At 72.2% G+C, this 51449-nt stretch carries 55 protein-coding genes, 1 tRNA gene and 1 pseudogene (1 of these 57 running past the window's edge); 27 read left to right on the top strand and 30 right to left on the bottom strand.

Translation table 11 applies throughout. The annotated features are described in order from the left end of the window. From ACFC51_RS26730 to ACFC51_RS26710, 5 genes are all read right to left on the bottom strand, one after another. A partial coding sequence (locus ACFC51_RS26730) for an ATP-binding cassette domain-containing protein (RefSeq protein WP_376531208.1) occupies positions 1 to 320 on the bottom strand: 320 nt, incomplete at its 3' end. Positions 321 to 444: 124 nt separating this feature from the next. Further along, entirely contained in the window at positions 445 to 1290 is an 846-nt protein-coding gene (locus ACFC51_RS26725) for a DUF4097 domain-containing protein (RefSeq protein ID WP_376531192.1), read from the bottom strand. A gap of 96 nt (positions 1291 to 1386) precedes the next feature. Beyond that, positions 1387 to 1917 carry a toxin-antitoxin system HicB family antitoxin gene (locus ACFC51_RS26720; RefSeq protein WP_376369234.1) on the bottom strand — a complete coding sequence of 177 codons (531 nt, stop codon included), beginning with the start codon at positions 1915 to 1917 and terminating at the stop codon, positions 1387 to 1389. Between the two features lie 296 nt (positions 1918 to 2213). Then, complete coding sequence (locus ACFC51_RS26715; protein ID WP_376369235.1) at positions 2214 to 2882, bottom strand: histidine phosphatase family protein; 669 nt, start codon at positions 2880 to 2882, stop codon at positions 2214 to 2216. A 63-nt stretch (positions 2883 to 2945) separates the two neighbouring features. Continuing rightward, the gene (locus tag ACFC51_RS26710) at positions 2946 to 3938 is read right to left on the bottom strand and encodes a WD40 repeat domain-containing protein (protein WP_376531190.1); all 993 of its coding nucleotides are present in this window, start codon (positions 3936 to 3938) and stop codon (positions 2946 to 2948) included. A gap of 58 nt (positions 3939 to 3996) precedes the next feature. Here ACFC51_RS26710 and ACFC51_RS26705 point away from each other — a divergent pair, with 58 nt between their 5' ends. Together ACFC51_RS26705 and ACFC51_RS26700 are read left to right on the top strand one after the other, a co-directional pair. After that, positions 3997 to 4695 (top strand): GDSL-type esterase/lipase family protein, encoded by a 699-nt coding sequence (locus ACFC51_RS26705; RefSeq protein WP_376531206.1) that lies wholly within the window; start codon positions 3997 to 3999, stop codon positions 4693 to 4695. Between the two features lie 88 nt (positions 4696 to 4783). Further along, a complete protein-coding gene (locus ACFC51_RS26700; protein ID WP_376531188.1) occupies positions 4784 to 5725 on the top strand; it encodes an endonuclease/exonuclease/phosphatase family protein in 942 nt (313 codons plus the stop codon). Positions 5726 to 5736: 11 nt separating this feature from the next. Here the strand turns inward: ACFC51_RS26700 and ACFC51_RS26695 are convergent, their stop codons facing one another. After that, complete coding sequence (locus ACFC51_RS26695) at positions 5737 to 6381, bottom strand: TetR/AcrR family transcriptional regulator (RefSeq protein WP_376369238.1); 645 nt, start codon at positions 6379 to 6381, stop codon at positions 5737 to 5739. A 323-nt stretch (positions 6382 to 6704) separates the two neighbouring features. On the opposite strand from ACFC51_RS26695, the gene ACFC51_RS26690 reads away from it, so the two are divergent. Beyond that, complete coding sequence (locus tag ACFC51_RS26690; protein WP_376369239.1) at positions 6705 to 7076, top strand: cupin domain-containing protein; 372 nt, start codon at positions 6705 to 6707, stop codon at positions 7074 to 7076. Between the two features lie 113 nt (positions 7077 to 7189). Here the strand turns inward: ACFC51_RS26690 and ACFC51_RS26685 are convergent, their stop codons facing one another. The 3 genes from ACFC51_RS26685 to ACFC51_RS26675 all read right to left on the bottom strand — a co-directional run bounded on the left by ACFC51_RS26685 (position 7190) and on the right by ACFC51_RS26675 (position 9921). Further along, complete coding sequence (locus ACFC51_RS26685) at positions 7190 to 7684, bottom strand: DUF6924 domain-containing protein (RefSeq protein WP_376531186.1); 495 nt, start codon at positions 7682 to 7684, stop codon at positions 7190 to 7192. Between the two features lie 256 nt (positions 7685 to 7940). Further along, entirely contained in the window at positions 7941 to 8834 is an 894-nt protein-coding gene (locus tag ACFC51_RS26680) for a DUF4429 domain-containing protein (RefSeq protein WP_376531184.1), read from the bottom strand. Between the two features lie 58 nt (positions 8835 to 8892). Then, positions 8893 to 9921: an aldo/keto reductase gene (locus tag ACFC51_RS26675; RefSeq protein ID WP_376369242.1), complete on the bottom strand. Its 1029-nt coding sequence runs from the start codon at positions 9919 to 9921 to the stop codon at positions 8893 to 8895. 110 nt (positions 9922 to 10031) lie between these two features. Here ACFC51_RS26675 and ACFC51_RS26670 point away from each other — a divergent pair, with 110 nt between their 5' ends. Beyond that, positions 10032 to 10643, top strand: a complete 612-nt coding sequence (locus tag ACFC51_RS26670) for a TetR/AcrR family transcriptional regulator (RefSeq protein ID WP_376531182.1) — start codon at positions 10032 to 10034, stop codon at positions 10641 to 10643. A gap of 1098 nt (positions 10644 to 11741) precedes the next feature. Here ACFC51_RS26670 and ACFC51_RS26665 read toward each other — a convergent pair. Then, a complete protein-coding gene (locus ACFC51_RS26665) occupies positions 11742 to 12167 on the bottom strand; it encodes a hypothetical protein (protein ID WP_376369245.1) in 426 nt (141 codons plus the stop codon). Positions 12168 to 12285: 118 nt separating this feature from the next. Between ACFC51_RS26665 and ACFC51_RS26660 the strand changes: the two are divergent. Both ACFC51_RS26660 and ACFC51_RS26655 read left to right on the top strand, forming a co-directional pair. Then, positions 12286 to 13060: pseudogene (locus ACFC51_RS26660) on the top strand (helix-turn-helix domain-containing protein). Beyond that, positions 13057 to 13293, top strand: coding sequence for a DUF397 domain-containing protein (locus ACFC51_RS26655; RefSeq protein WP_376369247.1), 237 nt, complete (start codon positions 13057 to 13059; stop codon positions 13291 to 13293). The pseudogene ACFC51_RS26660 and the gene ACFC51_RS26655 overlap by 4 nt, the downstream one beginning before the upstream one ends. A 9-nt stretch (positions 13294 to 13302) precedes the next feature. Here the strand turns inward: ACFC51_RS26655 and ACFC51_RS26650 are convergent, their stop codons facing one another. The 5 genes from ACFC51_RS26650 to ACFC51_RS26630 all read right to left on the bottom strand — a co-directional run bounded on the left by ACFC51_RS26650 (position 13303) and on the right by ACFC51_RS26630 (position 17117). Then, positions 13303 to 13986 carry an SMI1/KNR4 family protein gene (locus ACFC51_RS26650; protein WP_376369248.1) on the bottom strand — a complete coding sequence of 228 codons (684 nt, stop codon included), beginning with the start codon at positions 13984 to 13986 and terminating at the stop codon, positions 13303 to 13305. Next, positions 13983 to 14273 carry a hypothetical protein gene (locus ACFC51_RS26645; RefSeq protein WP_376531204.1) on the bottom strand — a complete coding sequence of 97 codons (291 nt, stop codon included), beginning with the start codon at positions 14271 to 14273 and terminating at the stop codon, positions 13983 to 13985. The genes ACFC51_RS26650 and ACFC51_RS26645 overlap by 4 nt, the downstream gene beginning before the upstream one ends. A gap of 54 nt (positions 14274 to 14327) precedes the next feature. Then, positions 14328 to 14540 (bottom strand): hypothetical protein, encoded by a 213-nt coding sequence (locus ACFC51_RS26640; RefSeq protein WP_376531179.1) that lies wholly within the window; start codon positions 14538 to 14540, stop codon positions 14328 to 14330. Between the two features lie 443 nt (positions 14541 to 14983). Next, positions 14984 to 16324: an FtsX-like permease family protein gene (locus ACFC51_RS26635; protein WP_376531177.1), complete on the bottom strand. Its 1341-nt coding sequence runs from the start codon at positions 16322 to 16324 to the stop codon at positions 14984 to 14986. A gap of 4 nt (positions 16325 to 16328) precedes the next feature. After that, a complete protein-coding gene (locus tag ACFC51_RS26630; protein WP_376531175.1) occupies positions 16329 to 17117 on the bottom strand; it encodes an ABC transporter ATP-binding protein in 789 nt (262 codons plus the stop codon). Between the two features lie 246 nt (positions 17118 to 17363). Here ACFC51_RS26630 and ACFC51_RS26625 point away from each other — a divergent pair, with 246 nt between their 5' ends. The 3 genes from ACFC51_RS26625 to ACFC51_RS26615 are packed head-to-tail and all read left to right on the top strand — an operon-like array spanning position 17364 to position 18369. Then, the gene (locus tag ACFC51_RS26625; RefSeq protein WP_376531173.1) at positions 17364 to 17642 is read left to right on the top strand and encodes a metal-sensitive transcriptional regulator; all 279 of its coding nucleotides are present in this window, start codon (positions 17364 to 17366) and stop codon (positions 17640 to 17642) included. A 50-nt stretch (positions 17643 to 17692) separates the two neighbouring features. Further along, a complete protein-coding gene (locus tag ACFC51_RS26620) occupies positions 17693 to 17986 on the top strand; it encodes an ArsR/SmtB family transcription factor (RefSeq protein ID WP_376369253.1) in 294 nt (97 codons plus the stop codon). Next, on the top strand, positions 17983 to 18369 hold the full coding sequence (locus ACFC51_RS26615) for a VOC family protein (RefSeq protein ID WP_376369254.1): 387 nt from the start codon (positions 17983 to 17985) through the stop codon (positions 18367 to 18369). The genes ACFC51_RS26620 and ACFC51_RS26615 overlap by 4 nt, the downstream gene beginning before the upstream one ends. A 37-nt stretch (positions 18370 to 18406) precedes the next feature. On the opposite strand, the gene ACFC51_RS26610 is transcribed toward ACFC51_RS26615, so the two are convergent. Together ACFC51_RS26610 and ACFC51_RS26605 are read right to left on the bottom strand one after the other, a co-directional pair. Then, positions 18407 to 18901, bottom strand: a complete 495-nt coding sequence (locus ACFC51_RS26610; protein ID WP_376369255.1) for a hypothetical protein — start codon at positions 18899 to 18901, stop codon at positions 18407 to 18409. Beyond that, positions 18898 to 19302 carry a winged helix-turn-helix transcriptional regulator gene (locus ACFC51_RS26605; protein ID WP_376369256.1) on the bottom strand — a complete coding sequence of 135 codons (405 nt, stop codon included), beginning with the start codon at positions 19300 to 19302 and terminating at the stop codon, positions 18898 to 18900. Before ACFC51_RS26605 ends, ACFC51_RS26610 begins: the two co-directional genes overlap by 4 nt. Before the next feature lie 129 nt (positions 19303 to 19431). Between ACFC51_RS26605 and ACFC51_RS26600 the strand changes: the two genes are divergently transcribed. The 3 genes from ACFC51_RS26600 (at position 19432) to nadE (ending at position 21928) form a co-directional block, all read left to right on the top strand. Further along, the gene (locus tag ACFC51_RS26600) at positions 19432 to 20325 is read left to right on the top strand and encodes an NADP-dependent oxidoreductase (protein WP_376531171.1); all 894 of its coding nucleotides are present in this window, start codon (positions 19432 to 19434) and stop codon (positions 20323 to 20325) included. A 112-nt stretch (positions 20326 to 20437) separates the two neighbouring features. Continuing rightward, positions 20438 to 21019 (top strand): hypothetical protein, encoded by a 582-nt coding sequence (locus tag ACFC51_RS26595; RefSeq protein ID WP_376531169.1) that lies wholly within the window; start codon positions 20438 to 20440, stop codon positions 21017 to 21019. A gap of 78 nt (positions 21020 to 21097) precedes the next feature. Further along, positions 21098 to 21928: an ammonia-dependent NAD(+) synthetase gene (gene nadE, locus ACFC51_RS26590; protein WP_376369259.1), complete on the top strand. Its 831-nt coding sequence runs from the start codon at positions 21098 to 21100 to the stop codon at positions 21926 to 21928. 27 nt (positions 21929 to 21955) lie between these two features. On the opposite strand, the gene ACFC51_RS26585 is transcribed toward nadE, so the two are convergent. Next, a tRNA-Trp gene (locus tag ACFC51_RS26585) sits at positions 21956 to 22029 on the bottom strand. 136 nt (positions 22030 to 22165) lie between these two features. On the opposite strand from ACFC51_RS26585, the gene pip reads away from it, so the two are divergent. Together pip and ACFC51_RS26575 are read left to right on the top strand one after the other, a co-directional pair. Next, positions 22166 to 23140 (top strand): prolyl aminopeptidase, encoded by a 975-nt coding sequence (pip, locus tag ACFC51_RS26580; RefSeq protein ID WP_376531167.1) that lies wholly within the window; start codon positions 22166 to 22168, stop codon positions 23138 to 23140. A 46-nt stretch (positions 23141 to 23186) separates the two neighbouring features. Then, positions 23187 to 24182, top strand: coding sequence for an aldo/keto reductase (locus tag ACFC51_RS26575; protein ID WP_376369261.1), 996 nt, complete (start codon positions 23187 to 23189; stop codon positions 24180 to 24182). Between the two features lie 146 nt (positions 24183 to 24328). Here ACFC51_RS26575 and thpR read toward each other — a convergent pair whose 3' ends face one another. From thpR to ACFC51_RS26560, 3 genes are all read right to left on the bottom strand, one after another. Beyond that, positions 24329 to 24901 (bottom strand): RNA 2',3'-cyclic phosphodiesterase, encoded by a 573-nt coding sequence (gene thpR, locus ACFC51_RS26570; protein WP_376369262.1) that lies wholly within the window; start codon positions 24899 to 24901, stop codon positions 24329 to 24331. 118 nt (positions 24902 to 25019) lie between these two features. Next, a complete protein-coding gene (locus tag ACFC51_RS26565; protein ID WP_376369263.1) occupies positions 25020 to 26354 on the bottom strand; it encodes an MFS transporter in 1335 nt (444 codons plus the stop codon). A gap of 94 nt (positions 26355 to 26448) precedes the next feature. Continuing rightward, positions 26449 to 26889: a MarR family winged helix-turn-helix transcriptional regulator gene (locus ACFC51_RS26560; RefSeq protein WP_103516457.1), complete on the bottom strand. Its 441-nt coding sequence runs from the start codon at positions 26887 to 26889 to the stop codon at positions 26449 to 26451. Between the two features lie 134 nt (positions 26890 to 27023). Between ACFC51_RS26560 and ACFC51_RS26555 the strand changes: the two genes are divergently transcribed. After that, positions 27024 to 27239, top strand: a complete 216-nt coding sequence (locus ACFC51_RS26555; RefSeq protein ID WP_030636013.1) for a hypothetical protein — start codon at positions 27024 to 27026, stop codon at positions 27237 to 27239. Positions 27240 to 27296: 57 nt separating this feature from the next. On the opposite strand, the gene ACFC51_RS26550 is transcribed toward ACFC51_RS26555, so the two are convergent. Then, a complete protein-coding gene (locus ACFC51_RS26550; RefSeq protein WP_376369264.1) occupies positions 27297 to 28748 on the bottom strand; it encodes an NCS2 family permease in 1452 nt (483 codons plus the stop codon). Positions 28749 to 28923: 175 nt separating this feature from the next. Between ACFC51_RS26550 and ACFC51_RS26545 the strand changes: the two genes are divergently transcribed. Together ACFC51_RS26545 and ACFC51_RS26540 are read left to right on the top strand one after the other, a co-directional pair. After that, positions 28924 to 29214: a DUF2530 domain-containing protein gene (locus ACFC51_RS26545; protein WP_376369265.1), complete on the top strand. Its 291-nt coding sequence runs from the start codon at positions 28924 to 28926 to the stop codon at positions 29212 to 29214. A 188-nt stretch (positions 29215 to 29402) separates the two neighbouring features. Continuing rightward, complete coding sequence (locus ACFC51_RS26540; protein ID WP_376531165.1) at positions 29403 to 31811, top strand: HAD-IC family P-type ATPase; 2409 nt, start codon at positions 29403 to 29405, stop codon at positions 31809 to 31811. 24 nt (positions 31812 to 31835) lie between these two features. On the opposite strand, the gene ACFC51_RS26535 is transcribed toward ACFC51_RS26540, so the two are convergent. Next, positions 31836 to 32699 carry a calcium-binding protein gene (locus tag ACFC51_RS26535; protein ID WP_376531163.1) on the bottom strand — a complete coding sequence of 288 codons (864 nt, stop codon included), beginning with the start codon at positions 32697 to 32699 and terminating at the stop codon, positions 31836 to 31838. 280 nt (positions 32700 to 32979) lie between these two features. Between ACFC51_RS26535 and ACFC51_RS26530 the strand changes: the two genes are divergently transcribed. After that, positions 32980 to 33243, top strand: a complete 264-nt coding sequence (locus tag ACFC51_RS26530; protein WP_376369268.1) for a hypothetical protein — start codon at positions 32980 to 32982, stop codon at positions 33241 to 33243. An 18-nt stretch (positions 33244 to 33261) separates the two neighbouring features. Here ACFC51_RS26530 and ACFC51_RS26525 read toward each other — a convergent pair whose 3' ends face one another. Together ACFC51_RS26525 and ACFC51_RS26520 are read right to left on the bottom strand one after the other, a co-directional pair. Further along, entirely contained in the window at positions 33262 to 36435 is a 3174-nt protein-coding gene (locus ACFC51_RS26525) for a sacsin N-terminal ATP-binding-like domain-containing protein (RefSeq protein ID WP_376369269.1), read from the bottom strand. A 236-nt stretch (positions 36436 to 36671) separates the two neighbouring features. Further along, a complete protein-coding gene (locus ACFC51_RS26520) occupies positions 36672 to 37604 on the bottom strand; it encodes a DUF3027 domain-containing protein (protein ID WP_376369270.1) in 933 nt (310 codons plus the stop codon). A gap of 453 nt (positions 37605 to 38057) precedes the next feature. Here ACFC51_RS26520 and ACFC51_RS26515 point away from each other — a divergent pair, with 453 nt between their 5' ends. The 4 genes from ACFC51_RS26515 to ACFC51_RS26500 are packed head-to-tail and all read left to right on the top strand — an operon-like array spanning position 38058 to position 41621. Continuing rightward, complete coding sequence (locus tag ACFC51_RS26515) at positions 38058 to 39488, top strand: MFS transporter (protein WP_376369271.1); 1431 nt, start codon at positions 38058 to 38060, stop codon at positions 39486 to 39488. A gap of 27 nt (positions 39489 to 39515) precedes the next feature. Then, positions 39516 to 39998: a DUF2771 domain-containing protein gene (locus ACFC51_RS26510; RefSeq protein WP_376531161.1), complete on the top strand. Its 483-nt coding sequence runs from the start codon at positions 39516 to 39518 to the stop codon at positions 39996 to 39998. 26 nt (positions 39999 to 40024) lie between these two features. Continuing rightward, complete coding sequence (locus tag ACFC51_RS26505) at positions 40025 to 40744, top strand: futalosine hydrolase (RefSeq protein ID WP_376531159.1); 720 nt, start codon at positions 40025 to 40027, stop codon at positions 40742 to 40744. Continuing rightward, on the top strand, positions 40716 to 41621 hold the full coding sequence (locus ACFC51_RS26500) for a 1,4-dihydroxy-6-naphthoate synthase (RefSeq protein ID WP_376369274.1): 906 nt from the start codon (positions 40716 to 40718) through the stop codon (positions 41619 to 41621). Before ACFC51_RS26505 ends, ACFC51_RS26500 begins: the two co-directional genes overlap by 29 nt. 35 nt (positions 41622 to 41656) lie before the next feature. Here the strand turns inward: ACFC51_RS26500 and ACFC51_RS26495 are convergent, their stop codons facing one another. Then, on the bottom strand, positions 41657 to 42040 hold the full coding sequence (locus ACFC51_RS26495; RefSeq protein ID WP_329231467.1) for a cold-shock protein: 384 nt from the start codon (positions 42038 to 42040) through the stop codon (positions 41657 to 41659). A gap of 165 nt (positions 42041 to 42205) precedes the next feature. On the opposite strand from ACFC51_RS26495, the gene ACFC51_RS26490 reads away from it, so the two are divergent. Next, positions 42206 to 42442: a hypothetical protein gene (locus tag ACFC51_RS26490; RefSeq protein ID WP_376369275.1), complete on the top strand. Its 237-nt coding sequence runs from the start codon at positions 42206 to 42208 to the stop codon at positions 42440 to 42442. A gap of 16 nt (positions 42443 to 42458) precedes the next feature. Here ACFC51_RS26490 and ACFC51_RS26485 read toward each other — a convergent pair whose 3' ends face one another. From ACFC51_RS26485 to ACFC51_RS26470, 4 genes are all read right to left on the bottom strand, one after another. Then, positions 42459 to 44105 (bottom strand): bifunctional aspartate transaminase/aspartate 4-decarboxylase, encoded by a 1647-nt coding sequence (locus tag ACFC51_RS26485; RefSeq protein ID WP_376369276.1) that lies wholly within the window; start codon positions 44103 to 44105, stop codon positions 42459 to 42461. Between the two features lie 33 nt (positions 44106 to 44138). Next, the gene (gene aspT, locus ACFC51_RS26480; protein ID WP_376369277.1) at positions 44139 to 45842 is read right to left on the bottom strand and encodes an aspartate-alanine antiporter; all 1704 of its coding nucleotides are present in this window, start codon (positions 45840 to 45842) and stop codon (positions 44139 to 44141) included. Position 45843: 1 nt separating this feature from the next. After that, a complete protein-coding gene (aspT, locus tag ACFC51_RS26475) occupies positions 45844 to 47520 on the bottom strand; it encodes an aspartate-alanine antiporter (RefSeq protein WP_376531158.1) in 1677 nt (558 codons plus the stop codon). A 113-nt stretch (positions 47521 to 47633) separates the two neighbouring features. Next, positions 47634 to 48260, bottom strand: coding sequence for an HAD family hydrolase (locus ACFC51_RS26470; RefSeq protein WP_376369279.1), 627 nt, complete (start codon positions 48258 to 48260; stop codon positions 47634 to 47636). Positions 48261 to 48468: 208 nt separating this feature from the next. Between ACFC51_RS26470 and ACFC51_RS26465 the strand changes: the two genes are divergently transcribed. The 4 genes from ACFC51_RS26465 to ACFC51_RS26450 all read left to right on the top strand — a co-directional run. Then, on the top strand, positions 48469 to 49023 hold the full coding sequence (locus ACFC51_RS26465) for a hypothetical protein (RefSeq protein WP_376531155.1): 555 nt from the start codon (positions 48469 to 48471) through the stop codon (positions 49021 to 49023). Positions 49024 to 49138: 115 nt separating this feature from the next. Continuing rightward, positions 49139 to 50149 carry a FecCD family ABC transporter permease gene (locus ACFC51_RS26460; protein WP_376531152.1) on the top strand — a complete coding sequence of 337 codons (1011 nt, stop codon included), beginning with the start codon at positions 49139 to 49141 and terminating at the stop codon, positions 50147 to 50149. Next, positions 50146 to 51231, top strand: a complete 1086-nt coding sequence (locus tag ACFC51_RS26455; RefSeq protein ID WP_376369282.1) for a FecCD family ABC transporter permease — start codon at positions 50146 to 50148, stop codon at positions 51229 to 51231. Before ACFC51_RS26460 ends, ACFC51_RS26455 begins: the two co-directional genes overlap by 4 nt. Continuing rightward, positions 51228 to 51449, top strand: the start of a protein-coding gene (locus tag ACFC51_RS26450) for an ABC transporter ATP-binding protein (RefSeq protein ID WP_376531150.1). Its footprint extends 669 nt past the window's final position; only the first 222 of its 891 coding nucleotides appear in the window; the start codon lies at positions 51228 to 51230; its stop codon lies beyond the right edge, outside the window. Before ACFC51_RS26455 ends, ACFC51_RS26450 begins: the two co-directional genes overlap by 4 nt.

Genomic DNA, 51449 nt, shown 5'->3' with positions numbered 1-51449 from the left:
TCCTCACCCGTGATCAGCCCGTCCACCGCCGAGAACTGACCCGTCACCCCGATCACCCCCCGCACCGCCTGCGGTTCCGTGACCACGTCATGACCCCCGACCTGGGCCTGACCGCCGTCCCCGGAGATCAGCGTGGACAGGATCTTCACGACCGTCGTCTTGCCGGCACCGTTCGGCCCCAGCAGCGCGAACACCGACCCCGCCGGAATCCGCAGATCGACACCGTCCAGCACCGTCTTGTCCCCGTAGGACTTCCGCAACCCGACCGCGGACACGGCCACGGGCACCGGCCCGACCTCACTCGAACTAGACATGGACATGACAGAAAAAGGCATGGAGTCCTCCGTTTGAAGACTTCTGAAGGCTGACGTGGGTGGAGTGCGCTGGTCTTCGGGACCGGGTGACGCTCAGGGCCTGGCGCGGCTCTTCGGGACCAGGTGACGCTCAGGGCCTGGCGCGGCGGATCTCGATGTTGCCGAAGCGGGTACGGGCCGTGACCTCGACGGTGTCCTCGGACGACCCCGGGCTCCCGGACTCGGTGAGCGCGTTGTGCACCTGGCCCGAGCCCGAGCCCGCGTCGACCCAGGCGGCCGTGCCCTCCCGGATGCCGATCTCGATGGCCCCGTAGGAGGTCTCCAGCTGGACGGTCCCGCGGACGACGTCTCCGACGCGCAGGGTGCCGTGGGCGGTGGTGGCGGAGACCGAGGCCTCGGCGCGCTCGACGTGGATGTCACCGTTGGCGCCGCGGACGTGCAGATCGCCCCGGGCGTCGCCGATGATCGTGGTGCCGTGGGAGTTCTTGAGGACGCCCGCGCCCTCGATGGTGCCGATGCGCATGCTGCCGGAGCTGGTGGTGATCTCGGCGGCCCCCGCCACGTGCTCGACGGTGATGCTGCCGTGGGACGCGGTCAGGTGCAGCGGCCCGGTGGCGTCGAGGCGGACGTCGCCCGACGAGGTCTTCACCCGCACCTCGCCGAGCCGGCCCTCGCCGTACACCTGGGCCCAGGCCCCGGTCATCTCCACCTTCGACCCGGTGGGCAGTTCGACCGCCACGTCGACGGTGCCGGTGCGCCCGACGAGATAGCGCTGCTTGGGGGTCCTGATGGTCAGCAGGCCGTTCGCGCAGTGCACTTCGGTCTGTTCGGCGGCCCGTACGTCCTGGTCCTTCTTCGGGTCGCGGGGCTGCACCTCGACGAGGGTGTCGGTGCGGTCGGCGGCGACGAGGCGGATGGAACCGGCCTCCACGTGGGCGGTGACCGAGATCGCTGCGGGGGTGTCGAAAGAAGGCATGGCTGTCCCGTCCTCTTGGGTCTTCGCGGCGTCCCGGCTGGCAGGACGTGGTGGGGGTGACGTGGTGTGGGTGACGTGGTGCGGGGTGGGGCGCGGCTAGCGCACCCAGCCGGTGAAGCTCTGCCCGACGGTGCGGGTGGCCCGGGTGTTCTCCGCCGTGCGCGACGGTCGGCCGCCGTCGACCGCGGCCGACACGGCCCGCACGAGCCAGGCGTTGACCGACAGACCCTCACTGTTCGCGGCCTCCTCGGCGCGGGCCTTGAGGTGGGCGGGAAGGCGCAGGTTGACGCGGGCGGTGCCGCCCTCGTCGCCGTCGGCCGGCGCCGGGGCCGGGGCCTTGAGCGGCTCGGCCGGACGGTCGCCCGCCTCGTAGGCCTCGGCTCCGGCCGGCCGTGTCACCACGAAGTCGGGGTCGAGCCCGCGCAGCCGTACGTCGACCGAGCCGGGGGCCAGCTCGCGGGTGATCTCGTCCATCGCGGCGGAGAGCACGTTGAGCATCGTCAGGCGGGTCGCCGACTCCAGGGGAGCGGTGAGGCGCTCGGCCAGCTCGCGTGCTTCTTCGCCACCGGCCTCGGCGGCCACCGCGAGTTCGCGGCGGAGGTTGTCGACATACGGCGTGAGGTCCATGACGCCATGATGGCACCACAGTGGCGCCATACGCAAGCCCTCACCGCGTCCAAGCGTCCACACGTCCGCCACCAACGGCCCTGACCTGGGAAAATGGAAAATCTACGCCGCGCGCCACGGCGGCGCCACGCATTGTTTCCGCCGATCAGATGCCTCCGCTGGCCCCATGTGGCACCACACGGAGCCATGTGGCGCCACGAGACGCCATACGGCGCCACATGAGACGCATGTGGCACCACACGCCCCCTCGCGCGGCTCCCCGCACCACACGCCCCGCGTGCGGTGCGGGCCGGGCCCTACCCCTCGGCGCCGTCGACCGCCTCCCCGGCAGGTCCGCTCGCCCCGGTCCCGCTGTCCTCGGCGCCCACCGCGCGTCCCTCCCAGTGGAGGACGCGCCAGCCTTCGCCGGGAGCGCCGGAGAGGATGACGACGCCGGTGTTCCGCAGCTCGCGCACGGACGCGTAGGGGATACCGACGTTCCCGGCGCGGGCCGCCGACCACATGCGGATGGCGGCGCCGTGGCTGACCATCGCCACGGTCCCGGCCCCGGTGCCCGCGGCCTCCTCGACGACGGCGTCGAAGCGGCGCATGGCCTCCGTCCCGCTCTCCCCGCCTGGCATGCGGAGCTCGGTGTCGCCCGCCGCCCAGGCGAAGGCCGTGGTCATGTACGTCTCGATGGCCTCGTCGTCCCCGCGCATCTCCAGGTCGCCGGCGGAGAGTTCCCTGATGCCGTCCCGCACCCGGACCTCCAGCCCCGTCCGTGCCGCCAGGGGCGCCGCGGTGAGCTGCGTACGGAGCAGTGTCGAGGCGTAGAGGGCCTCGATCTTCTCCCCTGCCAGGGCATCCGGGAGGGCGGCGGCCTGCTCCTGCCCCAGGGGGGTCAGAGGAGCGCCGGGCTCGGCGGTGTCCAGGACGCGCTTGACGTTGGAAGGGGTCTGACCATGGCGTATGAGCAGCAGCCGCATGAGGGGATCGGTCTCCGGGAGGCAGGTGGGTCGGACTTCCACTGTGCCACTGCGCGCGACGGACTAGCCGCGGCGCCGCCTGGCCGCCATCAGGGCCAGCACGATGATGACGACGGCCACGACGCCCCCGGTCGCGGTGCCCTTGCCCGGGCCGCCCTCGCCCCCGTCGTCCCCGGGCGTCGTCCCGCCGCCCCCGCCGTTCGGGGACGGTGCCTTGCTGCCCTTGTCGAAGCCCTCCACCTCCACGCGCACCACTTCGCTGTTCTTCCCCTCGGAGCCGAACATCATGGCGGAGCCGTCCGCCGTGTACGTCACCGACTCGGACTGCCCCTGGAGCGGCACGCCCACCGCGTGGTCGGCGCCGAGCCTGCCGTTCTCGAAGGCGTAGCCCCGGGCGCTGAAGTACGAGCGGAAGACCACGTTCCTGCCGTCCGGCGAGAACGCGCCGTCCGTCACCCACGGCACCTCGCCCACCCGCCGGAACACGTTGTTCCCACCGGTCGTGAGCTTTCGGGGACCCTCGTAGAGACCGCCGCCGTCCTCGTTCTTCGAGGCGATGTAGACCCGCCCGGTCTTGGGATGGACCATCATCGCCTCGGCGTTGCGCGCCCCGTCCGCATACGTCACGTCGAACTGGGTCGCCTGCACCGTGGCGTCCGCGAGGCGCTCAGGTTCGGGGAAGCGGTAGATCCAGACGTGGTCCCAGGAGCCGTCGAGGTTGTCGCCGATGTCACCGACGTAGAGGTTCCCGTCGGGACCGAGGGAGACCGCCTCCACGTCCCGGGGCTCCCCCACCCCCTTCATGGTGATCGTCGCGACCGTCTTCCCCGTGCGGGAGTCGACGGCGTAGACGTACGGGCCGTCCTCGCTGTCGTTGTGCGTCCAGTAGACCCCCGGGTGGATGCGGCTGGCGGCGAGCCCGCTGGACTCGGTGATCCGGGGGTCCTCGATCGTGAACGTCCTGTCCGCCCCGTCCCCGTCGTCCGCGACGGCGGGCACCGCCCCCGTCAGGAACAGGAGGGCAGCGGCGGCGGAGACGGTCAGCAGCGATCTCATCCCACAAGTGTCCACTGTCACGTCGCAGGCCGGAGCGGTGATCGGCCATGATGTCGCCATGCGTTTTCTCTTCGTCGGCGACTCCATGACCATCGGGCGTTCCGGCGACTTCACCTGGCGCTACCGCATGTGGCAGCACCTTGAGGCGACCCTCGGCGACGGCGGCTACGCGATCACGGGCCCGCGCACCGAGTTGTACGACACCCAGGCCGGCGCCCCGCTCTCCCACGCCTACGGCGACCCGGCGTTCCCCGCGTCCGCACGCCGTCACCTGGCGGGCTGGGGCGAGGGCTGGCTCCACATGGCACCGGTCATCGCGGACACGGTGTCGGCGGCCCGCGCGGACGTCCTGCTGGTCTCGCTCGGCCTGATAGACCTCGGCTTCTACACGGACAGCGGCCAGACGGCGGCGAACGTACGGGAGTTCATCGCGGCGGCCCGCACCGCGAACCCCGGGGTGAAGATGGTGCTGCTCCCCGTCATACCGAACGTCAGGGCGGAGTCGGACGCCCCCTTCGCCGCCGAGTGCGACCGTTTCAACACGCTGCTCGCGAAGGCGGTGGCCGACCTGGACACCCCCGCGTCCCCGGTCCTGCTGGCCCCGCACCCCGCGGGGTACGACATCCACACGGACACCTACGACGGCACCCACCCCGGCCCCACCGGCGAGCACAAGCTCGCCGGAGCCTTCGCCGACGCGATGCACCAGGCCTGGGGAGTGGGCGGCCCGTACGCGGGGGCGCTGGCAGCGGCCTGACCGTCCGGGAACCGGGCGGCGGAGGGCCCGCGTCCTCACCCACAGGACTGCGTGGGAGCCGTCCGGACCGGAGCGCGAGCGAGTGACGATGAAGAACCCGCAGGGCCGGGGCCGGAGACGGGGCCGCGTGGTCGCCGGGCTCTGCGTCCTGGTGGCGGCCCTGCTCGTCTTCCCCGGCCTGGTCCCCAACACCCCGGGACGCCCGGGCAGTCTGCTGGAGACCTTCCTCCCCTGGCTGGGCCTGGCGCTCCCCGCCCTGCTGGTCCTGGCGTTCCTGTGCCGCTCACGCACGGCGGCAGCCGCGCTGCTGCTGCCCGCCGTCGCCTGGCTCAGCCTCTACGGCGGGCGGCTGTCCACGGGTCCGGCGGCGGACGGCGCCTTCACCGTGGTCCAGCACAACGTCAGCGACGAGAACCGCGACCCGGCCTCCACCGCACGGGCGTTGGCCGGGACGGACGCCGACCTCATCGCCCTGGAGGAGCTGACGGCCCCGGCCCTGCCCGTGTTCGGGGCAGCCCTGGCGGCGGACTACCCCCACCACGCGACGCGAGGCACGGTCGGGCTCTGGTCGAAGCACCCGCTCACCGGCGTACGGCTGGTGGACATCAGGCCGGAGGGAGTCGGCGAGGGCTGGGACCGGGGCCTGCGGGCCGCCGTCCGTGCGCCGCAGGGCGAGGCCGCCGTGTACGTCGCACACCTGCCCTCGGTCCGGATCGGCCCGACGACCGGGCTCGCATCCGGGCGGCGCGACGCGAGCGCGAAGCTCCTGGCCGGGGCCCTTGCCGCCGAGCCCCTGGACCGGGTGATCCTCCTCGGCGACCTCAACGGCACACTGGACGACCGCGGTCTGGCTCCCGTCACCTCGCTGATGAGCCGGCCCGAGCCCTCGTTCGCCTTCAGCTGGCCGGCAGGTCTGCCCCTGGCCCGCATCGACCAGATCCTGACCCGGTCCGCGCAGGTCACGGCCGTGTGGACCCTTCCCGCCACCGGCAGCGACCACCTGCCGGTGGCGGCCCGCATCGCGCTGTGACGGCCGGTTGGCTAGTCCGGCTTGGGTGCGGCGCCCAGCATCTCCAGCCCGAGCCGGGTCAGCTCCTCCGACACCTCGTCCGGCCGGGCCCTGCGCGGGCGACGGGCGTGGTGAGCCATGAGTTCGTGGACCGTACCGACCATCACCATCACCACGACCCGGTGGTCACGCTCCTCCGCCTCGCCGCGCACCGCCGCACGCTCGGCCTCACCGGTCAGGAAGTCGGTCCACAGATCGCGCCACCGCTTGCAGTGCGCGTCCACCGCCGGGCTCACGCCCAGCACTTCGACGAAGGTCACGCGCGCCTCGCGCAGGTCGCGCGTCACGGCCGACACGTAGGCGTCGAAGAGCCGCCGGAAGCGCTGCGCCATCGGGCAGTCGTCCATCCCCTCGGAGAGCAGGGCCACTTCCGCCGCCCGCAGTCCGCTGGTGGTGATCTGGTTGTGCAGCGCGGTCAACAGGCCCTCCCGGGAGCCGAACTCCTCCCAGAGCACCTCCTCGGGCACGCCGGCCATCTCGCACAGGGCCTGCTCCGACGTCTGGGCGTAGCCGTACACCCCGAACAGCTCCAGGCCGGCTTCGAGCAGCTGCCCACGGGCCCGCGCACGCGCACCGTCGACCACACCGGTCAGTTGGTCCACCGGGACATCCACCACGGGTCCTCCTAGATCTACCCCGTCTCCGGTGCGCGCGCCTGCCGTCGGGCACGTCGCGAGCGCCGGAAAGGGCTCGGGCGCCTCTGGGATGGCGCGTGCGCCATTGTCCCGGTACGTCCCCGTCTTTTCCTCCCGCACCGCGCAGTTCGGCCCGAAGACCGCCGGTTACGGTGAGTGCTCGCACAGGAGTACCCCTCTGCCGTGGAGAGCGGGCGGCGGATCCCACCCGTTGAAACGGACAGGACGGGGGCGGGCCGCCCGGGCAGACTCGTGCGGGCGAGCGGGGGCCACCCCGGCTCGACCGGCTTCCGGAAGGACTCCCCATGACTCGGCCTCCCGTCCCTGTGAATCTCGCCGACAAGCTCTCCCGGTTCTCCGAGCTGTGGTCACCGAGGGTCGTGGCGGGGGTCAACGACTACGAGGTCAAACTGGTCAAGGTGAAGGGCGAGTTCGTCTGGCACACGCACGAGGAGACCGACGAACTGTTCCTGGTCGTCACCGGCCGTCTCACCATCCGGCTCAGGGACGGGGACGTCGTACTCGGCCCCGGCGAGCTCTTCGTGGTCCCGCGCGGCGTCGAGCACTGCCCCGTGGCGGACGAGGAGACCTCCGTCCTGCTCCTCGAACCGGCGGGGACGGTCAACACCGGTGACGCGGGCGGACCGATGACGAAGGAGCCCGTCCCGCTCGACTGACCTGCGGCAGGCGTACGGGGTCGCAGCCGCTCGGGCGGACGGCGACCCGGAGGGCAACGAGTTCTGCGCCGTCCGGCCCAGGACGACGCCCATCGGCCAGGGCTCCCCGGCGCTCACGCGGCCGGGGCGCCGGAGAAGCCGCGGAAGACTCCCTCGGGATCGCTCCTGGCCGCGTCCGTGAAGTCACCGAAGTCCATGGAGGCGATCATCAGGTTCGCGTTCATCTCGTGGATCCCGTACGGCACCACCCGGAACGAGCCTCCGTACGCCTCGAACTCCTCATCGTCCTCACACCGGTCCCTGGTCAGGAGGGAGAGCGCGAGCAACGTGACGGGAGCCCCGTGCATCGAGGTCCCGTCGGCGAGGTAGACGACCTCGTGGCGCTCCGCGTGCGTGGATGCCGCGTGGAGCACGTCGGCGGGCGTGGCACCGGCCCACTCCGGATCGTCGACGACGTGGACGAACGGCTCGATGTCGTCGATCTCCCCCCGGGCCGTCATCAGTGCCGCCCTCACCGCCTCCCACGCCGGTTCGTCGCCGTAGTCGGTCCTGATGATCAGCGCGGCTTCCTCGTCCCGCCCGGTCGGCCACTTCACACGGTCGTCCATATGCCCCTCCGCCCTCCCCTGCGCGCAGGGGTGTCGGGCGTGCACGTTACGCACGAGCACCGACACACCGTGAACTCCTGGCCGTTCTGCGCAGGCTCGCGTAGGAAGGATGTCATCGCTGTTCCACCACAGGGATCACTGGTGGCCGGCACAGGGCGGGCGGCACCACGGGCAGCGTGCTCACCGTCGTCCCCGCGGGCAGGCGCGCGTGGACCGCGGCCGCGCAGCCGGGACCGGGTCCGCGCCCGAGGCCCGGTCAGAGCCGCTTCAGCACGGCCTGCTTGGCGACGGCGAACTCCTCGTCCGTGAGTACGCCGGCCTCGTACAGCTCCCCCAGTTCGCGCAGCCTCCTCAGCAGTACGTCGTGGTCGTCGGGAGCCGGGGCGAGGGCCGGAGCGGGCGCCGGAGCGGGCGCCGGAGCGGCCTCCTGCGGGGCGGCGGGCAGGGCGGGTGCGGCGGCTCCCGGCAGGCGTACGAGGACGGCGGCGGCGACCAGGACCGCGGTGTACTCCCGCTTCGACAGCCCCCACAACTCCAGCGAGTACGGGTCGAACTTGGCAGGGGCGGACGACACAGCCCCTCCCCGGTCGAAACGCAGGGAGCCGTTCTCCAGTCCGATGGAGGGCACCCAGCGCACCCCGGTCACCTCCGCCAGCGGGATGCTGACCGGGCCGCCCGCCTCCTTCGACTCCTCAGCCTTCCAGTTCCAGGTGAGGCGGACCGCGTCGCCGTCGAAGGACGCCGTGCCGTCCCCGCCGCCCCCCGACACCGGCACCGACGGCCCCGGCAGCAGGAAGCGGTCCACCGGCCCGTCGGGCACCTGCTCGATCAGCAGGGCGTTGCGGATCTCGTCGACGAGATACTCGGCGACGCCCGTACGGCCCTTCTCGACCAGGAGCTGATACGGGTCGGAGGCGCCCTTCAGCCGTCCGTCGGCCGCCCGCAGGACGGGGCACGCGCCGGTGCGCAGCCTCAGCCGCAGACGGCCGCCCTTGCGGTCCGGTTCGAAGGAGACACCCGCCACCGCCTGGAGCGGTACGGCGCATTCGCCGAGGGCCTGCCGCACCGGGTGCGCCTTGCCGCCGGGGACGATCCGCACCGTGTCCCCGTCGAAACTCCAGGTGCCGTCGCGCGAGATGATGTCCGCCATACGGGGGATTCTGCCAGGCCCCGCCTTTCCGGACGGGCATACGGAGCCCGTTCCGGGGTCAGGCGGCGGCGCGCCCGTCGGGCAGACGGCGGCGCAGGCGCACCTGCGCGATCGCCGGGGAGTCGTAGGCCATGTCGAGCGTCCCGACGTCGGTCCCCGGCGGCACGATGGCGTCGATCCGGTCGAGGAGCTCGTCGTCCAGCGTGGTCTCCGCGCCCGCGAGCAGGTCGTCGAGGTGCTCCATGGTGCGCGGGCCGATGATCGCGGAGGTGACGCCCGGGTGGGCGATCGCGAAGGCCGTCGCCATGTGGGTCAGCGACATGCCGGCGTCCTGCGCGACGGTGAGGAGCTCCTCGACGGCGTCCAGCCGCCGCTCGTCGCGCAGGTGCGCGAAGCCGTACGCCGCCCGGTGGGTGTCGGCCGTACGGCCCTTGCGGTAGCGGCCCGTGAGCATGCCGCCCGCGAGCGGGCTCCAGACCAGGGCACCCATGCCGTAGCGCTCGCAGACGGGCAGGACCTCGCGCTCGATCCCCCGGTTCAGGATCGAGTACGGCGGCTGCTCGGTGCGGAAGCGCTCCAGGCCGCGCCGCTCGGAGACCCACTGGGCCTCCACGATGTCCGAGGCGGGGAACGTCGACGCACCGATGCTCCGGACCTTACCCGCCCGCACCAGGTCGGTGAGCGCGGAGAGCGTCTCCTCGACGTCGGTCTCCGGGTCGGGCCGGTGGACCTGGAACAGGTCGACGTGGTCGGTGCCCAGGCGGCGCAGGGAGTCCTCCAGGGCGCGGACGAGCCAACGCCGGGAGTTTCCGCGCATGTTGGGGTCGTCTCCCATCGGGAGGTACGCCTTGGTGGCCAGGACCACCTCGTCCCGGCGGCCCTTGATCGCCTTTCCGACGATCTCCTCCGACTCACCCCCGGAGTACGCGTCGGCGGTGTCCACGAAGTTGATGCCCGCGTCGAGCGCCTTGTGGATGATCCGGACGGACTCGTCGTGATCGGGATTCCCCATGGCGCCGAACATCATCGCGCCCAGGCAGTACGGGCTGACCTGGATGCCGGTCCGGCCCAGTGTGCGGTATTTCATGAAGCTCCTCGCGCTATGGCTCACACCAGGTGCGGGCACTAGGCTGAAAAACGGAACAACGTTCAGCACCGACAATACGGAACAGTGTTCCGTTTAGCAAGGGATGCATCGTGAGCGAGGACACGGCCCGGGAAGCCGGGGGCGGCGCGGCCACGGCCGCACCCTCCAAGCGCGTGCGCGCCGACGTGCGCCGCAACACCGACGCCCTGCTCACGGCGGCGGCCGAGGTGTTCCTCGTCGAGGGAGTGGACGCGCCCGTACGCCGGATCACCGCGAAGGCGGGCGTCGGAGCGGGCACCCTCTACCGGCACTTCCCGCAGCGCTCGGACCTCATCGCCGCCGTCTTCCGCCATGAGGTCGACGCCTGCGCCGACGCCGCACCCGCCCTCGCCGCGCGGCACGCCCCCGCCGACGCGCTCGCCGAGTGGCTCCAGCGCTTCGCCCTCTTCCTCGCCACGAAGCGCGGACTCAGCGCCGCCCTGCACTCGGGGGACACGGCCTACGACAGCCTGCCGTGCTACTTCGACGAGCGCCTGATGCCCGTGCTCACCACCCTCATCGGCACCGCCGTCGACGCAGGCGAGATCCGCTCCGACATCAGCCCCGACGACCTGCTGACCGCCACCCGCAACCTGACCCTGTCCGCCGAGGACGACGGCAGCGGCCACACGCGGCGGATGATCGCCCTGCTCGTCGACGGGCTGCGCTACGGCGCCACCTGAGCCGCCCCCTCCCCGTCGGCTGCCACCCCCAGCTTCGCGAAGCGCTGCCGCCACGACTGCCCGTCGGCCTCCGGGTCGGCCAGGGCCCGGTGCCTCACCCTCGGAGGCCGCCGCGCAGGTCAGCAACTCCGGCACACGCGGAGGCCCGGCAGCCTGCGGGGCGGCCTCCACGGGCAGCTCCGGCGGCATCTTGTGGAGCAGCCTGAACCGCAGGAAGCCCACCGCCGACCGCACCCCCTCGCGGGGCAGTTCGCTGGTCAGCACGCGCCGTAGCTCATCCGCCGACACCCCGCGCAGCAGCCAGCGGGCCGCGAGCTCCGCCAGCCCCCTGGCCTCCCTCACCCCGAGGTACAGCTCCCGCCGCACATGACGCAGCGACAGCAGGACACGCTCTCCCTCCGCCGCCTCCGCGCCGAGCCCGGCCCCGGTCTCCGACCGGAGATCCGGCGGCCCGGCATCCGGCGTCGCTTCCGGCTCGGCTTCCGGCTCGGCTTCGGAGGGTGGGCGGGGAAAGTTCTTCTCTTGTTCTTCGTCCACCGGTACTTGAGGACCGACCACCCGACCGGCTGGTTCACCGACCGCCGGTCCCAGGGCACTCGGAGGCCCCTCGGCCGGCCCCTGGCGCAGTGAGGCCGCCTCCTCGGGAGCGAGAGGCACGTTGGACAGCAACTGCTCCGTCACCCACCGCCCTCGCTCCCCCTGCTCACGCCACTCGTGGACGTAACCGTGCGCGACCAGCAGTTCCTTGGCCTTCTGATACGCGCGCCCCGTGATGCCCAGCCTCCGGGCGTGCTCACCGAGCGGCCGACCGGCCTGGTCGTCGGGGAGCCCCTGGACGGCCAGGAGGAGAATCTTCGCGTCACTGGTCAGCCGCGCATGGCGGACGACGTCGTGCGAAGCCTTCGTGAAGCGCCGCGAGGGCGCGATAGCATGCCGAAGCATCTCGGTGGGTCTCTTCCACTCGGGTGAAGGCCCTCGGGCTGGTGTTGGTAGCACCTCCGGGGGCCGCCCGTGCACAACAGATGCACGGAACGTGATGACGCGATTACGGTACCGCACGCCACGGGGTGCATGTCCGCATATGCCCCCAGGCCTCGGTCACGGCCCAACTGGCCCCGCCAGCACGTCCACTGCCACCTCGTACAGCAGCTTCGCCTCCACGAACGGCGCCTCCCCGGTCGGTCGCGACCGCCAGTCCAGCGGCCAGGTCCGGCCCTCCAGCGCGGGAATTCCCACGAAGGCGTCACACCGCAGATCACGGCCCATCAACCGCGCCCCGGTCGGCCACCGGTACGCGGCGGCACTTCTCGGCGGCAGTAAGAAGTACGTACTCCGCTCGCCGATGCTCGACCGCACGATGGGGCCCGCACTGAAGTCCGTGAACTGCATGAGCTCGTACGCCACCTGGTCACCCGCCAGCCCGATGAGGCGCACGGCGTCGAAGTGGACGCCGACATGCCGCAGCGCATGCCCGCTCGCGGGAACCCAGCAGGGGGCCGGGTCCGGTGAACTTCTCTGATCCATGAGCCAAGCGTGACGGCGAACACGTACCGTGACCAGCGTCACAGGCCGACTGTGCACTGTTGTGTACTTAGGGGGTGGAGTTGTGCACTCCGGTGAACCTGGAAGTGGTAACGCGGAGATGTTCGGCGCGCTGCTGCGGTTCTACCGCGAACGGTCGGGACTCTCGCAGGAGGCGCTGGGCACGAAGATCGGTTTCTCCAGTCCCAGGTGGCGATGGTGGAACGCGGCGCGAGACCGCCGAAGGACGACTTCGTCCCGCGCGCGGACGAGGCGCTGGGTGCACAGGGTGCACTGCTGGCGGCGGGGGCGACCCTCCGGTTCAGCCATTTGCCCGCATGGACCGAGGAGTACACGGAACAGGAAGCCGTCGCCGTCGCACTCCACTGGTACGAGAACCACGTGATCCCGGGCCTCCTTCAGACCGCCGCGTACGCCCGCAGCGTCTTCGGCTGCCACTGCCCACCGCTGGAGGACGACGAGATCGACGCCCGGTCCAGGTGCGGCTGGCACGACAAACCCTCCTCCGGCGCCGCCCCGCTCCTGTCGTCAGCTTCGTGCTGGAGCTGATCACGCTCACCCGGCCCATCGGCGGCGAGGACGTCCTGAAGGAGCAGCTGAACCACGTGCTCGACGTATCCCGGCTGAGGAATGTCGAGGTCCAGGTCATGCCGCCCGACCGCCGGACGCACTCCGCGCTGAACGGCCCCATGGTCCTGTTGGAGAATCCCGCACGGGACCAACTCGCTTATGTCGAAGGGCAGAGCGGCGGATTCTTCGTCACCGAGCAGCCCGAGCTGAGCGACTTGTTCGCCCGGTATGGCATTCTGCGGGCGCAGGCCCTCAGCCCTGAGGAGTCCGCCAAGTTGATCGAACAGGTGGCAGCGGCTCTATGACCTCCAACCTCATCTGGTTCACCAGCAGTTACAGCGGCGACCAGGGCGAATGCGTCGAAGTCGCTGTCGCCTGGACCACGTCCACGCACAGTGGCGACCAGGGCAACTGCGTGGAGGTGGCCATCTGCCCCCACGCCGTCCACGTCCGCGACTCCAAGGACCGCACCGTCCCGCCCCTCACACTCTCCCCCGCCACCTGGACCGCCTTCCTCGGGCACGACTGGCCGAGCTGACCCCTACTCCTACGGTGCTGCGAACGCGGTGCGCTCGGCCTTCTCCAGCCAGCCGGTGTACCAGCGGGCGAAGGTCATCGGCGTGCCGTCCTCGTCGAGGAGGGGCGCGAGGTCGACGTCGTCCGCCCGGCAGTCCGACCAGATCGTGCCCCGGTGGGCGCCGCTGACGATCAGCCACTCCCGCTGGGCGCAGCCCAGGTGGGAGATCACCAGGGCCCCGGCGGTGCGCTCCGGGGCGAACATGACGGCCTCCCACCGCTCGTCCCACGCCTCCATGGCGTCGTCGAAGTCCTCGATGGCGTCGTCGAAGTCCTCTTCCTCGGGGCGCTGGGCAAGAAGCCCGTCGAGCAGCTCCGGGTCCGGGCCCCGGTCGGGGAACGGCTCGACGAGCCGGTGCAGGTCGCCCATGGAGGCTCCGTCGCCCTCCCAGCGCCAGCCGCCCTCCGTGCGCCGCACGGGGAACACGCCGTACGCGGGACCGGCGCCGCCCGCGCCGACGTGGAGCAGGAACTCCCGGTACTCCTCGGGCAGTCGCACGCCGAGCTGTGCTTCGAGGCCGGCGAGCTCGTCCTGGGTGAACGGGTCCTCCAGGACCCACCGGTGCCCGAGCGCCCCGAACACGTCGCCGCCCCTGGGCCCCGCCCCTGCCGCCTCGACCCGTTCCCGTACGCCCGCCCACCGCTGATCATTCATGGGCAGACCGTATGCGCAGCCACTGACACCAGCCCGTGCGGCCCCTGCCGGCGCGCGAGGAGGCCGGAGGCGGTCACCGCGACCGCACGGCGGACCGCGTCGGTGAAGTCCGGACGCATCGCGGCCGGCTTGGGATCGGAAGCGTGGACGGCCGGCATCTCCGGGGAGGGACGGCTGCACTGCCACGCGGCCATGGCCAGCAGGAGGGTGGTCTCGGTCAACGAGGCGGCTTCGCCGGCGGTCAGCTCGGGAAGGTGCCCCCGGACGAGCCCGACCAGCGCATGCAGCGGCTGCTGGGCCCTGCGCGTGTGCCGGATGCCGACGTCCGTGGAGATCTTCTGCTACAGCACCGCGCCCTGGGCGCCGGGCAGATCGCACAGGACCGGCCGCCGCGTCATCGACGTGGCCAGGAGGTCGGCCAGGTGGTCGCCGCGTTCGCGCGGCGTGCCCTGGCCGGGAACGGGTGCGCGTTCCAGCTCCGCCGGCCACTCCTCGATCTCGGCGTCCAGCAGGTCGAGCAGGACCGCCTCGCGCGACTCGAAGTAGCGCAGCACGTTCGCCTCGGCCAGGCCGACCCGACGGCTCAGCTCGTTCAGGCTCAGCGCGGCGACCGGAGAACTGCCGGGAGTGCGGTCATCCGCGCACCCGCCACGCGAACGCCGCCGGCCGCTGCGACGGGGAGTCCGGGGCGGGCTACGCGTGCGCCGTGTTCCGGCCCGAGCGGGTGACCGGCCTGCGGCGGGCCCCTGCGCCCTGTGCCCGCACCCCCGCCACCTCCACCATGGCGCCCCCTGCGCGGATCCGTCCTGCCGCTGCGGCCATCGCGAGGACGACCTCCCGCCCTGGGAACGCCCGGACCCCTGGGTCCGACCGCTCACCGTCCGCTCCGGGAAGCAACCGCCCGGCCATCGCCCCTGCGGGCCCTCGCAGGCGGCCCGCGCCGGACGCCGCCTGCGGCTGAGAAACCGCAGGAGGCGCGCACCGGCCGCCGCGGGCGTCACGCCGCCACGGTGACGGCGTCGACGGCCGGCGTACGCAGCGCCCTGCGCGCGGTCCCGAGGCTCGTCCCGAGGGTGACCGTGGCGGCGACGGCCATGACGGCCAGCCAGGTGCCGGGTCCCTGACCGGGGAGGACCCGGTCGGTACGGACCATCGTGAAGGGGATGATCCCCGCGACCCCCGCGACGGTGCCCAGGACGAGCCCGGTCAGCGTCAGGACGGCCGCTTCCCATCCGACCACCCCCAGGACCTGGCCGGGCGTGGCCCCCGCGAGGCGCTGCTGCCCGAACTCACGGCTGCGATACGTGGTCGCCGCGTAGAGGCTGTTGACGAGCATGATGCAGGAGAAGACGACGACGATGCCGACGACCACGAGGTTGAGGGTCTCCAGGTTCGTGTCCGCGACGGTCCTGCCCAGGCCGGACGAGGCGACCCGGTCGCTCTCCACGCCCTGGATGTAGAGGGTCGCGGTGGCCGTGCCGGTGAAGATGATCATCGGCATGAGCACCCCGGCCAGTTCGGCACCGCGCCGGCGCAGGTTGCGGGCGCTCAAGTAGCCGCCCGCCCCGCCCACCGCGGCCAGGGGCCCCCGCAGCAGTCCCAGCAGCCGGCCCAGCAGGGACGGGGCGAGGACGGCGAAGCCCACGGAGAGCAGGATCGCCCCGTAGGCGGGGAACGCCATCAGCATCTCCTCGGTGCTGTCGACGGCGTACGTGGTCAGAACGCCCCCGGCACCGGCCACCAGCGCCGCGCAGCCGGCCACGGTGCGGCCCCTGCGGCGGGACGGTCCGCGCACTCCGGCGCCGGCATTGGTGGCACGGCGTACGGCGAGGAACGCGGCGCCGGCCGAGGCGAGGAACGCGATGCCGAAGCCGGAGCCGAGCGCCATCGCGCCGAACGCCGGACCGACGTCGGCGGCGACCTGGCCGCTGTCCTTGAACAGGCCGACGAGGAGACGCCCGCCGAGCACCGCCGGCCCGACGGCGAGCACCGCTCCGGCCAGCGCCACCACGGCGGACTCGCCGACGACCATGCGCCTGATCTGGGCGGGGGTCGCCCCCGTGCAGCGCAGCAGATGGATCTCCTCGGCGCGCTGACGGACGCCGACGGTGAGGGTGGAGGCGATGGCGAAGAAGACGAGGAGCGAACCGTATCCGCCGACCACGCTCGCGGAGACGGTCATGGACTCCGCGCTGACCTCGTCGATCCCGGGGGCCGCCGCGGTGTCGTGCAGGGAGCCGAACGTCATGATGATCACGGCACCGAGGAACGCCGAGAGCAGGGTGGCGAGGAAGCGCCCCGGACGCTTGCGGACCGATCGGAGGGCCAGGAACAGCATCGGCTCACACCTCCGTCGCGTACTGCTCGGCCGCCCGGTCGCCCAGGTGGGTCATGCGCTCGGCGACCGCCTCGGCGGTGGGCGCGGGCAGCCGGCCCGCCAGCCGCCCGTCGGCGAGGAAGAGCACCGAGTCGGCGCAGGAGGCGGCCACCGGGTCGTGCGTGACGAGGACGACGGTGGTGCCGTGCAGGCGGACGCCCTCCCCCAGCAGGCGCAGCACCTCGCGTGCGCTGCGCGTGTCCAGGGCGCCGGTGGGTTCGTCGGCGAGGATCACGCCCGGCCGGGTGACCAGGGCGCGCGCGATCGCGACGCGCTGGCGCTGTCCCCCGGAGAGCTCGTCGGGGAAGTGGCCGAGGCGCTCGCCCAGCCCCACCTGTGTGAGGAGCGCGCGGACGCGTTCCGGGTCGGCCTTCCGGCCGGCGAGCCGCAGGGGCAGCGAGGTGTTCTCCTCGACGGTCAGGGTGGGCAGCAGGTTGTACTGCTGGAAGACGAAGCCGATCCGGTCCCGCCGGAACTTCGTCAGCGCCGCCTCGCTGCCGCCGCTCATCTCCTCGCCGTCCACGAGGATCTGCCCCCGGTCGGGCCGGTCCAGGCCCGCCGCGCACTGGAGCAGCGTGGACTTCCCCGATCCGGAGGGCCCCATGACGGCGGTGAAACTCCCCGCCGGAAGGCTCAGGGTCACCCCGTCCAGGGCGGTCACCGCGCTGTCCCCGGCCCCGTACGCCTTGGTCACCGACACCAGGCGCAGTGCCTCCGCACTCCGCCTCCTGGGCTGCCGCTCGCGAGTGAACATGGTCTCCCCCTCTGCCCGTCGGACGCCCTCTGCGCCACGTCAACGACGCTACGGACGGGGGCGGGCGAGCACATGGGGCGTGCCCCCCGGAACCGGGAGGGGGCCGGCTACACCCCGCGCGGGAGCGAGGCCCCCGGGGAGCAATCTCGTATCATACCCCCATGGGTATACGGCGCCAGGTGCGGACACCCGCCGGCCGGCACCCGCCACCTGCGCACCACTCGCGCTTCACACACCGGAGGAACCATGCAACTCGACATGGCGGCAGCGGAGTTGAAGTCGGTCCTGAACCGGCTGCGCCGGGCCCAGGGGCAGATCGCCGGGGTCATCAGGATGATCGAGGAGGGCAGGGACTGCGAGGACGTCGTCACCCAACTCGCCGCCGCGTCCCGGGCCCTGGACCGGGCGGGGTTCTCGATCATCGCCACGGGGCTCGAACAGTGCCTGACCGACGAGGCCCGCACCCCGGCCGACAGGGACCGGATGCGCGCACGTCTGGAGAAGCTCTTCCTCTCCCTGGCCTGACGTCGCAGCCCCCTTGATAGGCAAGTCGATGCTTGCCTATGGTGGAGGTCATGACGCAGGATGTCTTCAAGGCGCTGGCCGACCCCACCCGCCGGCGCATCCTCGACGAACTGGTGGACCGCAACGGGCAGACCCTGTTCGAGATATGCGCACGACTGGTGACCAAGCACGGCCTGGGCCTGACCCGCCAGGCGATCAGCCAGCACCTGGCCGTCCTGGAGACCGCGGGCCTGGTCCTCCCGCGGCGCGAGGGCCGCTACAAGTACCACGACCTGAACACCGAACCGCTCGAACGCATCGCAAGCCGCTGGCTCAGGCCCGACACCCCGGAGAGCACCCCTTGAAGATCCAACGGACCAGCGTCTTCGTCGACGACCAGGAGAAGGCCCTGCGCTTCTACACCGAGGTGCTCGGCTTCGTGAAGAAGCACGACGTCCCCCTGGGCGAGCACCGCTGGCTGACCCTCGTCTCGCCGGAGGCACCCGACGGGACCGAGCTGCTGCTGGAGCCCTCCGGCCACCCCGTGGTGAGGGCCTACCGGGACGGGCTGGCCAAGGACGGCATCCCGCTCGCCGCCTTCGCCGTCGACGACGTGGCCGGGGAGTTCGGCCGACTGCGCGGGCTCGGCGTGCACTTCACCCAGGAGCCGCTGGAGATGGGAGCGGTCACCACCGCGGTCCTCGACGACACCTGCGGCAACCTGATCCAGATCCTCCAGGAGGCGTAGGGCGTACGGGCTGCGGGCGGCCCGCCCCCGTGCGCGGCTACCGCTCCGGGAACCGCTCGCCGCACGTGCTGCAGAAAACGGGCGACCGGTCCGCCGACAGCCGCCCGCACCCCGGGCACACGAGGTCCAGCATGCAGGGCGCCTCGCCGCCCTCGTACGCGACAGCCCGCACGGCCGGCTTGACCGTGAGCCCGGGGCGCCGCCGGTGCACCGTGAGGTAGACCAGCCCGCCGGGCCCCGCCTCCAGGGCGCGCCGCGAGGTGCGGGGCAGCCAGGTGACCGCCATGGGGCCGAGGTCCAGCACGTCGCCGTCGCCCGTGCGCAGGCTGCCGCCGCCCGCGAGGACGACGAGGAGCACGTCCAGCACGTCCTCCTGGTGCTCGCCCACCCCCGCTCCCGGTGGCAGGCGCACGACGTTGGCATCCAACTCCCGCCCCTGCTCGGCCAGATGCCACAGGGCGCCGCGCTCGTCGGGGGCGGCGGAGGCGAGGAGCCCGTCCAGCACCGCCAGGACCCGCGGGGTGGCGTTCACGCGGCGGCCCCCTCGTCGTACCGCTCGCGGGCCTCGTGGACCTGGTCGAAGTGCGTCTCCGCCCACGTCTTCACCGCGAACAGCAGCCCGCTCAGGCTGTGGCCGAGCTCCGTCAGTTCGTAGTCCACGCGTACCGGCACCGACGGCGTCACCGTGCGGGTGACGAGCCCGTCGCGCTCCAGGGTGCGCAGCGACTGCGTCAGCATCTTCTGGCTCACCCCGGCGATCCTGCGGCCCAGGTCGCTGTAGCGCATCGGGCCCTCGCGCAGGGCGCTGACGATGAGGCTGACCCACTTGTCGCCGAGGCGCCCCAGCAGCTGGTTGGTCGGGCACTCCCTGAGGAAGGCGTCGTACGCGGATCGCGCTTCCTCGCGGCGCTGGGCCGCGGTGCGGGTCGGCATGGGTCCTGCCTCCGGTCCTACCTGGGGGTGGCCTACGCACCTCGAAGTGCGTACTTACCGAAAGAGAGTAACTCTTCCTAGGTTTGTGGGGGCGGGAGAAACCCGCCCCCTTACCGAGGAGTTGTCGACATGCGTGCTGTGGTGGTCAGGAAGTTCGGCGGACCCGGGACGGTGGAGCTCGTGGAGACCGCGGTGCCCGAGCCCGGCCCGGGCCAGGTGCGGATCAAGGTGGCGGCGGCCGCGGTCAACCCGGTGGACGTGGCGTACCGCGCGGGGCTCCTCGTCCCGCTGCCCGAGGACGGCCTCCTGGGGCTCGGCTGGGACGTGGCGGGCACCGTGGACGCTATGGGCGCGGGGGCCGGGCACGCCGTCGGGGCCGGCGTCGTCGCGCTGGCGTACGGCCCGGCACCGGTCAAGGCGCAGGCGGAGTACGTGGTGGTGGACGCCTCGGCGGTCGCGCCCGCCCCCGCCTCCGTGGACGCGGTCCACGCGTCGACCGTGCCACTGAACGCCCTCACCGCCGCCCAGGCCCTGGACCTGCCGGCCCTCGCCCCGGGATCCACGCTGCTGGTCACGGGGGCGGCGGGCGCGGTCGGCGGCTACGCGGTGCAGCTCGCCCACCGGGCCGGGATCGAGGTCACCGGGGTGGCCGGGCCCGGCGACGAGGCGCTCGTACGGTCCTTCGGCGCGGACGGGTTCCTGCGGCGCGGCGAGGAGACCGGCCTGTTCGACGCCGTCCTGGATGCGGCCGTGGTCGGCGCGGACGCGCTGGCGTACGTGAAGGACGGCGGCGACTACGTCGGCGTCATCCCGCACGCGGGACCACCCGCCGTGCGGGACATCCGCGTCCAGGTGGTGGAGGTGGCCCCCGACGGCGACCGCCTCGCCGCCCTGGTCGAACTGGTCGACCAGGGCGTCCTGACACCCCGGGTGGCCGGGACGTACCCCCTGGAGCAGGCGGCCCGCACACACGCCCGGCTCGCGGAGGGCGGCGTACGGGGCCGGCTCGTCCTGATTCCCTGAAACCGGCAGGTCAGACGGGTGCGGGGCGGAGGTGGAGCCTCCGGAAGTGGAGGCATGCGCTCTCCGCCCCGAAACCGCCGGACGGATCCGGTGATCGCTGTAGCCTCGCCGCATGATCCAGCCGACGCCCGCGACACCCACTGCCCCGGACGCCGAGTGCGCCGCACTCACCCGGACCCTGCGCCGCCGGGGCACCGTCGTCCTGTCGGTGTTCGCCCTCGTCTGGGCCCTCGCCGGGGCGTCGGGGCTCGCGTCGGGAGGCGCGGCCCTGGCCGTCGAGATCATCGCCGTGCCCGTCACCGCGGTCGCCGTGTTCCTCGCCTACCGCAAGGGCGCCGCCCCGTCGCCCCGCATGGTCGACCTGCCCCATAACTGGGCGCGTTCGGTCGGCATCGTGAACGTCGTCGAGCTCGCGGCGATCTTCGCGGTGATCGCCGCGTCCAACGCCTCGGGGCGGCCCTCCTTCATCCCGCCGGCCATCGCGCTGGTCGTGGGCCTGCACTTCATCCCGCTCGCGCGGCTCTACGACCAGTGGCAGTACAAGGGGACGGCCGCGCTGCTGAGTGCCGCCGCGGTCGTCGGCTTCGCCCTCATCGCGGCCGGACTCGCGGACGGAAGCGTGCGGGCCGTGGTGGGCCTGGCCTCCGCGGTGACGCTGTGGGCCTCCGCCTACCACGTGGCCGTCAAGGGCTGAGCACACCGGACCGGCCGGATTCCGCCCCTGGGTAGGGTGGGCGCGACAGACCGTCGTGAACCGGAACGAGGAGCAGACGTGAGCGAGCCGGCGTCCATCGCCCTGCAGCAGGAGATCGCCCGGGAGCTGGAGGTCGCGGAGACCTTCGACGCCGAGAAGGAGATCGAGCGCCGGGTGGCCTTCCTCACCGAGCGGCTGACCTCCACCGGGCTGCGCTCCCTGGTGCTCGGCATCAGCGGCGGCGTCGACTCCACCACCGCCGGCCGGCTGTGCCAGCTCGCCGTCGAGCGGGCCCGGGCCGCCGGCCACGAGGCGCGGTTCTACGCGATGCGGCTCCCCTACGGGGTCCAGGCCGACGAGCACGACGCCCAGCTCGCGCTCTCCTTCATCCGGGCCGACCAGGTGCTGACCGTGGACATCAAGCCCGCGACCGACGCCATGCAGGCCGCCCTGCTCACCGGCGACGTGACCTTCCGCGACCCGCACCACCAGGACTTCGTGGTCGGCAACGTGAAGGCCCGGCAGCGCATGATCGCCCAGTACGCGGTGGCCGGAGCGCACAGCGGCCTCGTCGTCGGCACGGACCACGCGGCCGAGGCGGTCTCCGGCTTCTTCACCAAGTTCGGGGACGGCGCCGCCGACCTGGTCCCGCTGACCGGCCTCACCAAGCGCCGGGTGCGCGCCGTCGCGGAGATGCTGGGCGCCCCCGCCGAGCTGGTCGGGAAGGTGCCGACGGCGGACCTGGAGACGCTCGACCCGGGCAAGGCCGACGAGCACGCGCTCGGCGTCACCTACGACACCATCGACGATTTCCTGGAGGGCAAGCCGGTCGACGAGCAGGCCTTCGGGACCATCGTCGGCCGCTACCGCCTCACCGACCACAAGCGCCGGCTGCCCATCGCGCCGTAGCGGGGCGGCACAGGACCCGGGAAAGGGCGGAGCCGGCCGGAATCGAACCGGCGTCCTCACGGTTGTGGAGACCGGCGCGACGACCTCTGCGCTACGGCTCCGCCCGGACCGGCACGCTACCGGCACCCGTCCGAGCACGCCACGGTATTGCCCCCGCGGTGGACTCGGAGACCACGGCCGACGCCCCGTTCGCCCACGCCCGCCGAGCAGCACCACCGACCGAGGAGGGCCGCCGCCATGACCCGTGACCCCGACGGGAAGTACCCGCCGGTCGAGCCGTACGCCCAGGGGATGCTGGACGTCGGCGACGGCAACCTCGTGTACTGGGAGGTCTGCGGCAACCCCGCCGGCAAGCCCGCCCTCGTCGTGCACGGCGGTCCGGGCTCGGGCTGCGGGCCCGGGGCCCGGCGGAACTTCGACCCGGACCTCTACCGCGTGGTGCTCTTCGACCAGCGCAACTGCGGGCGCTCCACCCCGCACGCGAGCGACCCGGACACCGACCTGCGGCACAACACGACGGCGCACCTGATCGCGGACATGGAGCTCCTGCGGGAGCACCTGGGCATCGGGACGTGGCTGCTGCACGGGGGCTCGTGGGGCTCGACCCTGATCCTCGCGTACGCCGAGCAGCACCCGGAGAGGGTCTCGGAGATCGTGATCTCCGCCGTGACGACGACCCGGCGCAGCGAGATCGACTGGCTGTACCGGGGCGCCGGGCAGATCTTCCCCGAAGCCTGGGACCTGTTCCGGGCGGGTGTCCCGGAGGCCGCGGGCGCGGGTGGCCTGGTCGCCGCGTACGCCCGCCGGACGGAGAGCCCGGACCCGCAGGTGCGCGCACGGGCGACAGCCGACTGGTGCGCCTGGGAGGACGCGGTGCTGTCCATGGAGGCGTACACCGGCCCGGCCCCCTACGGCGGCCGTCCGGGCCGCGACCAGCTGGCGTTCGTCCGGATCTGCGCGCACTACTTCTCCCACGCCGCCTGGCTGGAGGAGGGACGGCTGATCCGCGACGCCGGCCGCCTGGCGGGCATCCCCGGCGTCCTGGTGCACGGCCGCTTCGACCTGGGCTCCCCGCTGACCACCGCCTGGGAGCTCGCCAGGGCGTGGCCGGACGCCGAGCTGACGGTGATCGACGACGCGGGACACCTCGGCTCCACCGCGACCTCCCGCACGGTGCTGGCCGCGCTGGACGGGTTCGCGCGGCGCACCTGAGACGCCGCTTGCTTCGAGCACGCTCGAAGGAGTTGGCTTGGGGCCCATGAAGTACACGCAGCTCGGACGCACCGGACTCAAGGTCAGCCGCCTCGTCCTGGGGACGATGAACTTCGGCCCCCAGACCAACGAGAGCGAAAGCCACGCGCTCATGGACGCCGCCCTGGAGGCGGGCGTCAACTTCTTCGACACGGCGAACGTCTACGGCTGGGGCGAGAACAAGGGCCGCACCGAGGAGATCCTCGGCACCTGGTTCGCCCAGGGCGGCGAACGCCGCGACAAGGTCGTGCTCGCCACCAAGGTCTACGGGAACATGGGCGCGGACGGCGAGGCGTGGCCCAACCACGACAAGCTGTCCGCCCTCAACATCCGCCGCGCCGTCGACGCCAGCCTCAAGCGGCTCCAGACGGACCACATCGACCTGTACCAGTTCCACCACGTCGACCGGGACACCCCGATCGACGAGATCTGGCAGGCCATCGACGTACTGATCCAGCAGGGCAAGATCCTGTACGCGGGATCGTCCAACTTCTCCGGTTACAAGATCGCCCAGGCCAACGAGCGGGCCCGGCAGCGGGGCAGCTACGGCCTGGTCAGCGAGCAGTGCATCTACAACCTGATGGAGCGCGGGGCCGAGATGGAGGTCATCCCGGCCGCCCAGGAGTACGGCCTCGGCGTCATCCCGTGGTCGCCGCTGCACGGCGGACTGCTCGGCGGGGCGATCCGCAAGGAGCGCGACGGCAGCGGCGCCCGGTCCACCTCCGGCCGGTCCGGCGACGCGCTGGCCGACCCGAAGGTCCGGGCGCAGATCCAGGCGTACGAGGACCTGCTGGAGAAGCACGGCCTGGAGCCCGGCGAGGCCGGTCTGGCCTGGCTGCTGACCCGGCCGGGGGTCACGGGCCCGATCTCGGGCCCGCGTACCCGGGAGCAGCTCGACTCGGCGCTGCGCGCGGTGGAGCTGGAGCTGTCGGACGAGGTGCTGTCGGCCCTGGACGAGATCTTCCCGGGCCCGGGCCCGTCGCCGGAGAACTTCGCCTGGTAGGTACGCGGCGCGTGTGCGGCCTTCGCCCCCGGAGTCAGCCCCCGAGGGCGGAGGCCGCCGCCACGACGACGAACATCAGCACGAGCACGGCCGCCATGATGCGGTTTCTGGTCTTGGGATCCACCCGACGAGCGTAACCGCCCGGCTCACCGGCCCAGCGGCCAGGCCCGCACCACCTCGTACCGCGGCTGCTCCCCCGGCACCCCGTCCACCGGAAGCCTGCTGCGTACGAGACTGAGCTCGCCCGCCTCCCAACCTGCTCCCTCGAAGCCCTCCAGGACCGCCGTGTACGGGCTGAGGTCCGCCGGGACCCGGCTCCGGGCGAGGGTGAGGTGCGGGGTGTAGCGGCGGTGCTCCTCCATCGCGACCCCGGCCCTGCGCGCGGCGGCGTGGGCGCGCTCCGCGAGCAGCCTCAGCGTGTCGAGGTCCCCCGCCGCCCCCGCCCACAGCGCCCGCCCGTCGAACCGCCCGCCGCCGTGGATCCGCAGCGGGAGGCGCCGCGTCCGGTGCGCGGCCCGCTCCAGCCTGGTGTACAGCTCCGGCAGCAGGTCCTCCTCGACGTCGCCGAGGAAGGCCAGCGTGTAGTGCCACCCCGCCCGCGCGGTCCAGCGGAGGTCCACCGCCCCGGGCAGACCGTGCAGGGGTGCGACGGCCACGGCCAGCTCGTCCGCGGCTGCGGCGGGAGGCAGGACGGCGGTGAAGAGTCTCTGGCTGCTCATGCGGAGAGTGTCCCAGCGTGTCCGGGGCCGGGCCCCCAGGCCCCGGCCCCGGCCCCCGGCCCCCGGAACGACGATGCCGCCCTCCCCCGAGGGGGCAGGGCGGCATGCGCGGGACGGCTCAGGCCGCCGCGGCCAGCTGTTCGCGCGGGACGAACCGCACGTGCGGGCGGCCCGGGCGCAGGTCGACCTTGAGGCGCAGGCCGCCCACACGGGTCAGCATGAAGCCGACGCCGAGTGCGGCCGCCATCGAGATCGCCCCGCCGGCCGCCATGCCGGTCCGGGCGCCGTAGACGTCGCTGATCCAGCCCACGATCGGGGCTCCCACGGGCGTGCCCCCGGCGAAGACCATCATGTAGAGGCTCATCACCCGGCCCCGCATCTCGGGGTCCGCGGCCATCTGGACGCTGGTGTTGGCGCTGATGTTCGTCGTCAGGCCGATCATGCCGATCGGGACCAGCAGCAGCGAGAAGAACCAGACGGACGGCGACAGCGACGCAGCGATCTCCAGGGCGCCGAACAGGGTGCCCGCGGCCACCAGCATCCGCAGCCGCGAGGAGCGGCGGCGGGCGGCGAGCAGCGCTCCGGCCAGGGAGCCGGCCGCCATGAGGATGTTGAAGAACGAGTACATCCCGGCGCCGCCGTGGAAGATCTCGTCCGCGAAGGCGGTCAGCCAGATCGGGAAGTTGAACCCGAAGGTGCCGACGAAGCCGACCAGGACGATCGGCCAGATCAGGTCGGGTCTGCCCGAGACGTAGCGCAGCCCTTCACGCAGCTGGCCCTTGGCACGCTTCACGGTCACGGACGCGTGCAGCTCGCTCGTACGCATCATGAGCAGCCCGACGAGCGGGGCGATGAACGACAGCCCGTTGAGCAGGAAGGCCCAGCCGCTGCCGACCGTCGTGATCAGGACGCCCGCGACCGCGGGGCCGATGAGCCGGGCGGACTGGAAGTTCGCCGAGTTCAGGCTGACCGCGTTGCGCAGCTGCGCCGGGCCGACCATCTCGGAGACGAACGACTGCCTGGCCGGGTTGTCGACGACGGTCACCAGGCCGAGCAGGAAGGCGATCAGGTAGACGTGCCAGACCTCGACGACGCCGGAGAGGGTCAGGGCGGCGAGTGCGATGCCGCACAGACCGAGCGCTGCCTGGCTGATGAGCAGCAGACGCCGCTTCGGGAGCCGGTCGGCGATGACGCCGCCGTAGAGCCCGAAGAGCAGCATCGGGAGGAACTGGAGGGCCGTGGTGATGCCGACGGCGGCGGCGGACCCGGTGAGGCTCAGGACGAGCCAGTCCTGCGTGATGCGGGACATCCAGGTACCGGTGTTGGAGATCACGGCGCCCGTGGCGAACAGGCGGTAGTTGCGGATCTTCAGCGACGAGAAGGTCCCGCCGGTCTTGCTCTCGTGGGTGGAAGTCGGTGCGGGGGCGGAGTCTGCTCCGGATCCCGTACTCAAAAGGGTTCGCCTCCTCGGGCGTATACGGCGTACGGACTGACGGGGACGTGACTGCGGGCGCCGACAGGGCCGAGGCCCTGCGCGCCCGCCGGGATCACAGGTGGGCGAGCTTCTCCAGCACGGGCGCGGCGGCCCGCAGCTTCTCCCACTCGTCCTCGTCCAGGCCCTCGGCGAGGCCGGCCAGCCAGGCGTTCCGCTTGGAGCGGGACTCGGCGAGCATGGCTTCCGCCTGCTCGGTCCGGCTGACCATCTTCTGCCGACGGTCATCGGGGTGCGGTTCCAGTCTGACCAGGCCCTTGGCTTCCAGCAGCGCGACGATGCGGGTCATCGACGGCGGCTGCACGTGCTCCTTGCGGGCCAGCTCACCGGGAGTGGCGGAACCGCAACGGGCGAGTGTGCCGAGCACCGACATCTCGGTGGGGCTCAGCGACTCGTCGACGCGCTGGTGCTTCAGGCGCCGGCCCAGCAGCATCACGGCCGAGCGAAGGGAGCTCACGGCGGCGGCACTCTCGCCGTCGTGGATCAGGTCAGGCATGTTCCTTAGCGTAACTCATTAGCTATGCTAAATACCAGCTGGTGGTACACGCGCGAGAAACTGATCACCCGAACGAGTGAGTAAGAGGCGGAAAGCGACGCGAAACAGCCATGTGTGCCGCGACCCTGCTTGGCATGGGATCGACAGTGCTCAGCCTGCGCATAGACGGTGAGCTGCTCGAGCGGCTCCGCCGGCACGCCGCCAGACGCGGCATGACCGTCCAGGACTACGTGGTCCGGACGCTCGTCCGTGACGATTTCGACGAGCGCTTCCACGCGGCCGTCGACGAGACGGAGAAGTTCTACGGGGCGGAGCCCCGTCACGCGGACCCGGCCGACCGGGTCACATGACGGGGCTCCGCCCCGCAGGGGTGGAACGGCGTCCTGGCCGGACGCCTCCGTACGCGCTTACGTGAGGCCGAGCGCCGGCATCGCGTAGTAGAAGACGAAGACCGCGGACACCACGTACATGGCCACCGGGACCTCACGGCCGCGGCCGGCCGCCAGACGCATCGCGCTGAAGGCGATGCAGCCGATGCCGATGCCGTTGGTGATCGAGTACGTGAGCGGCATCATCAGCATGGCCATGAAGGCCGGGATGGCGAGCGTGTAGTCGCTCCAGTCCACGTCCCGCACGTTGCCCGCGAGGATCAGGAACCCGACGGCGATCAGCGCCGGGGTCGCCGCCTGCGAGGGGACCATCGTCGCCAGCGGCGTCAGGAACAGTGCCACCGTGAAGAGCAGCCCGCTCACCACGCTCGCCAGCCCGGTACGGGCGCCCTCGCCGACTCCCGCCGTGGACTCCACGAAGCAGGTCGACGCCGAGGAGGAGCTGATGCCGCCCGCGGCGACGGCGACACCGTCGACGAGGAGGACCTTGTTGATGCCCGGGAAGTTGCCGTCCTTGTCCATCAGCTTGGCCTCGTCGCCGACACCGAGGATGGTGCCCATCGCGTCGAAGAAGCAGGACAGCAGCACGGTGAAGACGAAGAGGATGCCGGTCAGGAGACCGACCTTCCCGAAGCCTCCGAACAGGCTGACCTGGCCGATCAGCCCGAAGTCCGGGGACGCCACCGGGTTGCCGGGCCACTCCGGGACGGTCAGCCCCCAGGCACCGGCCGGCAGGTCGGCGATGGCGTCGATGCCCAGCGCGACGAGCGTCATGACGACGATGGAGAGCAGGATCGCGCCCGGCACCTTGCGGACGATCAGCGCGAGGGTCAGCAGCGTGCCGAGGATGAAGACGAGGACCGGCCAGCCGTTGAGGTGGCCGTCGTTGCCGAGCTGCAGCGGGACCGTGGTGTGCGCGGCGTCCGGGATGCGCGACACGAAGCCGGAGTCGACCAGGCCGACCAGGAGCACGAAGAGGCCGATGCCCATCGCGATGCCCTTGCGGAGCGAGCGCGGCACCGCGTGCATCACGCGCTCGCGCAGCCCGGTCGCCACCAGGAGCATCACGACGATGCCCGCGAGGACGACCATGCCCATCGCGTCGGGCCAGCTCATCCGGGGGGCGAGCTGGAGGGCGACGACGGTGTTGACGCCCAGACCGGCGGCGAGCGCGATCGGCACGTTGCCGATGACGCCCATCAGGAGCGTGGAGAACGCGGCCGTCAGCACCGTGGCGGTGACGAGCTGGCCACCGTCGAGCTGGTGCCCGTACATGTCCTTCGCGCTGCCGAGGATGATCGGGTTGAGCACGATGATGTAGGCCATGGCGAAGAACGTGGCGAAACCGCCACGGACCTCGCGTGCGACCGTCGACCCCCGCTGGGAGATCTTGAAGTAGCGGTCGAGGACACCGTGCGGCGGCTGCGGCATCGGAGGCTGATCGACCGGAGCGGTGGCCGAGGAGGACATGTATGACCTTCAGTCGTGCATCGAGGGGATGAAACCAGTCAGATTTGGATGTTCACACGAATGAATCGAGTCATCCATAAGCAGATTCAGTATGAATACATAAGGGGAAGATCGCTATCTCCGCGCGTAGATCCTTGGGCCGACTGGCCCGAAGGGCCCCGGCTAGACTGATGACATGCAGAAGTGGACACCGAAACACGAGGCACCCGAGCCCCTGGAGGGTCCCGTCGTCGCCACCATCACCGGCGGCACGATCCTCTGGTTCGTCCTCTTCCTCGTACAGGTCCCCTTCTACGGCTGGTTCGACGACCGCGGCCACGCCTGGTGGATCTGGGTCTGCCTGGCCGGGGCCGGGCTGGGCCTGATCGGCATCTGGTACGTCCGGGGCCGGGACGCCGCGCTCAAGCGCGCCGCGGCGGCGCGGGCCGACGCCGAGGAGCCGGCGTCCGGCGGCGCTCACTCCTGAGGTCCGGCGTACACCCCCGGGGAGGCCGGGCTTACACCCCCCGGAGACCGGGCGTACACCCCCCGGAGGCCGGGTGCTCCGCCACCTGCGCCCCGGCGTACGACCTCGGGACCATTCCGGTCCTCCCCGGGTCCGACCTTCCGCCGTCCGGCGGGTGAATCGCTTCGTCCGCCCGTACGGTCGCAATCATGACGCAGCGGGCACTCGACTCCTCCGGTGAGCAGCCGGACCCCGTACGGACCTCTCCCCCACCCGCGCCACCGGGCGGCCTGACCACCGCCGAGGTCGCCGAGCGGGTCGCCCGGGGCGAGGTCAACGACGTACCGGTCCGCTCGTCCCGGTCGGTCACCGAGATCGTCCGCGCGAACGTCCTCACCCGGTTCAACCTGATCATCGGCGTGCTCTGGGTGATCATGCTGTTCGTCGCGCCGATCCAGGACAGCCTCTTCGGCTTCGTGATCATCGCCAACACGGGCATCGGCATCGTCCAGGAGTGGCGCGCCAAGAAGACCCTGGACAGCCTCGCGGTGATCGGCGAGGCGAAACCCACCGTGCGGCGCGACGGGGCCCCCACCGAGGTCTCCGTCTCCGAGATCGTCCTCGGCGACCTCGTCGAGCTGGGCCCCGGGGACAAGGCCGTCGTCGACGGCACGGTCGTCGAGGCCGACGGCCTGGAGATCGACGAGTCCCTCCTGACGGGCGAGGCCGACCCCGTCGTCAAGCGGTCCGGCGACCCGGTGATGTCGGGCAGCTTCGTCGTCGCGGGCGGCGGCGCCTTCACCGCCACCAGGGTCGGCCGGGAGGCCTACGCCGCGCAGCTCGCCGAGGAGGCGTCCCGCTTCACCCTCGTCCGGTCGGAGCTGCGCAGCGGCATCAGCACGATCCTCAAGTACGTGACGTGGATGATGGTGCCGACCGCGATCGGGCTCGTCATCAGCCAGTTGGTCGTCAAGGACAACAACTTCAAGGACTCGGTCGCCCGCACGGTCGGCGGCATCGTCCCGATGATCCCTGAGGGCCTGGTCCTGCTCACCTCGGTCGCCTTCGCGATCGGCGTCATTCGGCTCGGCCGCAAGCAGTGCCTCGTGCAGGAACTGCCCGCCATCGAGGGCCTGGCCCGGGTCGACGTCGTCTGCCTGGACAAGACGGGCACCCTCACCGAGGGCGGCATGGACGTCACCGAGGTCCGCCCGCTGAACGGCTCCGACGAGGAGTACGTCCGACGTGTGCTGGGCGCCCTCGGCTCCTCCGACCCGAGGCCGAACGCCAGCCTCCAGGCCATCATCGACGCCTACCCGGACGGTGAGGGCTGGGGCGTCACACAGACCCTGCCGTTCTCCTCGGCCCGCAAGTACAGCGGTGCCGCCTTCTCCGAGGACGACGGCGTCACCTCCGCCTGGCTGCTGGGCGCCCCCGACGTCCTGCTGTCCTCCGGCGACCCCGCCCTCGCCGAGACCGGCCACCTCAACGAACAGGGCCTGCGGGTCCTGCTCCTGGCCCGCGCGAGGGGCGCGCTGGACGCCCCCGACGCGGCCTCCGGGGCCGAACCCGCCGCGCTCGTCGTCCTGGAGCAGCGCCTGCGGCCCGACGCCGGGGAGACCCTGGCCTACTTCGACGACCAGAAGGTCGCCGCGAAGGTCATCTCGGGCGACAACGCCGTCTCGGTGGGCGCGGTGGCCCAGAAGCTGGGGATGCCGGGTGCCGAGCACGCCCTGGACGCCCGCCGGCTGCCCGGTGACCGGGACGACATGGCGACGGAGATCGAGCGGAACGCGGTCTTCGGAAGGGTCACGCCGCAGCAGAAGCGGGACATGGTCGCAGCGCTCCAGTCACGCGGTCACACCGTCGCGATGACCGGCGACGGCGTCAACGACGTGCTCGCGCTGAAGGACGCCGACATCGGCGTCTCGATGGGCTCGGGCTCCGAGGCGACCCGCGCGGTGGCCCAGATCGTGCTGATGGACAACAGCTTCGCGACGCTGCCGTCGGTCGTGGCCGAGGGGCGCCGGGTCATCGGCAACATCACCCGGGTCGCCACCCTCTTCCTGACGAAGACGGTCTACTCGGTGCTGCTGGCGGTCCTGGTGGTCTGCTTCCAGGTGGAGTACCCGTTCCTGCCGCGCCACCTGACGCTGCTCTCCACGCTGACGATCGGCGTACCGGCGTTCTTCCTGGCGCTCGCCCCCAACAAGGAACGGGCCCAGCCGCACTTCGTGCGCCGGGTCATGCGGTACGCGATCCCGTCCGGGACCATCGCGGCGGCGGCCACCTTCACCACGTATCTGCTGGCCCGGCACCACTACGCCGGTACGGGCGCGCTGGACGCGGAGACGAGCGCCGCGACGCTCACCCTGTTCCTGGTCTCGATGTGGGTCCTGGCGATCATCGCCCGGCCCTACACCTGGTGGCGGATCTCCCTGGTGGCCGCGATGGGCCTGTGCTTCCTCGTCGTGCTCGCCGTGCCGTGGCTCCAGGACTTCTTCGCGCTGAAGCTGGTGGGGACGACGATGCCGTGGGCGGCGGTGGGGATCGCGGTGGTCGCGGCGGCCGTCCTGGAGATGGCCTGGAGGCTGGTCGGCCGCCGCTTCCGTTCGTGACTACGTCACCGACTGCTCGGACGCCTACTTCACGTCGACGAAGTCACCCGCGGTGGTGACGGTCGGGGTGGTCGAGGTGCCGACGAAGCTGTAGCGCCAGTAGCCGTCCTCCACGGCCTTGACCGTGGTCTTCAGCGAGCCGGTGCTGTTCGTGTTGATGGTCTTGACGGTGGTGTAGGTGCTGCTGGCCTTCTTGCGGAACTGAAGCTTCACGGGCTGCGAGGTGTAGCCCATGTAGGTGCCGTTCTCCCAGTTGGCACGCGAGAGCTTGCCCGTGGCCGTGATGGTCGCGCCCTTCTTGACGGGCTCCGGGGCGGCGTTGACGGTCAGCTTGGAGAGGCGCTGGACACGGGCCGTGGCCTGGTAGTCGTTCCACGCGACCGTCTGGTCGCCCGCGAGCGCGCCCGCGGTCACCTTCCAGGTACCGGCCAGCAGGTTCTTGTACAGGTCGTAGCCGGGGTAGGCCGTGATCGTCATCGAGCAGGTGGCGGTGGTGGCGCTGGAGTTCTTGCAGGACGCCGCCTCCTCGTTCGGGAGCAGCACCCCGTCGAGGCCCTCGTCGATGTCCGTCCCGTGCCACAGGTCGATGTAGCCGTCGACGATGCCGGTCGGGTGCGAGGCGGTGACGGAGACGGTGAACGTCTTCGCGGCCGTGGTGCCGACGACGACGTCCTTGCCGCCGTTGACGACGACCTTGGAGATGACGGGGTTCGTCACGGCGGCCCGCGCCGCGGCGCGGGGAGCCTTCGTCCCGGTGCCGAACACATCGGCGGCGGAGGGCTTGTCCAGGCTCGGAACAGCCTGGTCGCCCGCCTGCGCCGCCGGAACGGCGAGAGCGGACAGGGCCAGGGCGCCGGAAAGAGCGGCGACAGTGGCACGAATACGCATGTGTTCCCCAAGTGGAGAAGGGGGCCCGTGGCAAGTCCCTCGTCCGACGGACCCCGATGTGGTCGATGAGTCTGCTGACTCCACCGATCCAGACCGTTCATATGAATGAATGGTTGTGCGAATAAAGAAACTTTTCTGTGAAGATCGGATCAGCTGTGCGACTCCTCGGCTGTGCTGACCTGGCACACCGCCCAGCGCCGTACCGGCACGTCCTTCACATGCCACACCGTTCGTGCGGCAGCCTCCGTGACGGGGCGCGCCCCTCGCAGAGGAGACACCGATGATCGACCCGCTCACGGGAGCCGTCGCTGCCGGAATCGTCGGCGCGGTGTCGGCCTTCGCCGGTGACCGCGCCCTCCGCAAGCGGAAGCGCGCGTTCCAGGACCGCTACGGAACCTACGAGGGATTCCGGGGCCAGGTCGACGAGGACGAGGTCCGCACCGTACGCGACGCGCGGGGAGACGTCGCCGCGGTCAAGGCCGTCCGTGACCGCCACCCGCTGGCCTCGCTCTCCCACGCGCACCGGTACGTCAAGGAGCTGTGAGACCCGGCGCGGACACGGTCAGTCGAACCAGCGGTCCCGGGCCAGCTCCTCCGTGCGGGACGGGTCCTCCATCAGCGCGGCCACCTCGAAGCGGCGCGGCCACTGGCCGGCCGCCCAGGCCAGTCCGGCGGCCACGCCCTCGACCGTGGACGCGTGGACCACGCCGTCCGGCGTGCGGCGCCAGTCCAGCTCGACGCCTCCGGCGCGCAGCTCGCCGTGCTCGACATAGGTGTCCGGGGTCCCGGCCCCGAGCAGGATCCGTACGGATTCCGGCACCTGGTGCTCCTCGCCCTCCGTCGTCACGACGGCCTCGACGCTCTCGCCGAGCCGCCGCACCTGGAGGAGGTCGGCCAGCTCCGCCGCGCGTGCCGGGGCCACCGGCAGCAGGGCGAGCCCGGCGGTCAGCGGCAGCAGGTCCGGGGCGTCCGCGATGACGACGTCCGCCGCGTCGGCGACCCTCACCTCGTCGTCCACCACGGCCCGGAGCTCGTCGGGCAGCGTGACCTGTTCGGGGTCCAGCTCGGCGAGCGCCGTGTACAGCGAGTGCAGCTGCACGGGACCGACGGGACGCTCCTCGTCCGCGAGCCGGCCCAGCAGCTCGGCCGCGCCGCCCGGCTCGTCCAGAAGCGCGGCCACCGAGGTCCGTACGCCGAGGGCGCGCAGCACCTGCGCGTCGTCGAAGCCCGTCGCGTCGGCCGAGTCGTACAGCCCTTCCAGGCGCGGGTCGCCGCCCGCGGCGCGCAGGCCGGCCGGGCGGCGGCCGTCGAGCACGGGGTGGTCGCGCAGCCACCAGGCGGTGTACGGGCGCACGGACTGCGTCGTGCCGTCCGGGAGCAGCACCCGGACCGGCTGGGTCAGCGCGTCGCGCAGCGGCGGCCGGGCCAGCATCGCCAGGGCCTGCGGCCAGGCGTCGTCGTCGACGAGGTCCAGGTCGCGTACGGCGACGAGTTCGGTGGCGACCGGCGGGACCGGGGTGTCCGGGAGCTGGTCCAGGACGTCCTCGCACCAGACGTCGACGGCGTCGAGGAGCCCGGGGTCGTCGGCCTCGGCGAAGTCGCCGTCGCGGGGCTCCAGTTCGTCCGGGTCCAGGACGACGTCGGTGGCCCGTACGAGGGCGAAGGTGGCCAGCACCCCGCAGGCGGTCAGCGGCTGCTCGCCCCAGCGTTCGGCCAGTTCCGCGTCGCACAGGGCGAGTTCGCCCTCACGCATCACCTGGGCGAACGCACTGTCCGGCAGCACGAGTTCACCGGCGGGCGCGGGCTCGCCGTCCTCGTCGGGCAGGGCCAGCGCGCCGAGCCAGGGCTCGTCACCGGGCGCGAGGTCCGCGTCGCGCACGAGGGTGAGGACGGTGTCGGCGAGCTCCTCCGCGTCCAGGGCGTCCTCGTCCCAGATCTCGCCCGCGTCCAGCGAAGCGGCGACGGCCGCCCGGACCTGCGGGGTCGTCAGGACGGCCCGGGGGGTGGCGGGCAGGGCTCCCAGCTTCTCCAGCAGGGGGTGGGCGGCCTCCGGATGCGCCACCTTCAGACCGAGGCGTGCCAGCTTGTCCAGGACGGACGAGGTCAGCCCGTCCGGCAGCGGCAGGAGGACCTGGCGGGGACCGATGGTCGTGCGGGGCACGTCCGCGGGACCCGCGAGGGGCACGGGCAGTCCCGAGAGCCGGTCGGGATCCACGCCGGCCAGGCTGTCGTACAGCCGCCGCCACCACTCCGGGTCGCGCTCCAGACCGGCCAGCCGGTCGACGGCCTCGGTCAGTGGGACCCTGGCCACGCCGAGCGTGCGCAGCTCGGTGCGGCGCTCCAGACCGGCGGGCAGCAGGCAGGGCAGGACCTCGGCGAGGACCCGTACGGTCTCCGCGCCCACGCCCTCGACCACCTCGGCCTCGACCGGGCGCAGCGCCGTCGTGTCCCGGCGCGGGACCCCGGAACCGTCCCAGTCGTCCCACTGGCCTGCGGCCTCCGCCGGGTCCCTGGGCGCGGCCGGCTCCAGGAAGGCGACCCGGGGCAGCCGCTGGAGGATCGCGCCCCGCAGGGCGCCGTCGAGCTGCCCCTTGCCGAGCGGACCCGGCACCAGGGAGATCGTCGCGACGGACACGGGCTCCCACCCGGCGAGCAGATCCGCATAGGCATCGGCCGCGCGCTCCACCAGGAAGTCGGTCAGCGGGCCCGGCGCGGGGTGCCTGCGGGTGGTGTCCAGCGGCAGCGAGGCGATCAGCAGCGCGGGGACGCCGAGGGGCTCGTCGGTGGGGGTCGGCGCGTGCACGACGGGCGCCGTACGGGGGTGCTGGGGCGCCCCGTCCTCGTCCACCGGCACGGCCCAGGTCACGGACCAGTGCGGCCGGAGCCGTTCCTCGACGGGCCGGTCGGCCAGCAGCGCGGGCTCCAGGGGGCCGTGGCCGGCGACGGTGCGCCAGCGGTGCAGACCGCGCGCGGAGTCGTCGATGTGCGTGTACGGGCCGTCCTGCGAGCGGCGCAGCGTCCGCGTGCCGTCGGGGGTCTCGATCACGAGCTCGTCGAGGCCGGGCAGGGTGAGGAGCAGGGCGTCGTCGACGCCGTCGAGCAGGCGGCCCACCAGGTCCTCGGCGACTCCGTCGCGCAGCGGCAGGACGACGACGGTGTCGTAGCCGTCGGGCGCGGTCCCCTCGGCGGGCAGCGGAAGGCGGAGCAGCGGTACGTGTCCGTCGCGGCGCCGCAGTTCGTCGCCGAGACCGGGGCTGCCGACGGACGCCTGCCGCGCGAGGTCGCGAGCCTCCGCGAGGGACCAGCGGACACCGCCGTGGCGCCCGATCACCGCGGGCTCGTCGCTGACGGCCAGCACCGCGGCGAAGCCGACGCCGAAGCGGCCGACGGACGACTCGTGGCCCTCGCGCTTGGCGGAGGCCCGCAGGGTGCTCAGCGACTCGACGCCGGTGGCGTCCAGGGGTGCGCCGGTGTTGGCGGCGGCCAGGACGGCCGTGCCCTCCGGCCCGTCGTGCAGGGTGAGACGGAGCCGGCCGGGGACTCCGGCGCGGGCGGCGGCGTCGGCGGCGTTCTGGGCCAGCTCGACGACCAGGCGGTCACGGTAGCCGCCCAGGGCGAGGTCCTCCTCGGCGTTGGCGTCCTCCCGGAAGCGGGCGGGGCCCGCACCCCAGGCGTCGAGCACGCCGCGCCGCAGTCGCGCCGTCCCGAACGGATCGGCCCCCTCGGTCGCATTCATGCCCACGCTCGTACTCCGCTCTTCCGGTGACCCGTGACGCCCAGTGTGCGCCCGAAGGTACCGCGACCGTGAACGCCGCCGGCGCCCCGGCACCGGGGCACGGCCGCACCCCCGCCCGGGGCGTCGTCCGCGATGCACCGGAAGGGAGACGCCGGCCGGCGCGCCCGGGAGGGAAGCGGCCCGGGGACTCCGGGCCGCGGCCGGCGTGCCCGCGCACCCCGGCGGCGGCCGGAGCCTCAGGAGTGGCCCAGGTCCTCCGTCGAGCCGTCGGGCTGGGAGGGGACCGAGCCGGAGTCGTCGGAGGGGCGCAGCGCGTACTCGTCCACCCGCATCGTGTCCAGCGCATGCGGCGTGGGCTTCGGGGGCTTCGGCATGACCGCCGCCTCGGAGTGGCCTCCGCAGCCGTACGCGAGGGAGACCACGCGGCCGTCCGCCGGGGCGAACTCGTTCGCGCAGACCCCGAAGGCCTGCTTGAGGGAGCCCGCCATCGGCACGAGGAAGGCGCACGTCACGCAGGACGCGGGCGCCGCCTGCGCCATGGGGGTCTTCGCGCCGAACTCCTCGTCCCACCGGTCGGCCGCCAGCCCCAGGCCGTACCGGGACAGCACCCGGGCACGCCGTGTGCCGAGCTCCTCCGCGACCGCGGCGATCGAGCCGCGGCTCGTCGTGGGCAGCGTGGTGAGCTCCGCGTCCTCGGAGTCGGCCAGGGCGGCCAGCTCCTGCGACACCTCGGAGACGGCGGAGTTCGGCAGGGGCTCGTCCTCGCCGGTCCAGCCGGGCTCCAGGCGCGGGTCCTCCGCCTCCGTGGGCAGGAGGTCGCCGGGGCCCATGTCGCCGGGGCGCAGCCGCTCGCTCCAGGGCACCCACTCGGGGGCGAGGAGCGCGTCGGAGCCGGGCAGCAGCACCGTTTCGTCAAGGGTGACGTTCTTGGCGCGGGAGGCCCTGGCGACCGTCACCGCCCAGCGCCAGCCCCGGTAGCCGGGTTCCTTGGACTCGAAGTAGTGCGTGACGACCCGGTCCCCCTCGGAGACCAGGGCCACGTGCTCACCCACCACTCCTGGCGCGGCGGCCTCCTCCGCCGCCGCGCGTGCGAGGTCTACCGCCTCGGCGCACAGACGGTCGGGGGCGGGGGTACGGGCCGTACGGCTTCGCGTCGTCGCAGCACTCACAGGTCTCGCTTCTCTCCATACGCCGTCTCACGAGCGCGCCAGCAGCTCCATCGATGTCCGATTTCGGCCATGACAGTTGTGAGCGGAGCGGACCTGGGGGCCGCGTCGACGTCCACACCCGTTGTGCCTGCCTCGGGCGCGCCTTCTGCCCCCCATTCTGCGGGATCGCGGAGAGGCGCGCGGCCAAGAACAACCGCCGGTGGCGCGTGAGTGCACGCTACCCTCTCCGCCGCCCCGCGCCCACCTGCCCGTCCCAAACAGGCCCGGAACCCTTCCGGACGGCGTTCGGATCCGCCGCCGGACGGAGCCGGATCCGCCCGGAACACCCGGGGTTCCGGCGCTGCGTCCCCGGCCGTCCACCGGCCGGGGACGACTCACCCGACGGAGCGTCCGGCGCCACGCCCCGGCCCGTTCATCGGTTCGTGACAGCGGGGCGTGGGGCACTATGACTCCGTGACCGCCGCCAGGTCGTCCGACGGATCCGGTCCGCTCCGCAGGGCGGTCCGGGCGATGGGGCGTGCCCTGCGCGCCCCGTTCACGGGCACCGCGCGGGGGATCCGCAAGGCGACGCACGCTCACGGGGCGGGCGAGTCCGGCCTCGGCAAGCTGATCGAACTCCACGCGGTCAACGGTGCGGGCGACGTCATGATCACCGTGGCGCTCGCCTCCACGGTGTTCTTCTCCGTACCGACGGACGAGGCACGCGGACGCGTCGCCCTCTACCTCGCGGTCACGATGGCCCCCTTCACCCTGCTCGCCCCGGTGGTCGGCCCCCTCCTGGACCGGCTGCCGCACGGCCGCCGCGCCGCGATGGCCGGCGCGATGTTCGCCCGTGCGGTCCTCGCGATCACCATGTCGGGCGCGGTGGCCACGGGCGGCCTGGAGCTCTATCCGGCAGCCCTCGGCGTCCTGGTCTGCTCGAAGGCGTACGGCGTGGTGCGCAGCGCCGTCGTCCCGCGTCTCCTGCCGCCCCGCTTCTCCCTGGTGAAGGCCAATTCGCGGGTCACCCTGGCCGGTCTGCTGGCGACGGGCATCGCGGCGCCGATCGGGGCGGGGCTCCAGAGCATCGGCTCCCCCTGGCCCCTGTACGGCGCCTGCACGATCTTCCTGGGCGGGACCGTGCTCGCCTTCACGCTGCCCCACAAGGTCGACTCCGCGAAGGGCGAGCGCAGGGCCCGCCTCGTCCCCCCTCACGAGGAGGCGGCCCCGGCTCCCCTCCCCCGTACCTCCAAGGGGGGCCGGAGCGGCAGCACGAGGATCCGCCGCAGGAACGGACGGGAGAAGCCGCCGGGGCTGCGGTCCGTCGGACCGTCCGTCCTGCACGGCCTCCAGGCGAACGCCGCGCACCGCGCCCTCTCCGGGTTCCTCATCTTCTTCCTGGCGTTCCTCCTGCGCGAGCACCCCTTGGCCGGGCAGAGCGCCGCCGTCTCCCTCGGCATCGTGGGCGTCGCGGCCGGTGCGGGCAACGCCTGCGGCACGGCGGTGGGCTCCTGGCTCAGGGCCCGCGGCCCGGAGGTGATCGTCGCGACGGTGCTGGGTCTCGCCCTGGGCGTCGCCGTCCTCGCGGCGGTGTTCTTCAGCACGGTGATGGTGGCCGCCCTCGCCGCGGTCGCCGGTTTCACCCAGGCCCTGTCGAAGCTGTCTCTGGACGCGATGATCCAGCGCGACGTCCCGGAGGAGGTGCGCACCTCCGCCTTCGCCCGCTCGGAGACGCTGCTCCAGATGTCCTGGGTCGTCGGCGGGGCGATCGGCATCGCGCTCCCCCTCAACGGAGTACTCGGCATGTCCGTCGCCGCCGGGCTCCTCGCCCTCGGCGCGGCCGCCTCCGTACGGGGCCTCCTGGGGGCCGCGCGGCGCGGCTCACCGCACCCCCGCGTGGCGTGAGCGGCACCGACCGATAACCTTCGGCGCATGACCGTTGCGTTCTTCTCCGGTAAGGGCCGTCGAATCGGCGTCGCTCTTGGTGCCGTGTCCGCGGGACTCCTTGTCCTGTCCGCCTGCGACAAGCCGACGCCGCTCGCCACCGTGACGGTCGGCGACAACTCGGTGAGCACCGAGGCCGCCTGCTACAACGACGGCAACGCCCTCAAGGAGTCCGAGATCCAGGGCTGCCTCAACAAGAAGGCGGAGAAGTCCGTCGAGGTGGCGATGGACGACAAGGTCCACTTCGGGGTCGACCCCGAGGTCGCGGACCACGGCTGGACCCTCTTCATCAACGGCCAGCAGGCCGAGCAGGAGCCGTACAAGAAGACCTACCGGACGATCCCCGGCAGCGCCTTCTTCGCCAGCCAGACCGGCGAGACCACGGCCTCGAAGACGCAGGTCAGCATCGTCGAGACGAAGGGTCAGAAGCTCACGGGCGTCTGGCACTTCCAGCTCAGGAAGACCTCCTGACCCCTCCGACCGCGAGGACCACCGCCGTGCGGGTGCTTGTCGTGACCGCCGTCCCGGCCGAAAGGGACGCGGTCACGCGTGCGTTCGGGGGTGAGCCCACGGTGCGCGCGGTGCCGGGCGCCGAACTGCACCGGGCGGGTCCGTACGACGTCCTCGCCGGCGGTGTGGGCCCGGCAGCCGCGGCTGCCGCCACCGCCTGCGCCCTCGCCGCCGCGCCCGCCACCGAGCCGTACGCGCTCGTGGTCTCGGCCGGTATCGGCGGCGGCTTCGCTCCCGCCGCGCCCGTCGGCTCCCTCGTGGTGGCCACCGGCATCGTCGCGGCGGACCTGGGCGCCGAGACCCCGGACGGCTTCGTGCCCGTCACCGGCCTCGGCTTCGGCAGGGACTCGTTCCTGCCGCCCGCCGCCCTCGTACGGGACGTGGCCGGGGCCACCGGCGCGGTGCCGGGCCCCGTCCTCACCGTCTCCACCGTGACCGGCAGCGCGGCTCGCACCGCCGCCCTGCTGGCCGCGCACCCCGGAGCCGTCGCCGAGGCCATGGAGGGCTTCGGCGTCGCCGAGGCCGCAGACAGGTTCGGCCTGCCGGCCCTGGAGCTCCGGGCCGTCTCGAACGCCGTGGGCCCGCGCGACCGCGCGGCCTGGCGCATCGGCGACGCCCTCGCGGCGCTCACCGGGGCGTTCGGGAAGACCGCACCCGTAGTGGAAAGTTGGACCCTTCATGACCGACTCGACCGACACCGTGACTGACACCGCGACCGCCTCCGCCGGCGCACCGCTCCCCGCGCTGCGGATCGCCTTCTCGCCGTGCCCGAACGACACCTTCGTCTTCGACGCCTGGGCCCACGGCCGCGTCCCGGGCGCGCCCGCCCTCGATGTCACGTTCGCCGACATCGACCTCACCAACGGCATGGCCGAGCGCGGCGAGTTCGACGTCCTGAAGGTGTCCTACGCCGTACTGCCGTGGGTGCTCGACGAGTACGCCCTGCTGCCCTGCGGCGGTGCCCTGGGGCGTGGCTGCGGGCCGCTCGTCCTCACGAAGGAGCCGGGCACGGACCTGACGGGGAAGACCGTCGCCGTGCCGAGCGAGCGCTCCACCGCCTACCTGCTGTTCCGGCTGTGGGCGGCCGAGGTCGTGCCGGGCGGTGTGGGCGAGATCGTCGTCATGCCGTTCGACGAGATCATGCCCGCGGTGCGCGACGGCCGGGTGGACGCCGGGCTCGTGATCCACGAGGCCCGCTTCACCTACCAGAACTACGGGCTGCACAGCCTCGCCGACATGGGGCAGCACTGGGAGTCGACCACCGGGCTGCCCATCCCGCTCGGCGCGATCATCGCCAAGCGCTCGCTGGGCCAGGAGACGCTGGAGCGGCTCGCCGCGTCGGTCCGCACCTCGGTGCGGATGGCCTGGGACGACCCGGAGCGGTCACGTCCGTACGTCCTGGAGCACGCCCAGGAGATGGACCCGGCGGTGGCCGACCAGCACATCGGTCTCTACGTGAACGAGTTCACCGCCGACCTCGGCGAGAGCGGCTACGCGGCGATCCGCGGCCTGCTGACCCGGGCCGCGGCCGAGGGCCTCGTCCCGGCACTGGCCCCGGACGCGCTCTCCGTCACCGCGCGCTGACAGCGGAGGCCGGGCCGCTCGGGCCCGGCCGTCCGTCAGACGTCGAGCTGGTCCGCGACCGCCCTCAGCAGACCCGCGATCTTCGCACCGGCGGCCTTGTCGGGGTAGCGGCCCCGCTCCAGCATCGGCGTGATGTTCTCCAGCACCGTCGTGAGGTCCTGCACGATCGAGGCCAGCTCGTCCGGGCTGCGCCGCTGGGCGGCGGCGACGGACGGGGTGGGGTCGAGGATCACGACGGACAGGGCCTGGTCACCGCGCTGGCCCGCGACCACACCGAATTCGACGCGCTGACCGGGCTTGAGTGCCTCGACGCCGGCCGGGAGTACGGAGGAGTGGACGAAGACGTCGGCGCCGTCGTCGCGCGAAAGAAAGCCGAAGCCCTTTTCCGAATTGAACCATTTGACCTTACCCGTGGGCACGTCTGTCCTCGTCCTCGTACTCGTCGGTGTGCGGGAGAGCCGTGAAAGGGCTCCGGATAGCAGTACAGCGGGTCTGTGACCCGCCGTGTCCCAGGCTAATGGCCCTGGAGCCGGACACAAGACGTCGCCGACCGGTTCCGCCGAGCGGGGAACTACCCTGGCCGGGTGAGTACTACTCCTTCAGGTGCAGGCGACCGGCTCGTACGGGTCGGCGCGATCGTCTTCTTCGTCGGCGCACTGGCCACCCTCGTCACCGTCGCCCCGCTGTTCCTGGGCACCGACCCCTTCCCGTCCGTCGCCTACGCGGTGTGCATGCTCATGGGGGTGGGCTTCCTGATCGCGGCCGCCGGGGTGGTGCGGTCCGTGTGGAAGAGCTCCCCGAAGCGGGCCGCGACGAGGTAGCGGCCCGCCCCGCCCGCTACGCGGAGCGCCACTCCTGCGCGTACTCGTCGAAGATGACGCGCAGGTGGTGGCCGATCTTCAGGTAGTCGAGGTCGTCCAGATTGGCGAGCGAGACCCGGACCGACCACTCGGGGCCGTCGAAGCCTCCGCCGTTGAGCAGCACCACGGAGGTCTGCTCGGCGAGCCGGAAGAGCGGGTCGACGGGCTCGTAGTTCTGCTCCAGGAAGGCGGCGAACTCCTTGCCGTGCACGCGCTCGGCCTCCGCCAGCAGATCCAGCTCGATGTAGTAGGCGGCCCGCTTCGGGTCCTCCGAGATCTTCATGTGGACGCCCTCCAGGAGGAGGTCGAGCCGCTGCCGGACAATGGCGCGAATCCGGTGCTTGTAGTCCTGGCCCTCGTCCAGCATGTCGAAGAGCGAGAACAGCGCCATCATCACCTGCTGCGGGAGCGAGAGCCCGGCGGTGTGGTTCAGCGCCACCTGCCGGGAGTCCGCGACAAGGCGGTCGATGAAGCGGATCTTCCCCGGCTCCAGCGACAGCGTCCCGTACCGCTTCTCCAGCCGCGCCTTCTGCTCCGGGGACTGCGCGGCCAGCATCTCGTCGATCACGTTGTCGTCGTGCAGTCCGATCACCCCGAGCCGCCAGCCGGTCGCGCCGTAGTGCTTGGAGTAGGAGTAGACGAGCAGCGTGTTGCGCGGCAGGTCGGCGGCGAGGGAGCGGAAGCCCTCCACGAAGGTCCCGTACACGTCGTCGGTGACGATGATCAGGTTCGGGTTGCGCTCGGCCACCAGGGAGACGATCTGCTCGGAGACCCGGGTGGAGAGGGCGAGCGAGGGCGGGTTGCTCGGGTTGACGCAGCAGACCATCTTCACGGACGGGTCGGCGAGCTTCTCGATCTCCTCGGTCGGGTAGCGCCACTGGCGCACCCCGGTCTCGGTGAAGAGACTGGCCTCCACCCTCACCACGTCGAAGTCGTAGGTGTCCAGCTCCGGGATCTCCAGGTACGGGGTGAACACCGGGACCATCAGGGCGATCCGGTCGCCCTTCTCCAGAATCCCGTTCTTCATCAAAGAGTCGAAGATGTAGCACATGGCCGCCGTGCCGCCCTCGGTGGCGAACAGGCTCATCGTCTGCCCCTCGGGGGGCCGGTGGTCGAACATCTCGTCCGCGAGGTAGCCCCGCACGATCTGCTCGGTGTGGCGCAGGATGCGGTCCGGCACGGGGTAGTTGTCACCGACGGATGAGTCGGCCAGCTCGTGCACGAAGGCGTCGGGCACGAAGCCGAAGCGCTTCACCGCCAGGTCGATGCACGCCTTCAGCAACTCGATACCGGGCAGGGCCGGGTTCGTGCGGACGAAGTGTTCGAAGCGCGCGGCGCAGCCCGACTCCTCGGGCATGCCGCCCAGGTTGTCGGCCGTCCACACCCGCCTGGACTCGCTGATCGCGAAGTATCCGAGTGCGTGGTACGCCTCGCGGGGGCCGGTGGCCACCCAGTTCGGGTTGCCCCGGCCCGCGTTGAGCATCGCCTGGGCGGCCATGCCCTTCTGGCCGGCCTTGTCGCTCTGCGCCTCCGTCGCGATCTGGATGAACTTGTCCTTCAGCTCGAAGGGGGAGAGCTGGGCGAAGGACCGGATCTCTTCCCGGCTGAGTCTCGTCTTCGGCATGGTGGTGTCCGCTCCCGTGCAGGTCGTGTCGGGTCAGTGGTTGAGAAGGACGATCACGGCGCCCCACACCGTCAGCAGGACGTTGCCGACGGCGTACGGGATCGTGTAACCGAGGGTGGGGATCTGGGATCTGGAGGTCTCGTTGATGGCCCCGATCGCCGCCGTGGTGGTCTGACCGCCCGCCAGGACGCCCATCAGCACGGGGAAACGGATCTTCTGGACGTAGTGCCCGACCAGGAAGCCCACGATCAGCGGGACGACGGTGGCGACGGCGCCCAGGACGAGCAGCCCCCAGCCGGCGGAGGACAGCCCGCTGGTGAAGCTCGGCCCGGCGTTGATGCCGACGACGGCGACGAAGACGCACAGCCCCAGCGTGTCCATGAACCACTGGGCACCGGGCGGGACGTTTCCGTACGTCGGATACTTTCCGCGGATCCAGCCGAAGACCAGGCCCATGATCAGGCCGCCGCCCGAGGTGGACAGCGAGATCGGCACCCCGCCCGCGGTCAGCGCCGGGATGCCGATGCAGCCGCCGAGGAAGATGCCGAGGCCCACCCAGACCATGTCGGTCGCGAAGCTCGTCGGCACCGGCTTGCCGAGTGCCTTCGCCGCCGGGCCCACCAGCCGCTCCGGTCCGGTGAGGACCACCGTGTCACCCCGCTCCAGCTCGGTGGAGAGCCGGTAGGGGAACTCCGCCCCGGCCCGGTACAGCGTGTCGACGTAGACGCCGACCATGAACGGCTCCCGGCGCAGCTCCTCGATCGTCCGGCCGAGCTGCGCCTTCTCGGACGCCACCACGTGCAGCGTCTCGGTGCGGTAGCCGAGCAGTTCGACGTCGTCGGCCTCGGTCCCGATGTGCGTACGGGGGTCGAAGGCGACCAGGTCGCCCCTGATCGCGCTGACCGCGACGGTGTCGCCCACCTTCAGGACGCGGGACTGGTCGTGGTCCAGGACCGTGCCGTCACGCCGGACGGCGGTGAGGTAGACGCGGCGCCCCAGCTGCTTCTGCTGGTCCTCGAAGTCCGCCACGGAGCGGCCGGCCAGGTCGGGGCGCTCCACGCGGTAGGCGCGCAGCACCACCTCGTAGTAGCCCTCGCCCTCGTCCGGGCTGTCGTTCGGGGTGTCCATCTCGGCGGCGAGCTCGGCGCTCTCCTTCGCCAGGTCCCTGCGGTAGAGCTTGGGCAGCACGTTGGCCAGGAGCATCGCGCAGAGGATGGTGCCGAGCGGGTACGTCACCGCGTACCCGACGGCCACCAGGTTCTGTTCGGACTTCGCCTCGGCGGAGGAGAGCCCGGGCAGGGTGCCGATGGCATCCTGGGCGACACCGATGGCGGCCGACTGGGTGAGGGCCCCGCTCATCAGGCCGGCGCCGAGCCCCGGACCGTACCCGAGCAGGCTCGCGAAGAGCCAGGAGACCAGCAGCCCCGTCACACAGACGACGACCGCGTTGACGACCTGGGGCAGGCCGTCCTTCCGCAGCCCCCGGAAGAACTGCGGGCCGACGCGGTAGCCGAGGGCGAACAGGAACATGATGAAGAACAGGTTCTTCACCGTGTCGTCGATCTCCACCTTGAACTGCGCTCCCAGCACCAGCCCGGCGACCAGGCAGCCCGTCACCGCGCCCAGCGCGATCGCCCGGTAGCGCACCTTCCCGAGGAGGAAGCCGAGCGCGATCACGACGAAGACGAGCAGTTCCGGGTGGGGCTGGAAGATGTTGCGGTTCAGGAAGTCGACCATGTCAGGCCCCCAGTACGCCGACGAGGATCGGCCCGGTCAGTGGGAGCAGGAAGTTGGAGAGCGTGTAGGTGATCGTGTAGCCGAGGAGCGGTACGGAGCTCTGGGCCACCTGGGTGATGGAGGTGATCGCCGGGGTGGAGCACTGCTGTCCGGCGATGGCACCGATCAGGAGCGGTTTCTCGATCTTCAGCAGCTTGCGCCCGACGACCAGTGAGATCGTCGCCGGGATGAGGACCATGGCGATCCCGGCGACCGGCAGCAGCGCCCCGTACTCCTTGAGCAGCGGCCAGGCCTGCGGTCCGGCTGCCAGCCCGGTGCAGGCGATGAAGACGGCCAGGCCCATGTCCTTCAGGGTGCTCGCGGCCTGCGGCGGGAACGCGCCGAAGGTCTGGCTGCGGGAGCGGAACCAGCCGAAGACCAGTCCGGAGATCAGGCAGCCGCCGCCGGTGCCGAGCGACAGCGGGACGTCCCCCGCCTTGACCACGATCTGGCCGAGCAGGGAGCCCGCGACGATGCCGAACCCCAGGTAGATGAAGTCGGTGGAGTCGTTCTTCACCACCGCGCCGAGCTTCGCCACCAGCCGGTTCAGCCCGCCCCGGGCCCCGACCAGGGTGAGCACGTCGCCCCGGGCCAGTGTCGTCTCCCCGCTCGCGGGCAGGTGCTGGTCGTTCCGCAGGACGTCGGTGATGTAGACGCCGTCCTTGCGGAACTCCGGGTGACGCTTCTGCAGGCGGTCGATGGACGCGCCCACGGTCTCCTTGTCGGTGACGGCGACCTGACTGGTGGCCAGCGGGGTGTCGAGTCCCGGCACGGCGGGCGTCTCGGGGCCGATCTCCCGGCCCGCCTCGATGATGGCCGACCGCAGGCCGACCACCTGGACCAGGTCGCTGAGCGTCAGCTCCAGCCCTGGGTCCGGGGTGAGCAGCTTGCTGCCGCGCTTGACCCCCTCGACCGTGATCCGGCCGCCGAACGCGCTCTGCAGATCACCGACCGTCCGGCCGTCGGCCAGGGTCACCAGGTAGGTGCGGCCGACCATGCCGGGCAGCGCCTCGCGCTCGTCGGACTCCAGACCGCCCCCGCCGCCCCGCATCTTCTCCCACAGTTTGCGCGAGGCGTCCGCGAGGTTGATGCGGAGCAGCATCGGCATGATCTGGCTGGTGTAGAGCACGATGGTGATCAGGCCGAACAGGTAGCAGACCGTGTACGCGGTGGCCACGTGCCCCTGGTACTGGGAGATCTGGTCGGAGGTCAGGTCGCTGAGCTTGCCGATGGCCTCGGTGGCCGTGCCCACGACGGCGGACTCGGTGGCCGCTCCCGCCAGGATCCCGGCGGCGGTGCCCACGTCCAGGTCGAAGGCCTCGGCCAGTCCGTAGGCGATGCCGAGGACGCAGACCAGCTCGATCAGGCAGAGCGCGAAGAAGCGCAGACTGCTGCGGTTGAGGTTGGCGAAGAACTGAGGGCCGGCCATGTAGCCCAGCGAGAAGATGAACAGGGCGAAGAAGACCGTCTTGACGTCGTCGTCGACGCTGATGTGCTGGGTGCCCAGGAGCAGCGACACGATCAGGGTGCCGCAGATGCCGCCGAGCGTGATGGGCCCCACCCGGAGTTTGCCGACCAGGTAGCCGGCCGCCAGGCAGAGGAAGAGGGAGAGGGCGGGATTGTCACGGAGAACACCCACCCCGCCTCACCCGCCGATCGGGCAATACGGATGCTTTAGAGACATAAAGGTGAAATTAACAGCACTGCTGCGGGAGGGCACCCGTGACAGCGCCGGGAGTGCCGTCCCGCCGGTCACTCCGCGGCGAAGCTCCGCAGCCAGGCGGGGAAGGCGGTGAGGTCGGGCAGGATCACGTCGGCGCCCGCCGCCCGCAGCTCCTCCTCGTCGCACGGGCCGGTCGTGACACCGACCGACAGGGCACCCGCCGCGCGCGCCCCCCGTACGTCCCCGGTGTGGTCGCCGACGTAGATCCGCGCACCGTGCTCCAGGAGCGCCTCCGCCTTGCCCTCGGCCCAGAGGCCGCCGATCACCGTGTCCGCGGGGATGCCGAGGTGGGTGAGGTGCAGCTTGGCGTTCGGCTCGTACTTGGCCGTGACGACCATCGACTGTCCGCCGAGCGCCTGGACGGCCTCGACGGCCTCCCGGGCGCCGGGCATCGCCGTCGTCGGCACGATCGCCCGGTCCGGGTAGATCTCGCGGAACCGGTCGGCGGCCGCCGGGATCGCGTCGGCGGGGAACCAGTGGGACATCTCCTCGGCGAGCGGCGGGCCGAGCCGGCTGACGACCAGGTCGGTGTCTATGTACACACCCGTCTCGGCTGCCAGCGCCTCGTAGACGGCCTTGATGCCGGGCCGGGAGTCGATGAGGGTCATGTCGAGGTCGAATCCGACCGTCAGAGTGGGTGAAGGCATGGGGTCCATTGTGCCGAGTGCCGCGGCGGACCCGGCGGGGCCGGCCCGCGCGGGGCCCTCGGGGCGGGGCCCGGGGGCCTGGGGGCGCCGCCGACGGGGACCCGGGGACTGGGACCGCCGGGGCCTGGGAACGCCGCGACGGGGACCCGGGGGGCCGGGGGCGCCGCCCTGCGGGCAGACTCGCCGCAGCCGCCCCTCCCCTGCCGAGGAACGAGAAGTGACCCCGTACTCCCTGGCCTTCTATGTCCACACCGTCACCACCGGCACGATCCTCGGCCTCCGGCCGGACGACTCCCCGGACCGGGTCGCCGCCGTCATGGGCACGGACTACGCCGAGAGCGCCTTCGGCCGGCGGGCCCTGCTCCGCGACTACGGCCTGGCCGAGTTCCACTTCCACCGTGACCGCGGCGGTGCCCCCTGGGCGGGGCACCACTTCAGCCTCCAGGTGCACCGGCTCGCCCGCCGCGACCGCGCCGTTCCGGGCGAGGTGCTGCGCGCCCGCTACGGGCGATTCGCACCCCGGCTGCGGTTCGAGAAGCTCCAGCGCCTCCTGGACCGGCGCGGCGTCCCTCTGGTGGAGATCCCGGAGACCCCGGCGAACGGGCCGCAGTACCGCACGTTCTGGCAGCCCGGCTCCCGCACAGCCGTCTCCTTCATCGCCGTACGGGGGGACGGCGACCGGCCGGGAGCTCCGCCCGCCGGTGACGTGTACAGGATCCACGCACCGGTGACCGCCGCCGAGGTGGAGCTGCGCGCGGCCCGCGCCCGGTGACGGAGGCCGTAGGCACCCTGCCCGTCCCCACAGGGCGCGCATAGACTTAGCCAAGCCTTACCTCCCCTTTCCGGGGTTTGCCTCCCTTCGTTCGTGCTCACCCCGATTGGTGCCGATGGCAGCCGCCGCTCCACGCCTGTCCAGACGCGCGCTCGCGACCGCTGTCGCCGTCGTCGCGCTGCTGCTCTCCGTCCTGCTCAGCCTCGCCGTGGGGGCGCGGACCATCGCGCCGTCCGCGGTCCTGGACGCCCTGCTGCACGGCGGGCACTCCGACGCCGCCGAGGTGATCCGGCAGATGCGGGTGCCGCGCACCGTGATCGGGCTGATGGTCGGCTCGGCGCTCGCCCTCGCGGGCACGGTGCTCCAGGGCATCACCCGCAACCCCATCGCCGACCCCGGGATCCTGGGGATCAGCCAGGGCGCGTCGGTCGCCGTCGTCCTGGCCATCGCCTACGCGGGGGTCCACACCCTCACCGGCTACGTCTGGTTCGCCTTCGCGGGGGCCGCCGTCGCGTCCGTCGCCGTGTACGCCATCGCCTCCCGGGGCCGCGGCGGTGCGACGCCGGTGAAACTCGCACTGGGCGGGGCCGCCGTCAACGCGCTGCTGGTGTCGGTGACCATGGCGGTGCTCACGACCAGGGCGTCGGCGCTCGACGAGTTCCGCTTCTGGCAGGTGGGCTCGATCGCCGGCCGCGAGGCGGAGGTCGCCCAGCAGATCTGGCCGTTCCTGCTGATCGGCACCGTGCTCGTCGTGTCCGTGGCGCGCGGGCTCGACGCGCTGGCACTGGGCGAGGACGTCGCCAAGGGGCTCGGACAGAACGTGGGGGCCGTACGGGTCGTCGGCGGCATCGGGGCCACCGTGCTCACCGGCGCGGGCGTCGCGGCGGCCGGTCCGATCGCCTTCGTCGGTCTGGCCGTGCCGCACATCGCCCGCGCCGTCGTGGGCGGCGACCACCGCTGGGTGCTGCCGATGGCCGCCCTCATCGGCCCGGTGATGCTCCTCGTCTCCGACGTCGTGGGCCGGGTCCTGTTCCCGCCGGGCGAGGTCCCGGCCGGCGTGATGACGGCACTGATCGGCGTCCCGTTCCTGGTCACCCTCGTACGCCGGAAGGCGGTGCCCGCATGAGCGCGGACACGGCAGTGCCCGTACGGACCCCGGTCCGGCCCGCCGGCTACCGGGTCGTGCGGGTCGGGAAGCGGGCCCGCTTCCTGCTCCACCGGCGGGCGGGGCTCGTGGCGGTGGCCCTGGCCGTCCTGCTGGCCGCGGTCTGCGTCGCGTACCTCTGCGTCGGCGAGAGCTTCGTGGCCCCGGCGGAGGTCGTCAGGGTCGTGCTCGGGCAGCCGTCCCCCGACGAACTGGTCGTGGGCACGCTGCGGCTGCCGCGCATGGTGGTCGGTCTGCTCGTCGGAGCGGCGTTCGGGATCGCCGGGGCGCTGATCCAGACCGTCGCCCGCAACCCGCTCGCCAGCCCCGACATCATCGGCATCAGCCAGGGGGCGAGCGCCCTCACGGTCGGCGCGATGACCTTCGGCCTCACGTCGTACGCCGTCCTGCCCTCCCTCTCCGTCGCCGGTGGCATCGCCGCGGCAGCGCTGGTGTACGTCTTCGCGTGGCGCGGCGGGCTCCACGCGACCCGGTTCGTCCTCATCGGGATCGGCTTCGCGATCGCCCTGCGCTCGGTGACGACCCTGTTCCTGACGAAGGGCGACTACCTGGTCGCCCAGCAGGCGCAGATCTGGATGACGGGCTCGCTCAACGGCCGCGGCTGGGACGAGGCCGCGCCGATCGGCTGGACGCTCCTGATCCTGCTGCCCGCCGTGCTGTGGGCGGCGCGGGCGCAGCGCACCGTGGCGATGGACGACGACACCGCCACGGCGCTGGGCGTGCGCCTCGGCCGCGTGCGGCTGGGTCTCGTCGCCCTCGGGGTCGTCCTGGCGTCGGTGGCGACGGGGACGGCGGGACCCGTCGACTTCGTGGCGCTGCTCGCCCCGCAGATCGCCCGCCGCATGACGCGCACGGCGCAGATCCCGCTGCTCTGCTCGGCCCTGCTCGGCGCCGTGATCGTGGTGTCCGCGGACCTGCTGGCCCGCAGGCTCTTCTCCCCCACCGAGCTTCCGGTGGGGGTCCTGACGGCGGCGGTCGGCGCCCCGTATCTGATCTGGCTGATCATCCGTGGCCACGGTGGCCGCGCTGGAGGCAACGCATGACGACGACCCGTTCCACGGAGACCGCCACGGACACCGCCGCCGCCGCGTCCCGGCTCACGGCCCGTGCCCTGACCCTCGCCTACGACGACCGCACCGTCGTGCACGAGCTGGACCTGGCCGTACCCGACGGGCAGGTGACCGTCATCGTCGGCCCGAACGCCTGCGGCAAGTCGACGACCCTGCGGGCGCTCGGGCGGCTGCTGAAGCCGGCCGGCGGC

The organism is Streptomyces sp. NPDC055962 (assembly GCF_042270185.1).
Lineage (GTDB): Bacteria > Actinomycetota > Actinomycetes > Streptomycetales > Streptomycetaceae > Streptomyces.
The sequence above is the reverse complement of the archived record's forward strand: the minus strand, read 5'-3'. Positions and strand labels throughout refer to the sequence as shown.

Bases quoted from the DNA above. Each gene is read 5' to 3' on its own strand.
- ACFC51_RS26650 (WP_376369248.1), bottom strand. From the start codon at position 13,986: ATGAATGATCAGCGGTGGGCGGGCGTACGGGAACGGGTCGAGGCGGCA.
- ACFC51_RS26690 (WP_376369239.1), top strand. From the start codon at position 6,705: ATGACTCGGCCTCCCGTCCCTGTGAATCTCGCCGACAAGCTCTCCCGG.
- ACFC51_RS26700 (WP_376531188.1), top strand. From the start codon at position 4,784: ATGAAGAACCCGCAGGGCCGGGGCCGGAGACGGGGCCGCGTGGTCGCC.
- ACFC51_RS26595 (WP_376531169.1), top strand. From the start codon at position 20,438: ATGATCCAGCCGACGCCCGCGACACCCACTGCCCCGGACGCCGAGTGC.
- ACFC51_RS26630 (WP_376531175.1), bottom strand. From the start codon at position 17,117: ATGTTCACTCGCGAGCGGCAGCCCAGGAGGCGGAGTGCGGAGGCACTG.
- aspT (WP_376369277.1), bottom strand. From the start codon at position 45,842: ATGGTCGACTTCCTGAACCGCAACATCTTCCAGCCCCACCCGGAACTG.
- ACFC51_RS26625 (WP_376531173.1), top strand. From the start codon at position 17,364: ATGCAACTCGACATGGCGGCAGCGGAGTTGAAGTCGGTCCTGAACCGG.
- ACFC51_RS26455 (WP_376369282.1), top strand. From the start codon at position 50,146: ATGAGCGCGGACACGGCAGTGCCCGTACGGACCCCGGTCCGGCCCGCC.
- ACFC51_RS26530 (WP_376369268.1), top strand. From the start codon at position 32,980: ATGATCGACCCGCTCACGGGAGCCGTCGCTGCCGGAATCGTCGGCGCG.
- ACFC51_RS26500 (WP_376369274.1), top strand. From the start codon at position 40,716: ATGACCGACTCGACCGACACCGTGACTGACACCGCGACCGCCTCCGCC.
- ACFC51_RS26460 (WP_376531152.1), top strand. From the start codon at position 49,139: ATGGCAGCCGCCGCTCCACGCCTGTCCAGACGCGCGCTCGCGACCGCT.
- ACFC51_RS26525 (WP_376369269.1), bottom strand. From the start codon at position 36,435: ATGAATGCGACCGAGGGGGCCGATCCGTTCGGGACGGCGCGACTGCGG.
- ACFC51_RS26470 (WP_376369279.1), bottom strand. From the start codon at position 48,260: ATGGACCCCATGCCTTCACCCACTCTGACGGTCGGATTCGACCTCGAC.
- ACFC51_RS26720 (WP_376369234.1), bottom strand. From the start codon at position 1,917: ATGGACCTCACGCCGTATGTCGACAACCTCCGCCGCGAACTCGCGGTG.
- ACFC51_RS26665 (WP_376369245.1), bottom strand. From the start codon at position 12,167: ATGGATCAGAGAAGTTCACCGGACCCGGCCCCCTGCTGGGTTCCCGCG.
- ACFC51_RS26535 (WP_376531163.1), bottom strand. From the start codon at position 32,699: ATGCGTATTCGTGCCACTGTCGCCGCTCTTTCCGGCGCCCTGGCCCTG.
- thpR (WP_376369262.1), bottom strand. From the start codon at position 24,901: ATGAGCAGCCAGAGACTCTTCACCGCCGTCCTGCCTCCCGCCGCAGCC.
- ACFC51_RS26685 (WP_376531186.1), bottom strand. From the start codon at position 7,684: ATGGACGACCGTGTGAAGTGGCCGACCGGGCGGGACGAGGAAGCCGCG.
- ACFC51_RS26550 (WP_376369264.1), bottom strand. From the start codon at position 28,748: ATGTCCTCCTCGGCCACCGCTCCGGTCGATCAGCCTCCGATGCCGCAG.
- ACFC51_RS26555 (WP_030636013.1), top strand. From the start codon at position 27,024: ATGGGATCGACAGTGCTCAGCCTGCGCATAGACGGTGAGCTGCTCGAG.
- ACFC51_RS26545 (WP_376369265.1), top strand. From the start codon at position 28,924: ATGCAGAAGTGGACACCGAAACACGAGGCACCCGAGCCCCTGGAGGGT.
- ACFC51_RS26655 (WP_376369247.1), top strand. From the start codon at position 13,057: ATGACCTCCAACCTCATCTGGTTCACCAGCAGTTACAGCGGCGACCAG.
- ACFC51_RS26710 (WP_376531190.1), bottom strand. From the start codon at position 3,938: ATGAGATCGCTGCTGACCGTCTCCGCCGCCGCTGCCCTCCTGTTCCTG.
- pip (WP_376531167.1), top strand. From the start codon at position 22,166: ATGACCCGTGACCCCGACGGGAAGTACCCGCCGGTCGAGCCGTACGCC.
- ACFC51_RS26575 (WP_376369261.1), top strand. From the start codon at position 23,187: ATGAAGTACACGCAGCTCGGACGCACCGGACTCAAGGTCAGCCGCCTC.
- ACFC51_RS26705 (WP_376531206.1), top strand. From the start codon at position 3,997: ATGCGTTTTCTCTTCGTCGGCGACTCCATGACCATCGGGCGTTCCGGC.
- ACFC51_RS26510 (WP_376531161.1), top strand. From the start codon at position 39,516: ATGACCGTTGCGTTCTTCTCCGGTAAGGGCCGTCGAATCGGCGTCGCT.
- ACFC51_RS26620 (WP_376369253.1), top strand. From the start codon at position 17,693: ATGACGCAGGATGTCTTCAAGGCGCTGGCCGACCCCACCCGCCGGCGC.
- ACFC51_RS26605 (WP_376369256.1), bottom strand. From the start codon at position 19,302: ATGCCGACCCGCACCGCGGCCCAGCGCCGCGAGGAAGCGCGATCCGCG.
- ACFC51_RS26560 (WP_103516457.1), bottom strand. From the start codon at position 26,889: ATGCCTGACCTGATCCACGACGGCGAGAGTGCCGCCGCCGTGAGCTCC.
- ACFC51_RS26485 (WP_376369276.1), bottom strand. From the start codon at position 44,105: ATGCCGAAGACGAGACTCAGCCGGGAAGAGATCCGGTCCTTCGCCCAG.
- ACFC51_RS26600 (WP_376531171.1), top strand. From the start codon at position 19,432: ATGCGTGCTGTGGTGGTCAGGAAGTTCGGCGGACCCGGGACGGTGGAG.
- ACFC51_RS26680 (WP_376531184.1), bottom strand. From the start codon at position 8,834: ATGGCGGACATCATCTCGCGCGACGGCACCTGGAGTTTCGACGGGGAC.
- ACFC51_RS26715 (WP_376369235.1), bottom strand. From the start codon at position 2,882: ATGCGGCTGCTGCTCATACGCCATGGTCAGACCCCTTCCAACGTCAAG.
- ACFC51_RS26635 (WP_376531177.1), bottom strand. From the start codon at position 16,324: ATGCTGTTCCTGGCCCTCCGATCGGTCCGCAAGCGTCCGGGGCGCTTC.
- ACFC51_RS26675 (WP_376369242.1), bottom strand. From the start codon at position 9,921: ATGAAATACCGCACACTGGGCCGGACCGGCATCCAGGTCAGCCCGTAC.
- ACFC51_RS26540 (WP_376531165.1), top strand. From the start codon at position 29,403: ATGACGCAGCGGGCACTCGACTCCTCCGGTGAGCAGCCGGACCCCGTA.
- ACFC51_RS26725 (WP_376531192.1), bottom strand. From the start codon at position 1,290: ATGCCTTCTTTCGACACCCCCGCAGCGATCTCGGTCACCGCCCACGTG.